Raw genomic sequence first — 54,618 nt, 5'->3', positions numbered from 1 at the left:
TCGGGCAGACCCTGGCCGACGCACAGGCCAAGGCGAAGAACCTGAACGACAAGCTCCAGGTCGTCGCCGGCGATCCGATCAAGTGCCCGGACGCCAACATCAAGCAGGACCAGATCTGCACCCAGGATCAGGCCGCCAACTCCAAGATCGCGTCCGACAGCACGATCAAGGTCCACCTCTCCTCCGGCCCGGTCACCTCGGCCGTGCCGGACGTCACCGGCAAGGCGAAGGACGTCGCGACCGACCTCCTCACCAAGGCCGGCTTCGTCATCGGCAAGACGGAGTACCAGGCCAGCGACGCGGTCGACCAGGACAAGGTCATCTCCCAGGACCCGACCGGCAACGCCGCGGCCGGAGCCACCGTCAACCTGGTGATCTCCTCCGGCCAGACCAAGGTGACCGTCCCGGGTGTCGTCGGCCAGACCGTCGACACGGCCCGCCAGCAGCTCGAGGGTCTGGGCTTCCAGGTCGTCACCAAGGACGCCCCGGCACCGGACGTGAGCAAGGTCGGCATCGTCGCCGCCCAGGACCTGAAGGCCAACTCCAAGGCCCCCAAGGGCGCCACGATCACACTGACGGTCTACAAGACCCCGGACAAGGTCCAGGTCCCCGACCTCAAGGGCAAGACCGTCAAGGAGGCCACGGCCGCCCTCAGGGCCCTGCACCTGGAGTGGACCTTCAGCGGCGCCGGCAGTGACAGCAACAACATCGTCTTCACCACCTCCCCCGGGGCGAACAACCTCGTCGACGCCGGTTCGAGCGTTCAGCTCTTCACGATGCCCGGCAAGGGCGGCGGTTCCACTCAGCCCCCGAACAACTGACGGCTGATCACCACGGCGAAGGGGGGCTGCGATCGCAGCCCCCCTTCGGCGTTCCCGTCGGGCTTCCCGCTACGGGCGCCGGCGGGTCCGGCGCCGCCTGCCCGGCCCGGGGGAGGCGAGCATCGAGCACAGCATGTCCACCCGCCCGCCCATGCTCCGGACCGCGCAGCCGGTGTCCGCCACGCGCACGCTCATGGACGCGATGAGCTCCCGCTCCAACTCCAGCTGCCGCACCAACGCCGCGTTGGCCTCCCGCAGCTCCCGGAGCTCGTCCCGCACGGCGAGGGCGGCCCGCTCGGCGATCTCGGCCACCATTGCCTCCGGCCACCGGCCGGCGCTCTCGGCGGGCCGCTCGGCGAGGTCCAGCAGATGCGCCCGCACCTGCCGGGCCACCTCGCTGTCCCGCAGCAGCATCGCCACGTTCAGGACGGCCCGGCGGGGGAAGACGGTCAGGCCGCGCCCCGGCGACTTTCTAGTGGTCATGTTGACCACTAGAAAATCCTGCAGGTCAGCGCCCTTGAGAAGGGCCATCCCGCTCTCGCGCAGCTCCTCGCGGTGGCGCCGGACGACGCTGTTCACCGCCTCCTCGTGGACGCCGAAGTAGTCGGCCACCATCCGGGTCGTCACATGCACCCCGTCCGGCAGCAGCCGCAGCGCCTTGACCTTGTCGAGGGCCTCCGTACGGCCCACCAGGGTGCCGCGCATGGTCCGGGACTCCAGAAGTACGGCTTCGTGGTTCATCGTTCGCCTCGCCCGTCGTCAGGCACCAGGAAGACCCTGGCCCACCCACCTGTGCTGACCTGGCAAACGACCTTGGCGCTGACGCGTCACCTTCCCGGTCGAGCGCACGGGATCACCGACCCGGCGTGCAACGCCCTCCCCGCGCCCACCGCTCCCGGCTTGTCCACAGCCTGTGCAGAGAGCAGAGACTTCCCCAGCGGTCAGGACTCCTCGGCGACCCGCAGCACCAACTTCCCCACCGTACGCCCGGTTTCGCCGAGCTCGTGCGCCTTCGCCGCCTCCGCCAGCGGCAGTACGGCGGCCACCTCGGCCCGCAGCTGCCCCGACTCGACCAACTCGGCCACCGCCAACAGCGCCCGCCGGTCCGGTTCGACCAGCATGAAGCCGGCCCGGATGCCGCGCTCGGCCGCCACGGGGACCAGCGCGTCGTCCTTCGGGTGCGTCAACGAGACCAGGGTGCCGCCGTCCCGCAGGACCGTGAGCGAGCGCTCGCTGTAGTCCTCCCCGACGGTGTCCAGCACCATGTCCACCTCGGCGACCACCGTCTCGAAGGCAGCCGCCGTGTAGTCGATCACCTCGTCCGCGCCGAGCCCCCGGACGAACTCGTGCTTGCCCGCACTCGCCGTGGCGATCACGTACGCGCCGAGCGACTTGGCGATCTGCACCGCGACGTGCCCGACCCCGCCCGCCGCCGCGTGGATCAGCACCCGCTGGCCCGGCCGCAGCTCCGCCCGGTCCACGAAGGCCTGCCAGGCCGTCAGTGAGACCAGCGGCAGGGCCGCCGCCTGCACATGGTCGATCCCGGCGGGCTTGTGGACGAAGTGGCGGGCCGGGGCGGCGATGAACTCCGCGTACGCGCCCAGCAGCCTCGGGAACCCCGCCATCCCGAACACCTCGTCGCCGGGCTGAAAGAGCGTCACCCCGAAGCCGACTGCCTCCACCACGCCCGAGACGTCGTAGCCGAGCACGAAGGGCAGTTCCCGGCCCGTGGCCACCCCGCCCCAGGACCGGGTCTTCCAGTCCGTCGGGTTGACCCCGGCCGCGTGCACCCGTACCAGGATCTCCGTCGGCCCCGGCTGCGGCCGGTCGCGCTCGACCACCCGCAGCACCTCGGGGCCTCCGAACTCGTCCTGGCTGACCGCCCGCATCCGCTGAACCGTCCCGCTCGTGCCACTCGTCCCGCTCATCACCAGCTCCTCTCGAAGGGATCTTCAGCCTCGCGCCGGAAGCCCGCCCCGACGAGTGGCCGGATGGACAAGGAGTGAGAGGATCCGGCCATGCATCGTGTCGTCGTCCTCGCCCTGCCCGGTGTCATCCCCTTCGAACTCGGCATCCCGCACCGGCTGTTCGGTAACGCCTACAGCCTGGACGGCAAGCCCCTCTACGAGACCGTCACCTGCAGCCTGGACGGCCGGCCGGTCCGCACCGACGCCGACTTCACCCTCGCGGTCGACCACGACGCGAGCGTCATCGCCGACGCGGACACCCTGATCATCCCGCCCAGCCACCACGACAGCCCCGTCCTGCGCACCGGCGAAATCCCCGAACCGGTGGCCCGGGCCCTGGCCTCCGTCCGTCCCGGTGCCCGGCTGGTGTCGATCTGCACCGCGTCCTTCGTGCTGGCCGCCGCCGGCCTGCTCAAGGGCCGTACCGCGACCACGCACTGGTACTACACCGAGCAGTTCGGCCGGCTCTTCCCGGACGTCCGCCTCGACCCCGACGTGCTCTTCGTCGACGACGGCGACATCCTCACCTCGGCCGGCGCGGCGGCCGGCGTCGACCTCTGCCTCCACCTGGTCCGCCGCGACCACGGCAGCGAGGTCGCCAACGGCGTCGCCCGCCGCTGCGTCGTCCCGCCGTGGCGCGAGGGTGGCCAGGCCCAGTACATCCGGCGGCCCGTCCCCGCCCCCGCAGAGGCGGACACCGCCGCCACCCGGGACTGGGCCCTGCAGCAGCTCCACCGCCCCATCCCGCTCGCCGAGCTGGCCGCCAGGGCCGGGATGAGCGTACGGACCTTCAGCCGCCGCTTCCTCGCCGAGACCGGGCAGACCCCCGGCCGGTGGCTCACCGCCCAGCGGGTGGAGCTCGCCCGCCGACTGCTGGAGTCCAGCGACCTGCCGGTCGACCAGGTCGCCGAGCGGTCCGGCTTCGGCAGCGGCTCCTCGCTGCGCCAGCACCTGGCCGCCGCCCTCGGGGTCTCCCCCGCCGCGTACCGCCGCACCTTCCAGGGCAGCCCTCAGCGCAGCTCCGGCGGCGGCGTCCGGCGGGCGTCGACCGCGTCCACCCGGACCAGACTCCCCCAGACCGCCATCCGGTAGCGCGAGGTGTAGACCGGCGTGCAGGTGGTCAGCGTGATGTACCGCCCCGGCTTGTCGTAGGGCGACCCGGCCGGGACGGGCGCGATCACGCCCGTGTCGTACTGGGAGGTCTGCGGCAGCGTGCCGTCGACCCGGTAGACGTACCAGCTGTCCCTGGTCTCCACCACGACCGCGTCGCCGGGCCCCACCTGGTCGAGGTCGTGGAACTTGGCGCCGTGGCCGTCCCGGTGGGCCGCCAGGGCGAAGTTGCCGGTCCCGTCCCAGGGCATCGCCGAGCGGTACGGCTCCTGGTAGACCCCGGCCACGCCCTCGTTCAGCACCTCCGGGCCGGTGCCCATCCGGATCAGCACCTGGTAGTCGCGCCCCATGGCGGGCACGTGCAGAAAGCCGACCCCGTCCCCGGCCGCGTAGACCGGCGGCGGCGCCGCGGGCGCGGACGCCGCGGCGGATGCCGCAGGCGCCGCCGGGGCCGACCAACTGCCGCGCAGCCGCTCGGCCTCCCGCCCTGCCCTGCCGTCCGCGACCAGGTCGGTCCACCACAGCGAGTACCCGACGAAGAGCGCCAGCACCAGCCCCACCGTGATGAAGAGCTCGCCGACCGCCCCGAGCACCACCGCCGCCCGGCCGCGCGGGCGCCGGCGATGCCGCCGACGCTCTCGGTCCGAAGGCCCGTCCTGCTCGTTCTGCACGCCGCCTCGCCTCTTGCACGCCGGTGCGATGGTGCCTGAGGCCTAGGTGCCGGTCAGCGCAGCGGGCTGCCCCTGACTCCTCGGCCGTTCATCGACCATCTTGCCAAAGACGATCAGCCGTCCCCGGGCACTGAACTCGGGTGTGCATGTCGTCAACGTGATGTAACGACCCGGCTGGGTGAACGGTGACCCCTTGGGGACCGGTTGAATCACCGTCACGTTGGACGGCGGCGTCTCCGGAATGCCGCCCGCGACCTCATAGGTGTAGTACGCCGTCGCGGTCTCCACCACGATCTTGTCCCCGGGCACCAGCTGCCCGATCTTGCGGAACGGCTGGCCGTGCGTCGTACGGTGCGCGGCGATCGCGAAGTTCCCCGTCCTGTCGGCGGGCATCGCCGTCCCCGTGTAGTGCCCGACCAGCCCCTTGTCGAGCACCTGCTGCTTCTGGGTGCCCTCGGCGATCGGGTACTTCAGGTCAAGCTTCGGGATGTACAGGATGGCGAAGCCCTTGCCCGGCTCGAAGGCCGCGACGGGCTTGCCGGACGCCGTCGGGGCGGGCTGCCGGACCGCCTGGCTCCACTGCCGCTCCAGCTGACTGCGGGTGCCGTCGGCGGAGGCGTCTGCCTGCACATTGGTCCACCACAGCTGGTACGAGACGAAGAGCAGCATCACCAGACCGAGGGTGATGAAGACTTCGCCGACCAGGCGCGCGGCGACCACGGTCCTGGACTCCTTGGGCCGGGGCCGGGGAGGCGCGGCGGACCGCCCGCTCGCCCGGCGCCGGCCGCTGCCCGAGCGCAGCGCCGTCCGCCCCTGAGCGGCCCGCCGCCGCTCCGCGCGGCCACCGGAGGCGGCGGCCTCGTCCGGCACCGCTGTGACCGCCCGCAGCTGCATCGTCTGCTCGCTCGCGAGCCAGGGATGCTCCTGGGCCGGCTCGTACACGCCCCAGTCGCCCGGTTCGGCTCCCGCCTGCGCGCCCCCCTCCGGGCGAACCGCCGTCATCCCGTCAGCCCCGGCCGATCACCGGAGCGAGCCCGGCCGAGCGGCCCACCGCCTCCGGGAAGCCGCACTCCGCCAGCCAGTTGGCGAGCATCCGGTGCCCGCCCTCGGTCAGCACCGACTCCGGGTGGAACTGCACGCCCTCGACCAGCAGCTCACGGTGCCTCAGGCCCATGATCACGCCGCTCTCGGTCCGGGCCGTCACCACCAGGCCGTCCGGCACGGTGCCGGGCTCGACGGCGAGCGAGTGGTACCGCGTCGCCGTGAGCGGCGAGGGCAGGCCGTCGAACACGCCGCCGTCCTCGTGCGTCACCGACGAGGTCTTGCCGTGCAGCAGCTCGGGCGCCCGGTCGACCACCGCGCCGTACGCCACCGCGATCGACTGCAGGCCGAGGCAGACGCCGAACAGCGGCAGGCCGATGCCCGCGCAGTGGTGCACCATCTCGATGCAGACGCCCGCCTCCTCCGGCGCGCCGGGCCCGGGGGAGAGCAGCACCCCGTCGAACCCGGTGTCGCCGTCGCGGCGCACCGCGTGCTCGACGGTCACCTCGTCGTTGCGCACCACCTCGCAGGTGGCGCCCAGCTGGTAGAGGTACTGGACGAGGTTGAAGACGAAACTGTCGTAGTTGTCGACGACGAGGATCCTGGGCGAGCTGCCGGCGGAGGTCATACGCGCGCTACTCCTGAAGGTGCTGGGCTGGCAGATGGGGCGGGTGGACCGGCTCAGCCGGCGCCGCCTTCGTCCACCGTGACGTCACCGAAGGGCAGCAGCGGTTCCGCCCACGGGAAGACGTACTGGAACAGGACGTAGACCACCCCGAGAACGAGCAGCAGCGCGAGGATCGCCCGGACGAGCGCGTTCCCCGGCAGATGCCGCCAGATCCAGCCGTACATGGTGCTCCTCGAGGTTTCAGGTCGGAGTCAAGACTAGACCGCGCCGCGCGCCCGGCAGGCGACAATCACGGCTCCGCCCGCGCGCTACTCCCCGGTGGCGTACCGCAGGTCGACCGTGCCCGAGTACCCCGGCACCGTCATGTCGGCGTTCTCCTGCACCTTCCAGCCCAGCCCGTACGCCGCGACGTACTGCAGGTAGTTGGCGATCGTCGGGTCGGCGTCCACCGCCGCCCGCAGCCTGTCCGTCTTCCCCACCGCCCTGATCACGTACGGCGGCGAGTAGACCCGGCCCTGCAGCAGCAGGGTGTTGCCGACGCAGCGGACGGCGCTGGTTGAGATCAGCCGCTGGTCCATCACCTGGATACCCTCGGCGCCGCCCCGCCACAGCGCGTTCACCACGGCCTGGATGTCCTGCTGGTGGATCACCAGGTCGTTGACGCCGGGCTCGGGGATGCCGGGCAGGCGCGCGGTGGCCCCGGGGGGCGCGTCGTTGAGTGTGACGATCAGCCCGGGCCCCTTCAGCGCCGTCAGGCCGGCCTGCTGCTGGAGCGCTCTGAGCTGGGCGACGTCGGACGGGCTCTGCCCCTGCTGCTTGGCCAGCTCGTCGGCCCGGGCCTGCAGCTCGCCCAACTGCTGCTGGGCCTGTTGGTTCTGGGTGCTCCGCTGGCGTATCACGTCGCTGAGCCGGAGCAGCGAGTTGTCGGTGCGCAGGGAGGTGCCGCGGGCGGTCTCCGCGCTGATGTAGAAGAGCAGTCCGGCCAGTGCGAAGACGGCGCAGGTCAGGGCACGTCCGACAATTCGGGTGCCGCGGCCGCGCTCGGCGCCGGGGCGTTTGGGAATCGTGGAATTCGGCACCGTACCCTTATCTCCTTAAGACCCGGCGAGCCACTACGCTAACGGACGCCGGTGGCATGTGCGGAGCGCCCTGTCCGGTACGCCCGCAGGTTCGCCTGCGGAAGTGCCGACCGATCGCCCCGTACGGACCGGTCCCCACCGCCGCCCGCCCCCCGCTGCACCCTGCGCGGTCACAGCGCATCGACAGGAGATCCCCTCGTGCCGAAGTCTCGACTCCGCAAGAAGTCCGACTACACCCCGCCGCCGGCGTCGACGACCGCGGTGAAGATCAGCTCCGGTCGCACCTGGGTGGCACCCCTGATGCTGGCGCTGTTCCTGATCGGGTTGGTGTGGATCGTCACCTACTACGTGACGAGCGGCAGCTGGCCGGTCAGCAGCTGGGGCAACTGGAACATCCTGGCCGGTTTCGGCTTCATCGCGGCAGGGTTCGGCGTCTCCACCCAGTGGAAGTAAGCCCCCTCTGAGCTGCTCCTGAGCACCGCTCCGGTCCGGTGGCCGAAGCGGTGCTCGGGCATGCCCGGGGTCGGCTCCAGCCGGGCCCGTAGCGTCGGACCGTATGTTTATCCACACAGTTATCCACACTGGGGAAAAGTCCGCCCAGCCTGTGGATAACTTGTTCGTCGGCCGCTGTGCGACCACTCACCCGGTTGCGCGAGAACCACAGCTGGACGCGCGTAGAGGCACCCTTCGCCGACCGCCCGCCCCATCAGCTGTGCACACCCCTGCGCACGCTGTGGACAACGGCGCGCCCGGCATGCCGGGGCGCCTCGGCTCACACCCCGAGGCGCGCGGTCTCCACAGCCACGATCACCAGGACCAGGACCAGCATTCCGGCCACCGTCAACGTCTGCACCACGTTCCGGTGCGCCCGGGGGGCGTACATCATCCCCACTCCGGTGACGGCCCCGGCCACCAGCCCGCCGACGTGCGCGCGCCAGTCGATGAGCGGCACCGAGAAGCTGATCACCAGGTTGAAGACCAGCAGCGCGACCACCGGACCGAGCGGCAGACGGTTCGCGCGGAACAGCACCGCGGTCGCCCCGAGCAGCCCGAAGATCGCCCCCGAGGCGCCCACCGAGTACAGATTGCCGCCGGTGACCAGATAGGCGAGGGCATTGCCGGCCAGCCCGGACACCGCGTACAGCGCCACGAAGCGCAGCCGGCCCAGGACCCGCTCCAGCTGCGGCCCCAGCACCCACAGCGAGATCATGTTCATGATCACGTGCAGCGGCCCGTTGTGGACGAAGACCGCCGTCACCAGCCGGTACCACTCGTCCGGGCCGGTGGCCACGCCCGCCGGGGCGTAACTGGCGTTCCCGGTGAAGCTGTACATGCCGAGCAGCAGCCGCCACTCCGGGTGGACGTACTGGGTGAGCACGAAGACCACCAGGTTGATCCCGATCAGGATCTTGGTGACCAGCGCGTCGTCCCCGGCCGGCTGCCCGCCGAACCGCGTCGTCGCCCGCCGGACCTCCTGGTTGCCGCCGCGCACGCACTCCGGGCAGTGGAAGCCCACCGAGGCGTTCACCATGCACTCCGGACAGATCGGCCGCCCGCAGCGGGCGCAGGCGATACCCGTCTCCCGCTCGGGGTGCCGGTAGCAGCCGGGCAGGCCGCCGTGGCCGCCGTTGCCGCCGTCGGGCTGCGATCGGGCCGGCTCGTCGGGAAGCATCCGGGGGTCCCTCCTCATGGACTGATCCCGGCGGCGCCACCGCGTACGGGGCGCCGCCGGGACCGCCAAGGCTACTGCGAGGCCGTCAGCCGCGCTTGATCTCCACGGACTCGATCACGACGTCGTTGACCGGGCGGTCGCCGCGGCCGGTCTGGACGGCGGAGATCTCCGACACGATCTTCTGGCTGGCCGGGTCGAGGACCTCACCGAAGATGGTGTGCTTGTTGGTCAGCCAGGCGGTCGGCGTGACCGTGATGAAGAACTGCGAGCCGTTGGTGCCCGGGCCGGCGTTGGCCATGGCCAGCAGGAACGGACGGTCGAACGCGAGGTCCGGGTGGAACTCGTCGGCGAACTTGTAACCCGGGCCGCCGGTGCCGGTGCCCAGCGGGTCACCGCCCTGGATCATGAAGTCGCTGATCACACGGTGGAACACGGTGCCGTCGTAGAGCGGCTTGTTGGACTTCTCACCGGTACGGGGGTGCGTCCACTCGCGGGTGCCCTCGGCCAGCTCCACGAAGTTCGCCACCGTCTTCGGGGCGTGGTTCGGGAAGAGCTTGATGACGATGTCGCCGCGGTTGGTCTTCAGGGTGGCGAACAGTTCCTCGGCCACGGGGTGCCTTCCTATCTACCTATGTCACTGACGCCACAAATCATCCCACGACCCGTCCGCGGGCGGGCAGCGCGCCGTGGCGCGTGCCCCGGGACCCCGCAGACGGCCCAACCCGGCGCGCCAAGGAACAAATAGGCATGCATGATCTCGAATCAGGTGGAAATGTGCATACAGGACGCCACCGAGGAGGAGAATCTCGTGACCCGTTTGGACTCAGCTCGTGAAACGGCCGGCAGGACCAGGGACACTCTCGCGCCCTATGCCACCACCGCCAAGGAGACCGCACAGCACTACGCGGACGAGGCCAAGCAGCGGCTCGGCCCCACGCTGGAGGCGCTCGGCCCCAAGGTCGGCGCGGCGAGCGCCCACGCCAGGACCGGCGCTGCCCAGGCGGCCCAGACCGCCAGGCTCCAGTACGTCAAGCACGTGGCGCCGCAGCTCGAACACGCCTTCTCCGCGCTGCCCCCGCACACCCAGGAGACCACGCTCAAGGCCGTCCACCGGGCGCAGGAGGCCGCGCTGGCCGCCAAGCACTCCGCGGCCAAGGCCGCCGAACAGGCGAGGACGGCCGCCGATCAGGCCAGGAGCACCGTCGTCCCCAAGGTCACGGTCGCCGTCGAGGGAGCCCGGTCGACGATCGCGCCCGTCGCCCAGGAGGCCCAGCTGCGCGGCGCCGCGGCCCTGACCGCGCTGCACGGCCACGTCAGCGCCGACGAGATCAGCCAACTCGCCGCCAAGAACATCAAGAGGGAGCAGCGCAACCACTGGGCCACCGGCCTCGCCGTGGCGGGCACCATCGCGGTCGGCACCGGCGTCATCGCCTGGCAGTGGTGGCGCAAGCAGTGCAGCCCCGAGTGGCTGGTCGAGCCCCCCGCCTCCCAGAGCCCGTCGAACAACGACCGCAAGCCCGAGGGCGAGCCCCGCCCCGGCGGCTCCCACGCCTCGAGCGCGGCGGGCGGCGACACGCTCCTCAACGGCTCGGTCCCCCGCGAGCAGCAGGGCGACAACCCGGGCGGCAACCCGGGCGGAAACCCGGGCAGCAACCCGGGCGGCCACGCATCCGGCTCCACCCCCAAGCCCAACCCCGCGCCCGGCAAGCCCGCCCCGGACGACCGCCCCAAGCCCCACGACCCGCGCAAGCCGCACTGACGACCGCAGCGCACGAGAACGACGGACGCCCCGGACCGATCGGTCCGGGGCGTCCGTGCACGTGGAGCTTAGGAGACTCGAACTCCTGACATCTGCCTTGCAAAGGCAGCGCTCTACCAACTGAGCTAAAGCCCCGTGCGGTTTGCTGCGCACTAGCGTACCCGCTCTTCCCGAAAATCTTGAGCGGGATTCGAGCCGGCCCCGGCCACTAGGCCCTGTCTGACAATTCGCGCCGGATCGGCGCGCGGCGGTGGGCGCCCGGCTGGGCGTGCCGGCGGGTCGGTCTCGTACTGGGTCGTACTTGGCCGATCCGCCGGTGCGTCCAGGCGGGATGCCCAGCGTCGTGCGCCCGGCGGGAATTGTCAGACAGGGCCTTGGGCCAGGGCCGGCCCACAGGGGCTGCGGGCAGCCCCCGAAAGATCGTCCGGTGTCTCAGCGGGCGCCGGCGGGGACCGGGTCGGTCGCCTCGGTCCACAGGTCCTGCTCGGCACGGTCGGCCTGGACCTGTGGACCGAGGCGACCGACCCGGTCCCCGCCGGCGCCCGCTGAGACACCGGACGATCTTTCGGGGGCTGCCCGCAGCCCCTGTGGGCCGGCCCTGGCCCAAGGCCCTGTCTGACAATTCCCGCCGGGCGCACGACGCTGGGCATCCCGCCTGGACGCACCGGCGGATCGGCCAAGTACGACCCAGTACGAGACCGACCCGCCGGCACGCCCAGCCGGGCGCCCACCGCCGCGCGCCGATCCGGCGCGAATTGTCAGACAGGGCCTAGTGGCCGGGGCCGGCTCGAATCCCGCTCAAGATTTTCGGGAAGAGCGGGTACGCTAGTGCGCAGCAAACCGCACGGGGCTTTAGCTCAGTTGGTAGAGCGCTGCCTTTGCAAGGCAGATGTCAGGAGTTCGAGTCTCCTAAGCTCCACGTGCACGGACGCCCCGGACCGATCGGTCCGGGGCGTCCGTCGTTCTCGTGCGCTGCGGTCGTCAGTGCGGCTTGCGCGGGTCGTGGGGCTTGGGGCGGTCGTCCGGGGCGGGCTTGCCGGGCGCGGGGTTGGGCTTGGGGGTGGAGCCGGATGCGTGGCCGCCCGGGTTGCTGCCCGGGTTTCCGCCCGGGTTGCCGCCCGGGTTGTCGCCCTGCTGCTCGCGGGGGACCGAGCCGTTGAGGAGCGTGTCGCCGCCCGCCGCGCTCGAGGCGTGGGAGCCGCCGGGGCGGGGCTCGCCCTCGGGCTTGCGGTCGTTGTTCGACGGGCTCTGGGAGGCGGGGGGCTCGACCAGCCACTCGGGGCTGCACTGCTTGCGCCACCACTGCCAGGCGATGACGCCGGTGCCGACCGCGATGGTGCCCGCCACGGCGAGGCCGGTGGCCCAGTGGTTGCGCTGCTCCCTCTTGATGTTCTTGGCGGCGAGTTGGCTGATCTCGTCGGCGCTGACGTGGCCGTGCAGCGCGGTCAGGGCCGCGGCGCCGCGCAGCTGGGCCTCCTGGGCGACGGGCGCGATCGTCGACCGGGCTCCCTCGACGGCGACCGTGACCTTGGGGACGACGGTGCTCCTGGCCTGATCGGCGGCCGTCCTCGCCTGTTCGGCGGCCTTGGCCGCGGAGTGCTTGGCGGCCAGCGCGGCCTCCTGCGCCCGGTGGACGGCCTTGAGCGTGGTCTCCTGGGTGTGCGGGGGCAGCGCGGAGAAGGCGTGTTCGAGCTGCGGCGCCACGTGCTTGACGTACTGGAGCCTGGCGGTCTGGGCCGCCTGGGCAGCGCCGGTCCTGGCGTGGGCGCTCGCCGCGCCGACCTTGGGGCCGAGCGCCTCCAGCGTGGGGCCGAGCCGCTGCTTGGCCTCGTCCGCGTAGTGCTGTGCGGTCTCCTTGGCGGTGGTGGCATAGGGCGCGAGAGTGTCCCTGGTCCTGCCGGCCGTTTCACGAGCTGAGTCCAAACGGGTCACGAGATTCTCCTCCTCGGTGGCGTCCTGTATGCACATTTCCACCTGATTCGAGATCATGCATGCCTATTTGTTCCTTGGCGCGCCGGGTTGGGCCGTCTGCGGGGTCCCGGGGCACGCGCCACGGCGCGCTGCCCGCCCGCGGACGGGTCGTGGGATGATTTGTGGCGTCAGTGACATAGGTAGATAGGAAGGCACCCCGTGGCCGAGGAACTGTTCGCCACCCTGAAGACCAACCGCGGCGACATCGTCATCAAGCTCTTCCCGAACCACGCCCCGAAGACGGTGGCGAACTTCGTGGAGCTGGCCGAGGGCACCCGCGAGTGGACGCACCCCCGTACCGGTGAGAAGTCCAACAAGCCGCTCTACGACGGCACCGTGTTCCACCGTGTGATCAGCGACTTCATGATCCAGGGCGGTGACCCGCTGGGCACCGGCACCGGCGGCCCGGGTTACAAGTTCGCCGACGAGTTCCACCCGGACCTCGCGTTCGACCGTCCGTTCCTGCTGGCCATGGCCAACGCCGGCCCGGGCACCAACGGCTCGCAGTTCTTCATCACGGTCACGCCGACCGCCTGGCTGACCAACAAGCACACCATCTTCGGTGAGGTCCTCGACCCGGCCAGCCAGAAGATCGTGTCGGAGATCTCCGCCGTCCAGACCGGCCGCGGCGACCGCCCGGTCAACGACGTCGTGATCGAGTCCGTGGAGATCAAGCGCGGCTGACGGCCTCGCAGTAGCCTTGGCGGTCCCGGCGGCGCCCCGTACGCGGTGGCGCCGCCGGGATCAGTCATGAGGAGGGACCCCCGGATGCTTCCCGACGAGCCGGCCCGATCGCAGCCCGACGGCGGCAACGGCGGCCACGGCGGCCTGCCCGGCTGCTACCGGCACCCCGAGCGGGAGACGGGTATCGCCTGCGCCCGCTGCGGGCGGCCGATCTGTCCGGAGTGCATGGTGAACGCCTCGGTGGGCTTCCACTGCCCGGAGTGCGTGCGCGGCGGCAACCAGGAGGTCCGGCGGGCGACGACGCGGTTCGGCGGGCAGCCGGCCGGGGACGACGCGCTGGTCACCAAGATCCTGATCGGGATCAACCTGGTGGTCTTCGTGCTCACCCAGTACGTCCACCCGGAGTGGCGGCTGCTGCTCGGCATGTACAGCTTCACCGGGAACGCCAGTTACGCCCCGGCGGGCGTGGCCACCGGCCCGGACGAGTGGTACCGGCTGGTGACGGCGGTCTTCGTCCACAACGGGCCGCTGCACGTGATCATGAACATGATCTCGCTGTGGGTGCTGGGGCCGCAGCTGGAGCGGGTCCTGGGCCGGCTGCGCTTCGTGGCGCTGTACGCGGTGTCCGGGCTGGCCGGCAATGCCCTCGCCTATCTGGTCACCGGCGGCAATCTGTACTCGGTGGGCGCCTCGGGGGCGATCTTCGGGCTGCTCGGGGCGACCGCGGTGCTGTTCCGCGCGAACCGTCTGCCGCTCGGTCCGGTGGTCGCGCTGCTGGTCTTCAACCTGGTGATCAGCTTCTCGGTGCCGCTCATCGACTGGCGCGCGCACGTCGGCGGGCTGGTGGCCGGGGCCGTCACCGGAGTGGGGATGATGTACGCCCCCCGGGCGCACCGGAACGTGGTGCAGACGTTGACGGTGGCCGGAATGCTGGTCCTGGTCCTGGTGATCGTGGCTGTGGAGGACCGCGCGCCTCGGGGTGTGAGCCGAGGCGCCCCGGCATGCCGGGCGCGCCGTTGTCCACAGCGTGCGCAGGGGTGTGCACAGCTGATGGGGCGGGCGGTCGGCGAAGGGTGCCTCTACGCGCGTCCAGCTGTGGTTCTCGCGCAACCGGGTGAGTGGTCGCACAGCGGCCGACGAACAAGTTATCCACAGGCTGGGCGGACTTTTCCCCAGTGTGGATAACTGTGTGGATAAACATACGGTCCGACGCTACGGGCCCGGCTGGAGCCGACCCCGGGCATGCCCGAGCACCGCTTCGGCCACCGGACCGGAGCGGTGCTCAGGAGCAGCTCAGAGGGGGCTTACTTCCACTGGGTGGAGACGCCGAACCCTGCCGCGATGAAGCCGAAACCGGCCAGGATGTTCCAGTTGCCCCAGCTGCTGACCGGCCAGCTGCCGCTCGTCACGTAGTAGGTGACGATCCACACCAACCCGATCAGGAACAGCGCCAGCATCAGGGGTGCCACCCAGGTGCGACCGGAGCTGATCTTCACCGCGGTCGTCGACGCCGGCGGCGGGGTGTAGTCGGACTTCTTGCGGAGTCGAGACTTCGGCACGAGGGGATCTCCTGTCGATGCGCTGTGACCGCGCAGGGTGCAGCGGGGGGCGGGCGGCGGTGGGGACCGGTCCGTACGGGGCGATCGGTCGGCACTTCCGCAGGCGAACCTGCGGGCGTACCGGACAGGGCGCTCCGCACATGCCACCGGCGTCCGTTAGCGTAGTGGCTCGCCGGGTCCTTAAGGAGATAAGGGTACGGTGCCGAATTCCACGATTCCCAAACGCCCCGGCGCCGAGCGCGGCCGCGGCACCCGAATTGTCGGACGTGCCCTGACCTGCGCCGTCTTCGCACTGGCCGGACTGCTCTTCTACATCAGCGCGGAGACCGCCCGCGGCACCTCCCTGCGCACCGACAACTCGCTGCTCCGGCTCAGCGACGTGATACGCCAGCGGAGCACCCAGAACCAACAGGCCCAGCAGCAGTTGGGCGAGCTGCAGGCCCGGGCCGACGAGCTGGCCAAGCAGCAGGGGCAGAGCCCGTCCGACGTCGCCCAGCTCAGAGCGCTCCAGCAGCAGGGCCGGCCTGACGGCGCTGAAGGGGCCCGGGCTGATCGTCACACTCAACGACGCGCCCCCGGGGCCACCGCGCGCCTGCCCGGCATCCCCGAGCCCGGCGTCAACGACCTGGTGATCCACCAGCAGGACATCCAGGCCGTGGTGAACGCGCTGTGGCGGGGCGGCGCCGAGGGTATCCAGGTGATGGACCAGCGGCTGATCTCAACCAGCGCCGTCCGCTGCGTCGGCAACACCCTGCTGCTGCAGGGCCGGGTCTACTCGCCGCCGTACGTGATCAGGGCGGTGGGGAAGACGGACAGGCTGCGGGCGGCGGTGGACGCCGACCCGACGATCGCCAACTACCTGCAGTACGTCGCGGCGTACGGGCTGGGCTGGAAGGTGCAGGAGAACGCCGACATGACGGTGCCGGGGTACTCGGGCACGGTCGACCTGCGGTACGCCACCGGGGAGTAGCGCGCGGGCGGAGCCGTGATTGTCGCCTGCCGGGCGCGCGGCGCGGTCTAGTCTTGACTCCGACCCTGAAACCTCGAGGAGCACCATGTACGGCTGGATCTGGCGGCATCTGCCGGGGAACGCGCTCGTCCGGGCGATCCTCGCGCTGCTGCTCGTTCTCGGGGTGGTCTACGTCCTGTTCCAGTACGTCTTCCCGTGGGCGGAACCGCTGCTGCCCTTCGGTGACGTCACGGTGGACGAAGGCGGCGCCGGCTGAGCCGGTCCACCCGCCCCATCTGCCAGCCCAGCACCTTCAGGAGTAGCGCGCGTATGACCTCCGCCGGCAGCTCGCCCAGGATCCTCGTCGTCGACAACTACGACAGTTTCGTCTTCAACCTCGTCCAGTACCTCTACCAGCTGGGCGCCACCTGCGAGGTGGTGCGCAACGACGAGGTGACCGTCGAGCACGCGGTGCGCCGCGACGGCGACACCGGGTTCGACGGGGTGCTGCTCTCCCCCGGGCCCGGCGCGCCGGAGGAGGCGGGCGTCTGCATCGAGATGGTGCACCACTGCGCGGGCATCGGCCTGCCGCTGTTCGGCGTCTGCCTCGGCCTGCAGTCGATCGCGGTGGCGTACGGCGCGGTGGTCGACCGGGCGCCCGAGCTGCTGCACGGCAAGACCTCGTCGGTGACGCACGAGGACGGCGGCGTGTTCGACGGCCTGCCCTCGCCGCTCACGGCGACGCGGTACCACTCGCTCGCCGTCGAGCCCGGCACCGTGCCGGACGGCCTGGTGGTGACGGCCCGGACCGAGAGCGGCGTGATCATGGGCCTGAGGCACCGTGAGCTGCTGGTCGAGGGCGTGCAGTTCCACCCGGAGTCGGTGCTGACCGAGGGCGGGCACCGGATGCTCGCCAACTGGGCTGGCGGAGTGCGGCTTCCCGGAGGCGGTGGGGCCGCTCGGCCGGGCTCGCTCCGGTGATCGGCCGGGGCTGACGGGATGACGGCGGTTCGCCCGGAGGGGGGCGCGCAGGCGGGAGCCGAACCGGGCGACTGGGGCGTGTACGAGCCGGCCCAGGAGCATCCCTGGCTCGCGAGCGAGCAGACGATGCAGCTGCGGGCGGTCACAGCGGTGCCGGACGAGGCCGCCGCCTCCGGTGGCCGCGCGGAGGCGGCGGCGGGCCGCTCAGGGGCGGACGGCGCTGCGCTCGGGCAGCGGCCGGCGCCGGGCGAGCGGGCGGTCCGCCGCGCCTCCCCGGCCCCGGCCCAAGGAGTCCAGGACCGTGGTCGCCGCGCGCCTGGTCGGCGAAGTCTTCATCACCCTCGGTCTGGTGATGCTGCCTCTTCGTCTCGTACCAGCTGTGGTGGACCAATGTGCAGGCAGACGCCTCCGCCGACGGCACCCGCAGTCAGCTGGAGCGGCAGTGGAGCCAGGCGGTCCGGCAGCCCGCCCCGACGGCGTCCGGCAAGCCCGTCGCGGCCTTCGAGCCGGGCAAGGGCTTCGCCATCCTGTACATCCCGAAGCTTGACCTGAAGTACCCGATCGCCGAGGGCACCCAGAAGCAGCAGGTGCTCGACAAGGGGCTGGTCGGGCACTACACGGGGACGGCGATGCCCGCCGACAGGACGGGGAACTTCGCGATCGCCGCGCACCGTACGACGCACGGCCAGCCGTTCCGCAAGATCGGGCAGCTGGTGCCCGGGGACAAGATCGTGGTGGAGACCGCGACGGCGTACTACACCTATGAGGTCGCGGGCGGCATTCCGGAGACCGCCGCCGTCCAACGTGACGGTGATTCAACCGGTCCCCAAGGGGTCACCGTTCACCCAGCCGGGTCGTTACATCACGTTGACGACATGCACACCCGAGTTCAGTGCCCGGGGACGGCTGATCGTCTTTGGCAAGATGGTCGATGAACGGCCGAGGAGTCAGGGGCAGCCCGCTGCGCTGACCGGCACCTAGGCCTCAGGCACCATCGCACCGGCGTGCAAGAGGCGAGGCGGCGTGCAGAACGAGCAGGACGGGCCTTCGGACCGAGAGCGTCGGCGGCATCGCCGGCGCCCGCGCGGCCGGGCGGCGGTGGTGCTCGGGGCGGTCGGCGAGCTCTTCATCACGGTGGGGCTGGTGCTGGCGCTCTTCGTCGGGTACTCGCTGTGGTGGACCGACCTGGTCGCGGACGGCAGGGCAGGGCGGGAGGCCGAGCGGCTGCGCGGCAGTTGGTCGGCCCCGGCGGCGCCTGCGGCATCCGCCGCGGCGTCCGCGCCCGCGGCGCCGCCGCCGGTCTACGCGGCCGGGGACGGGGTCGGCTTTCTGCACGTGCCCGCCATGGGGCGCGACTACCAGGTGCTGATCCGGATGGGCACCGGCCCGGAGGTGCTGAACGAGGGCGTGGCCGGGGTCTACCAGGAGCCGTACCGCTCGGCGATGCCCTGGGACGGGACCGGCAACTTCGCCCTGGCGGCCCACCGGGACGGCCACGGCGCCAAGTTCCACGACCTCGACCAGGTGGGGCCCGGCGACGCGGTCGTGGTGGAGACCAGGGACAGCTGGTACGTCTACCGGGTCGACGGCACGCTGCCGCAGACCTCCCAGTACGACACGGGCGTGATCGCGCCCGTCCCGGCCGGGTCGCCCTACGACAAGCCGGGGCGGTACATCACGCTGACCACCTGCACGCCGGTCTACACCTCGCGCTACCGGATGGCGGTCTGGGGGAGTCTGGTCCGGGTGGACGCGGTCGACGCCCGCCGGACGCCGCCGCCGGAGCTGCGCTGAGGGCTGCCCTGGAAGGTGCGGCGGTACGCGGCGGGGGAGACCCCGAGGGCGGCGGCCAGGTGCTGGCGCAGCGAGGAGCCGCTGCCGAAGCCGGACCGCTCGGCGACCTGGTCGACCGGCAGGTCGCTGGACTCCAGCAGTCGGCGGGCGAGCTCCACCCGCTGGGCGGTGAGCCACCGGCCGGGGGTCTGCCCGGTCTCGGCGAGGAAGCGGCGGCTGAAGGTCCGTACGCTCATCCCGGCCCTGGCGGCCAGCTCGGCGAGCGGGATGGGGCGGTGGAGCTGCTGCAGGGCCCAGTCCCGGGTGGCGGCGGTGTCCGCCTCTGCGGGGGCGGGGACGGGCCGCCGGATGTACTGGGCCTGGCCACCCTCGCGCCACGGCGGGACGACGCAGCGGCGGGCGACGCCGTTGGCGACCTCGCTGCCGTGGTCGCGGCGGACCAGGTGGAGGCAGAGGTCGACGCCGGCCGCCGCGCCGGCCGAGGTGAGGATGTCGCCGTCGTCGACGAAGAGCACGTCGGGGTCGAGGCGGACGTCCGGGAAGAGCCGGCCGAACTGCTCGGTGTAGTACCAGTGCGTGGTCGCGGTACGGCCCTTGAGCAGGCCGGCGGCGGCCAGCACGAAGGACGCGGTGCAGATCGACACCAGCCGGGCACCGGGACGGACGGAGGCCAGGGCCCGGGCCACCGGTTCGGGGATTTCGCCGGTGCGCAGGACGGGGCTGTCGTGGTGGCTGGGCGGGATGATCAGGGTGTCCGCGTCGGCGATGACGCTCGCGTCGTGGTCGACCGCGAGGGTGAAGTCGGCGTCGGTGCGGACCGGCCGGCCGTCCAGGCTGCAGGTGACGGTCTCGTAGAGGGGCTTGCCGTCCAGGCTGTAGGCGTTACCGAACAGCCGGTGCGGGATGCCGAGTTCGAAGGGGATGACACCGGGCAGGGCGAGGACGACGACACGATGCATGGCCGGATCCTCTCACTCCTTGTCCATCCGGCCACTCGTCGGGGCGGGCTTCCGGCGCGAGGCTGAAGATCCCTTCGAGAGGAGCTGGTGATGAGCGGGACGAGTGGCACGAGCGGGACGGTTCAGCGGATGCGGGCGGTCAGCCAGGACGAGTTCGGAGGCCCCGAGGTGCTGCGGGTGGTCGAGCGCGACCGGCCGCAGCCGGGGCCGACGGAGATCCTGGTACGGGTGCACGCGGCCGGGGTCAACCCGACGGACTGGAAGACCCGGTCCTGGGGCGGGGTGGCCACGGGCCGGGAACTGCCCTTCGTGCTCGGCTACGACGTCTCGGGCGTGGTGGAGGCAGTCGGCTTCGGGGTGACGCTCTTTCAGCCCGGCGACGAGGTGTTCGGGATGGCGGGGTTCCCGAGGCTGCTGGGCGCGTACGCGGAGTTCATCGCCGCCCCGGCCCGCCACTTCGTCCACAAGCCCGCCGGGATCGACCATGTGCAGGCGGCGGCCCTGCCGCTGGTCTCACTGACGGCCTGGCAGGCCTTCGTGGACCGGGCGGAGCTGCGGCCGGGCCAGCGGGTGCTGATCCACGCGGCGGCGGGCGGGGTCGGGCACGTCGCGGTGCAGATCGCCAAGTCGCTCGGCGCGTACGTGATCGCCACGGCGAGTGCGGGCAAGCACGAGTTCGTCCGGGGGCTCGGCGCGGACGAGGTGATCGACTACACGGCGGCTGCCTTCGAGACGGTGGTCGCCGAGGTGGACATGGTGCTGGACACCGTCGGGGAGGACTACAGCGAGCGCTCGCTCACGGTCCTGCGGGACGGCGGCACCCTGGTCTCGTTGACGCACCCGAAGGACGACGCGCTGGTCCCCGTGGCGGCCGAGCGCGGCATCCGGGCCGGCTTCATGCTGGTCGAACCGGACCGGCGGGCGCTGTTGGCGGTGGCCGAGTTGGTCGAGTCGGGGCAGCTGCGGGCCGAGGTGGCCGCCGTACTGCCGCTGGCGGAGGCGGCGAAGGCGCACGAGCTCGGCGAAACCGGGCGTACGGTGGGGAAGTTGGTGCTGCGGGTCGCCGAGGAGTCCTGACCGCTGGGGAAGTCTCTGCTCTCTGCACAGGCTGTGGACAAGCCGGGAGCGGTGGGCGCGGGGAGGGCGTTGCACGCCGGGTCGGTGATCCCGTGCGCTCGACCGGGAAGGTGACGCGTCAGCGCCAAGGTCGTTTGCCAGGTCAGCACAGGTGGGTGGGCCAGGGTCTTCCTGGTGCCTGACGACGGGCGAGGCGAACGATGAACCACGAAGCCGTACTTCTGGAGTCCCGGACCATGCGCGGCACCCTGGTGGGCCGTACGGAGGCCCTCGACAAGGTCAAGGCGCTGCGGCTGCTGCCGGACGGGGTGCATGTGACGACCCGGATGGTGGCCGACTACTTCGGCGTCCACGAGGAGGCGGTGAACAGCGTCGTCCGGCGCCACCGCGAGGAGCTGCGCGAGAGCGGGATGGCCCTTCTCAAGGGCGCTGACCTGCAGGATTTTCTAGTGGTCAACATGACCACTAGAAAATCCTGCAGGTCAGCGCCCTTGAGAAGGGCCATCCCGCTCTCGCGCAGCTCCTCGCGGTGGCGCCGGACGACGCTGTTCACCGCCTCCTCGTGGACGCCGAAGTAGTCGGCCACCATCCGGGTCGTCACATGCACCCCGTCCGGCAGCAGCCGCAGCGCCTTGACCTTGTCGAGGGCCTCCGTACGGCCCACCAGGGTGCCGCGCATGGTCCGGGACTCCAGAAGTACGGCTTCGTGGTTCATCGTTCGCCTCGCCCGTCGTCAGGCACCAGGAAGACCCTGGCCCACCCACCTGTGCTGACCTGGCAAACGACCTTGGCGCTGACGCGTCACCTTCCCGGTCGAGCGCACGGGATCACCGACCCGGCGTGCAACGCCCTCCCCGCGCCCACCGCTCCCGGCTTGTCCACAGCCTGTGCAGAGAGCAGAGACTTCCCCAGCGGTCAGGACTCCTCGGCGACCCGCAGCACCAACTTCCCCACCGTACGCCCGGTTTCGCCGAGCTCGTGCGCCTTCGCCGCCTCCGCCAGCGGCAGTACGGCGGCCACCTCGGCCCGCAGCTGCCCCGACTCGACCAACTCGGCCACCGCCAACAGCGCCCGCCGGTCCGGTTCGACCAGCATGAAGCCGGCCCGGATGCCGCGCTCGGCCGCCACGGGGACCAGCGCGTCGTCCTTCGGGTGCGTCAACGAGACCAGGGTGCCGCCGTCCCGCAGGACCGTGAGCGAGCGCTCGCTGTAGTCCTCCCCGACGGTGTCCAGCACCATGTCCACCTCGGCGACCACCGTCTCGAAGGCAGCCGCCGTGTAGTCGATCACCTCGTCCGCGCCGAGCCCCCGGACGAACTCGTGCTTGCCCGCACTCGCCGTGGCGATCACGTACGCGCCGAGCGACTTGGCGATCTGCACCGCGACGTGCCCGACCCCGCCCGCCGCCGCGTGGATCAGCACCCGCTGGCCCGGCCGCAGCTCCGCCCGGTCCACGAAGGCCTGCCAGGCCGTCAGTGAGACCAGCGGCAGGGCCGCCGCCTGCACATGGTCGATCCCGGCGGGCTTGTGGACGAAGTGGCGGGCCGGGGCGGCGATGAACTCCGCGTACGCGCCCAGCAGCCTCGGGAAACCCCGCCATCCCGAACACCTCGTCGCCGGGCTGAAAGAGCGTCACCCCGAAGCCGACTGCCTCCACCACGCCCGAGACGTCGTAGCCGAGCACGAAGGGCAGTTCCCGGCCCGTGGCCACCCCGCCCCAGGACCGGGTCTTCCAGTCCGTCGGGTTGACCCCGGCCGCGTGCACCCGTACCAGGATCTCCGTCGGCCCCGGCTGCGGCCGGTCGCGCTCGACCACCCGCAGCACCTCGGGGCCTCCGAACTCGTCCTGGCTGACCGCCCGCATCCGCTGAACCGTCCCGCTCGTGCCACTCGTCCCGCTCATCACCAGCTCCTCTCGAAGGGATCTTCAGCCTCGCGCCGGAAGCCCGCCCCGACGAGTGGCCGGATGGACAAGGAGTGAGAGGATCCGGCCATGCATCGTGTCGTCGTCCTCGCCCTGCCCGGTGTCATCCCCTTCGAACTCGGCATCCCGCACCGGCTGTTCGGTAACGCCTACAGCCTGGACGGCAAGCCCCTCTACGAGACCGTCACCTGCAGCCTGGACGGCCGGCCGGTCCGCACCGACGCCGACTTCACCCTCGCGGTCGACCACGACGCGAGCGTCATCGCCGACGCGGACACCCTGATCATCCCGCCCAGCCACCACGACAGCCCCGTCCTGCGCACCGGCGAAATCCCCGAACCGGTGGCCCGGGCCCTGGCCTCCGTCCGTCCCGGTGCCCGGCTGGTGTCGATCTGCACCGCGTCCTTCGTGCTGGCCGCCGCCGGCCTGCTCAAGGGCCGTACCGCGACCACGCACTGGTACTACACCGAGCAGTTCGGCCGGCTCTTCCCGGACGTCCGCCTCGACCCCGACGTGCTCTTCGTCGACGACGGCGACATCCTCACCTCGGCCGGCGCGGCGGCCGGCGTCGACCTCTGCCTCCACCTGGTCCGCCGCGACCACGGCAGCGAGGTCGCCAACGGCGTCGCCCGCCGCTGCGTCGTCCCGCCGTGGCGCGAGGGTGGCCAGGCCCAGTACATCCGGCGGCCCGTCCCCGCCCCCGCAGAGGCGGACACCGCCGCCACCCGGGACTGGGCCCTGCAGCAGCTCCACCGCCCCATCCCGCTCGCCGAGCTGGCCGCCAGGGCCGGGATGAGCGTACGGACCTTCAGCCGCCGCTTCCTCGCCGAGACCGGGCAGACCCCCGGCCGGTGGCTCACCGCCCAGCGGGTGGAGCTCGCCCGCCGACTGCTGGAGTCCAGCGACCTGCCGGTCGACCAGGTCGCCGAGCGGTCCGGCTTCGGCAGCGGCTCCTCGCTGCGCCAGCACCTGGCCGCCGCCCTCGGGGTCTCCCCCGCCGCGTACCGCCGCACCTTCCAGGGCAGCCCTCAGCGCAGCTCCGGCGGCGGCGTCCGGCGGGCGTCGACCGCGTCCACCCGGACCAGACTCCCCCAGACCGCCATCCGGTAGCGCGAGGTGTAGACCGGCGTGCAGGTGGTCAGCGTGATGTACCGCCCCGGCTTGTCGTAGGGCGACCCGGCCGGGACGGGCGCGATCACGCCCGTGTCGTACTGGGAGGTCTGCGGCAGCGTGCCGTCGACCCGGTAGACGTACCAGCTGTCCCTGGTCTCCACCACGACCGCGTCGCCGGGCCCCACCTGGTCGAGGTCGTGGAACTTGGCGCCGTGGCCGTCCCGGTGGGCCGCCAGGGCGAAGTTGCCGGTCCCGTCCCAGGGCATCGCCGAGCGGTACGGCTCCTGGTAGACCCCGGCCACGCCCTCGTTCAGCACCTCCGGGCCGGTGCCCATCCGGATCAGCACCTGGTAGTCGCGCCCCATGGCGGGCACGTGCAGAAAGCCGACCCCGTCCCCGGCCGCGTAGACCGGCGGCGGCGCCGCGGGCGCGGACGCCGCGGCGGATGCCGCAGGCGCCGCCGGGGCCGACCAACTGCCGCGCAGCCGCTCGGCCTCCCGCCCTGCCCTGCCGTCCGCGACCAGGTCGGTCCACCACAGCGAGTACCCGACGAAGAGCGCCAGCACCAGCCCCACCGTGATGAAGAGCTCGCCGACCGCCCCGAGCACCACCGCCGCCCGGCCGCGCGGGCGCCGGCGATGCCGCCGACGCTCTCGGTCCGAAGGCCCGTCCTGCTCGTTCTGCACGCCGCCTCGCCTCTTGCACGCCGGTGCGATGGTGCCTGAGGCCTAGGTGCCGGTCAGCGCAGCGGGCTGCCCCTGACTCCTCGGCCGTTCATCGACCATCTTGCCAAAGACGATCAGCCGTCCCCGGGCACTGAACTCGGGTGTGCATGTCGTCAACGTGATGTAACGACCCGGCTGGGTGAACGGTGACCCCTTGGGGACCGGTTGAATCACCGTCACGTTGGACGGCGGCGTCTCCGGAATGCCGCCCGCGACCTCATAGGTGTAGTACGCCGTCGCGGTCTCCACCACGATCTTGTCCCCGGGCACCAGCTGCCCGATCTTGCGGAACGGCTGGCCGTGCGTCGTACGGTGCGCGGCGATCGCGAAGTTCCCCGTCCTGTCGGCGGGCATCGCCGTCCCCGTGTAGTGCCCGACCAGCCCCTTGTCGAGCACCTGCTGCTTCTGGGTGCCCTCGGCGATCGGGTACTTCAGGTCAAGCTTCGGGATGTACAGGATGGCGAAGCCCTTGCCCGGCTCGAAGGCCGCGACGGGCTTGCCGGACGCCGTCGGGGCGGGCTGCCGGACCGCCTGGCTCCACTGCCGCTCCAGCTGACTGCGGGTGCCGTCGGCGGAGGCGTCTGCCTGCACATTGGTCCACCACAGCTGGTACGAGACGAAGAGCAGCATCACCAGACCGAGGGTGATGAAGACTTCGCCGACCAGGCGCGCGGCGACCACGGTCCTGGACTCCTTGGGCCGGGGCCGGGGAGGCGCGGCGGACCGCCCGCTCGCCCGGCGCCGGCCGCTGCCCGAGCGCAGCGCCGTCCGCCCCTGAGCGGCCCGCCGCCGCTCCGCGCGGCCACCGGAGGCGGCGGCCTCGTCCGGCACCGCTGTGACCGCCCGCAGCTGCATCGTCTGCTCGCTCGCGAGCCAGGGATGCTCCTGGGCCGGCTCGTACACGCCCCAGTCGCCCGGTTCGGCTCCCGCCTGCGCGCCCCCCTCCGGGCGAACCGCCGTCATCCCGTCAGCCCCGGCCGATCACCGGAGCGAGCCCGGCCGAGCGGCCCACCGCCTCCGGGAAGCCGCACTCCGCCAGCCAGTTGGCGAGCATCCGGTGCCCGCCCTCGGTCAGCACCGACTCCGGGTGGAACTGCACGCCCTCGACCAGCAGCTCACGGTGCCTCAGGCCCATGATCACGCCGCTCTCGGTCCGGGCCGTCACCACCAGGCCGTCCGGCACGGTGCCGGGCTCGACGGCGAGCGAGTGGTACCGCGTCGCCGTGAGCGGCGAGGGCAGGCCGTCGAACACGCCGCCGTCCTCGTGCGTCACCGACGAGGTCTTGCCGTGCAGCAGCTCGGGCGCCCGGTCGACCACCGCGCCGTACGCCACCGCGATCGACTGCAGGCCGAGGCAGACGCCGAACAGCGGCAGGCCGATGCCCGCGCAGTGGTGCACCATCTCGATGCAGACGCCCGCCTCCTCCGGCGCGCCGGGCCCGGGGGAGAGCAGCACCCCGTCGAACCCGGTGTCGCCGTCGCGGCGCACCGCGTGCTCGACGGTCACCTCGTCGTTGCGCACCACCTCGCAGGTGGCGCCCAGCTGGTAGAGGTACTGGACGAGGTTGAAGACGAAACTGTCGTAGTTGTCGACGACGAGGATCCTGGGCGAGCTGCCGGCGGAGGTCATACGCGCGCTACTCCTGAAGGTGCTGGGCTGGCAGATGGGGCGGGTGGACCGGCTCAGCCGGCGCCGCCTTCGTCCACCGTGACGTCACCGAAGGGCAGCAGCGGTTCCGCCCACGGGAAGACGTACTGGAACAGGACGTAGACCACCCCGAGAACGAGCAGCAGCGCGAGGATCGCCCGGACGAGCGCGTTCCCCGGCAGATGCCGCCAGATCCAGCCGTACATGGTGCTCCTCGAGGTTTCAGGTCGGAGTCAAGACTAGACCGCGCCGCGCGCCCGGCAGGCGACAATCACGGCTCCGCCCGCGCGCTACTCCCCGGTGGCGTACCGCAGGTCGACCGTGCCCGAGTACCCCGGCACCGTCATGTCGGCGTTCTCCTGCACCTTCCAGCCCAGCCCGTACGCCGCGACGTACTGCAGGTAGTTGGCGATCGTCGGGTCGGCGTCCACCGCCGCCCGCAGCCTGTCCGTCTTCCCCACCGCCCTGATCACGTACGGCGGCGAGTAGACCCGGCCCTGCAGCAGCAGGGTGTTGCCGACGCAGCGGACGGCGCTGGTTGAGATCAGCCGCTGGTCCATCACCTGGATACCCTCGGCGCCGCCCCGCCACAGCGCGTTCACCACGGCCTGGATGTCCTGCTGGTGGATCACCAGGTCGTTGACGCCGGGCTCGGGGATGCCGGGCAGGCGCGCGGTGGCCCCGGGGGGCGCGTCGTTGAGTGTGACGATCAGCCCGGGCCCCTTCAGCGCCGTCAGGCCGGCCTGCTGCTGGAGCGCTCTGAGCTGGGCGACGTCGGACGGGCTCTGCCCCTGCTGCTTGGCCAGCTCGTCGGCCCGGGCCTGCAGCTCGCCCAACTGCTGCTGGGCCTGTTGGTTCTGGGTGCTCCGCTGGCGTATCACGTCGCTGAGCCGGAGCAGCGAGTTGTCGGTGCGCAGGGAGGTGCCGCGGGCGGTCTCCGCGCTGATGTAGAAGAGCAGTCCGGCCAGTGCGAAGACGGCGCAGGTCAGGGCACGTCCGACAATTCGGGTGCCGCGGCCGCGCTCGGCGCCGGGGCGTTTGGGAATCGTGGAATTCGGCACCGTACCCTTATCTCCTTAAGACCCGGCGAGCCACTACGCTAACGGACGCCGGTGGCATGTGCGGAGCGCCCTGTCCGGTACGCCCGCAGGTTCGCCTGCGGAAGTGCCGACCGATCGCCCCGTACGGACCGGTCCCCACCGCCGCCCGCCCCCCGCTGCACCCTGCGCGGTCACAGCGCATCGACAGGAGATCCCCTCGTGCCGAAGTCTCGACTCCGCAAGAAGTCCGACTACACCCCGCCGCCGGCGTCGACGACCGCGGTGAAGATCAGCTCCGGTCGCACCTGGGTGGCACCCCTGATGCTGGCGCTGTTCCTGATCGGGTTGGTGTGGATCGTCACCTACTACGTGACGAGCGGCAGCTGGCCGGTCAGCAGCTGGGGCAACTGGAACATCCTGGCCGGTTTCGGCTTCATCGCGGCAGGGTTCGGCGTCTCCACCCAGTGGAAGTAAGCCCCCTCTGAGCTGCTCCTGAGCACCGCTCCGGTCCGGTGGCCGAAGCGGTGCTCGGGCATGCCCGGGGTCGGCTCCAGCCGGGCCCGTAGCGTCGGACCGTATGTTTATCCACACAGTTATCCACACTGGGGAAAAGTCCGCCCAGCCTGTGGATAACTTGTTCGTCGGCCGCTGTGCGACCACTCACCCGGTTGCGCGAGAACCACAGCTGGACGCGCGTAGAGGCACCCTTCGCCGACCGCCCGCCCCATCAGCTGTGCACACCCCTGCGCACGCTGTGGACAACGGCGCGCCCGGCATGCCGGGGCGCCTCGGCTCACACCCCGAGGCGCGCGGTCTCCACAGCCACGATCACCAGGACCAGGACCAGCATTCCGGCCACCGTCAACGTCTGCACCACGTTCCGGTGCGCCCGGGGGGCGTACATCATCCCCACTCCGGTGACGGCCCCGGCCACCAGCCCGCCGACGTGCGCGCGCCAGTCGATGAGCGGCACCGAGAAGCTGATCACCAGGTTGAAGACCAGCAGCGCGACCACCGGACCGAGCGGCAGACGGTTCGCGCGGAACAGCACCGCGGTCGCCCCGAGCAGCCCGAAGATCGCCCCCGAGGCGCCCACCGAGTACAGATTGCCGCCGGTGACCAGATAGGCGAGGGCATTGCCGGCCAGCCCGGACACCGCGTACAGCGCCACGAAGCGCAGCCGGCCCAGGACCCGCTCCAGCTGCGGCCCCAGCACCCACAGCGAGATCATGTTCATGATCACGTGCAGCGGCCCGTTGTGGACGAAGACCGCCGTCACCAGCCGGTACCACTCGTCCGGGCCGGTGGCCACGCCCGCCGGGGCGTAACTGGCGTTCCCGGTGAAGCTGTACATGCCGAGCAGCAGCCGCCACTCCGGGTGGACGTACTGGGTGAGCACGAAGACCACCAGGTTGATCCCGATCAGGATCTTGGTGACCAGCGCGTCGTCCCCGGCCGGCTGCCCGCCGAACCGCGTCGTCGCCCGCCGGACCTCCTGGTTGCCGCCGCGCACGCACTCCGGGCAGTGGAAGCCCACCGAGGCGTTCACCATGCACTCCGGACAGATCGGCCGCCCGCAGCGGGCGCAGGCGATACCCGTCTCCCGCTCGGGGTGCCGGTAGCAGCCGGGCAGGCCGCCGTGGCCGCCGTTGCCGCCGTCGGGCTGCGATCGGGCCGGCTCGTCGGGAAGCATCCGGGGGTCCCTCCTCATGACTGATCCCGGCGGCGCCACCGCGTACGGGGCGCCGCCGGGACCGCCAAGGCTACTGCGAGGCCGTCAGCCGCGCTTGATCTCCACGGACTCGATCACGACGTCGTTGACCGGGCGGTCGCCGCGGCCGGTCTGGACGGCGGAGATCTCCGACACGATCTTCTGGCTGGCCGGGTCGAGGACCTCACCGAAGATGGTGTGCTTGTTGGTCAGCCAGGCGGTCGGCGTGACCGTGATGAAGAACTGCGAGCCGTTGGTGCCCGGGCCGGCGTTGGCCATGGCCAGCAGGAACGGACGGTCGAACGCGAGGTCCGGGTGGAACTCGTCGGCGAACTTGTAACCCGGGCCGCCGGTGCCGGTGCCCAGCGGGTCACCGCCCTGGATCATGAAGTCGCTGATCACACGGTGGAACACGGTGCCGTCGTAGAGCGGCTTGTTGGACTTCTCACCGGTACGGGGGTGCGTCCACTCGCGGGTGCCCTCGGCCAGCTCCACGAAGTTCGCCACCGTCTTCGGGGCGTGGTTCGGGAAGAGCTTGATGACGATGTCGCCGCGGTTGGTCTTCAGGGTGGCGAACAGTTCCTCGGCCACGGGGTGCCTTCCTATCTACCTATGTCACTGACGCCACAAATCATCCCACGACCCGTCCGCGGGCGGGCAGCGCGCCGTGGCGCGTGCCCCGGGACCCCGCAGACGGCCCAACCCGGCGCGCCAAGGAACAAATAGGCATGCATGATCTCGAATCAGGTGGAAATGTGCATACAGGACGCCACCGAGGAGGAGAATCTCGTGACCCGTTTGGACTCAGCTCGTGAAACGGCCGGCAGGACCAGGGACACTCTCGCGCCCTATGCCACCACCGCCAAGGAGACCGCACAGCACTACGCGGACGAGGCCAAGCAGCGGCTCGGCCCCACGCTGGAGGCGCTCGGCCCCAAGGTCGGCGCGGCGAGCGCCCACGCCAGGACCGGCGCTGCCCAGGCGGCCCAGACCGCCAGGCTCCAGTACGTCAAGCACGTGGCGCCGCAGCTCGAACACGCCTTCTCCGCGCTGCCCCCGCACACCCAGGAGACCACGCTCAAGGCCGTCCACCGGGCGCAGGAGGCCGCGCTGGCCGCCAAGCACTCCGCGGCCAAGGCCGCCGAACAGGCGAGGACGGCCGCCGATCAGGCCAGGAGCACCGTCGTCCCCAAGGTCACGGTCGCCGTCGAGGGAGCCCGGTCGACGATCGCGCCCGTCGCCCAGGAGGCCCAGCTGCGCGGCGCCGCGGCCCTGACCGCGCTGCACGGCCACGTCAGCGCCGACGAGATCAGCCAACTCGCCGCCAAGAACATCAAGAGGGAGCAGCGCAACCACTGGGCCACCGGCCTCGCCGTGGCGGGCACCATCGCGGTCGGCACCGGCGTCATCGCCTGGCAGTGGTGGCGCAAGCAGTGCAGCCCCGAGTGGCTGGTCGAGCCCCCCGCCTCCCAGAGCCCGTCGAACAACGACCGCAAGCCCGAGGGCGAGCCCCGCCCCGGCGGCTCCCACGCCTCGAGCGCGGCGGGCGGCGACACGCTCCTCAACGGCTCGGTCCCCCGCGAGCAGCAGGGCGACAACCCGGGCGGCAACCCGGGCGGAAACCCGGGCAGCAACCCGGGCGGCCACGCATCCGGCTCCACCCCCAAGCCCAACCCCGCGCCCGGCAAGCCCGCCCCGGACGACCGCCCCAAGCCCCACGACCCGCGCAAGCCGCACTGACGACCGCAGCGCACGAGAACGACGGACGCCCCGGACCGATCGGTCCGGGGCGTCCGTGCACGTGGAGCTTAGGAGACTCGAACTCCTGACATCTGCCTTGCAAAGGCAGCGCTCTACCAACTGAGCTAAAGCCCCGTGCGGTTTGCTGCGCACTAGCGTACCCGCTCTTCCCGAAAATCTTGAGCGGGATTCGAGCCGGCCCCGGCCACTAGGCCCTGTCTGACAATTCGCGCCGGATCGGCGCGCGGCGGTGGGCGCCCGGCTGGGCGTGCCGGCGGGTCGGTCTCGTACTGGGTCGTACTTGGCCGATCCGCCGGTGCGTCCAGGCGGGATGCCCAGCGTCGTGCGCCCGGCGGGAATTGTCAGACAGGGCCTTGGGCCAGGGCCGGCCCACAGGGGCTGCGGGCAGCCCCCGAAAGATCGTCCGGTGTCTCAGCGGGCGCCGGCGGGGACCGGGTCGGTCGCCTCGGTCCACAGGTCCTGCTCGGCACGGTCGGCCTGGACCTGACGGTAGACAAAGAAGCCGCCGAGGGCGACCAGGGCGACCAGGAGGAGCTTCTTCACCGCGGGACCTCGTCCTTCTTGCTTGCTTGGGACGGACTCAGCCAGCTCTCCCGAGAGGGGAAGAGGCCACCTGCGAGTCCTCTGATGTACGAGCACGAACCAGCGGCCGGGGTGGCAGACCGCCTTGCGGCCGATGATACACACCGGTAACCGGTTCGAGGGCAGCCGCCGCCAGGTCCAACCGGCCGATCCGAACACGGGATTGACGCCGCGCCTCCTGTCGTACGGTCTGCCCGCACCCCACCCACGGGCGCGCCACCCCGCAACCCCTCGGCGCCACCGCCGACGCCGCTCCACGACCCCGAGCCGCGCAAGAAGCGCTCGACCATGCGGAAACAAGCAGAAGGCCCGGAGTGAGATCACTCCGGGCCTTCTGTGCAGGTGGGCCTAACAGGACTTGAACCTGTGGCCTCTTCCTTATCAGTTCGACCAACCGTGCGAAGTCGGTCAGGTACGAGCCGTGTCTACTGAGGTCCGGCTCCGCCGAGGGACGCCAAGATCCGCCGCTGTCCGCTGGTGTTGTTGTCAGCCATGGTTGTCATGCCGTGCGCTAGCTGTGATGCCATGGAGAGTCGTAGGCCAGCGCCGGAAGTGCAGCCAGCAAGGTCCCCACGGTCACAAGGAGCAACCCCACCACTTGAAGCTTGAGCCCACCGACAGCGACTTCAGTGATCTTGGCTTCGAGGGAGCCCATCTGCTCCCGGAGCTGGTCTAGCTTCTCCTGGTCCTGCTCCTGGAGAGCCCTCACCACATCAGCCAGAGGCTTCGAGGTGTCGATTGGTGCTCGGATGAGCTTGTGAGCCTCGCTGGGTGCGAGCCCCACCGACGATCCCAAGGTGACTTCCGGCGAGCTGCCGACGAACACTCGCCACATGTCGAGAGCCGAGTCAGCGAACGTCCGGATGACACCGATGATCTTCCGCCCGACGCCGCGCATCCTGTCGCGCTCGTCCTGAGTCAGGCGACGGTGAGGGCTGAACTCACCCCAGGTGAGAACGAACCCCCGCACTCCGATGACGCCACCGAGGACAGCTAGCAAAACGCCTGCAATCTCGCACGCCCATCTCAGGGTCATGTCAGCCACCGTACCGGCTGGCCTGCCGCGCGGGCGGTGGAGCGGTTTTGGCCGGTGTCCTGTCTGGTCTGGGGCCGAGCATGATCGGGGGGCCGTAAGCTGCTGCGACTCGGTCAGGGCTTCTGGGCCTGACCGCAATTTGGCCGAGTGGCCCCCCGGTCTTGCTCGGTGCGGGTCCCGGTCCTGGCAGGTGGGTAAAACCGTGGAGCCGCCCGCCATCAGCCACTGCGGGGTTGGCCACCCCTCCTACGTCCGTCCGCCTGGCGCGGCCGGCCGCCGCCGTCGCGGGGCGAAGACAGGAGCGGAGGCGAGCGGCGGGCCAGCGCCGCGAGCGCAGCGAGCCTTGAACCCGTAGAGAAGAGTTTTACGCAAGACCCTCCCTCCGCCTCTCCCCTCACCTCCATGCCCACTGTCTGTCTCTGGCCACCCGCCCTATGATCGGCGAGCTGTCTGACGGCTCTTCACATTCGGCCCGGGGGATCATGGACACCATCACTCAGCTGCTGACCATCGCTGCCGTGGTGCTGGGGTCGGTGACCACCTACGTCACGAACAGCCTGATGGAGCGGACCAAGCGTCGGGATACGCTCCGGGTCCGGTGGGACGAGAAGAAGCTCGACACCTACGTGGAGTACGTCGGCAGCGTTCGGGCCTGCATCTATGCAGCCGTGCTGGCTTACGAGGTCACGCACGACATTCGGTCCATGCCTCGCACCGAACACGAGTTGCTGATGGATCTCACGGAGGCCGAGGGGCGTCGGGCCTTGGCATTCGAGCGGCTCATGATGCTCGCCGACGAAGGCGTGATCGAAGCCGCCCACGCTGTGAACACTGCAACCTTGGCTATCGACTGGCGGGCACGTCGGCTGGTCGAGGGCACCCTCACCGAGTGGCGGGCGCTGCACACCGAGATCTTCCGGGCCATCAACGCCTTTCACGAAGTCGCGCGGGCAGACCTTGGGGTCAACGGCGGCTTCGCCGGCGACCGGCACTCGGCACGGGGGCTGATCCTCCCCAACGCTCGAAGCTCCTCGACCGAAGAGTAGGTACAGGACAACGAACGGCCCCGGTGGTAAGGATCTCCCTCACCATCGGGGCCGTGTCGCGTCGCGCCTCGGTCAAGCTGCGTCGATCCGCCAGCTCTCCAACGCGAGCAGTGCCTCGGCTCGGGCTTCGACGACCGCCATTCGCGCAGCTCGCTCCTCCTGCTCGCTGTGGGCTGCCTGGTTGGTGCTCTGCCCTGGCCACTTCCGGTACAGGAGACCCGTCTCCGCGGTGAACCATCCCCGGCTGACAGCGTTCAGCGCCAGCAACAGCCCGGTGTCCTCCGATGCCGGAAGCGCCATCCACCCCCCGAGGGCGAGCACCAGGTCACGCCGCGCACACAGTGTTGCCGGGTGCACCTGAGCGCGGAAGTCGTGGGCCTGCCAGTGGGTGAGAACCTCGCCGCGCTCGATCGGACCTTCCACTGGGTCCTGGTCAAAGCCGACAGTCCTGCCGTCCGGGAGCAGATCGAGCACCCGCGAGGTCGTCCAAGCCACGTCCGGCCGGCTGGTCAGTACGGCAAGGTCCCGGGCCAGAGAACCCGGGGTGAGCATGTCGTCGGCGTCCAGGACTTTGACGAATCGGCCCGTCGCCCTGGACAGGCCCATCGTCCGGGCCATGCCCGCCCGGCCGTGACGCCCCTGACCGAAGCTGATCCGCACATCGTCCGGGACGTGAGGCGTAACGTCGTCCGTCTCGCCGTCCTCCTGGATCACCCACTGCCAGTCCCAGCTATCGGGCAACTGCTGCTCGTTGAGTGACTTGTAGGCATCCGCCAAGTACACCGCCGACGGCCCGTGCACTGCCGTGATCACGCTCACGACGTTGGTCATGCTCACCACCTGCTCAGCTTGGTCGTGTAGACCATCTCGGTACGGTCGCCCGGCAGCACCACATCGGAGACCTCCACCACGCGGTCGTTGGTGTCGATCGAAGTCTTCCGGAGGATGACCACGGATACACCCACCGGCAGGCCGAGCTCTTCCGTCTCTTCAGGCGTCGGCGGCCTGGCGCGGAAGGTCTCCACGATCCGGTCGAGCTCGATCCCGAGCGTGAAGAGCTGGTTCTGCGTACCGCCCGGCCAGGGCTCCTGGTCGGCGCTGAGCAGGTCGGGATTCTTCGAGACCACATCAAGCACGAGGTACGAGCGCGCGATGTTGAACGGTGAGCGCTCCTCGCTGTAGCGGGTGCGGTAGGTCCGCTCAAGGAGTGTCGTGCCCTCAGGCACCCCGAACAGCTCTGCCAGATCGGCGGGCGCCGGCACCCGGTCGTACTCGGCGCGGAAGACGAGATCGTTCAGGGTGAGACCGGTGTCGTGCTCGGTCGCCCCGGTCTTCTGGCGCTCGGATTCGGGCTCGCGCGCCCGGTCCTTCTCCCACTGGTGGCGCTCATTGTTCCGCTTGACCGGGGTCGGCTGCTTGCGGACGAACGTACCCCGGCCGTGCTGCTTCTCGACCAGCCCTTCGGCCTGGAGCACCCCAACGCCTTGGCGGACAGTCGGCACGCTCACGCCGTAGATCTCGGCGAGCGTCGTCTCGGCAGGGAGCTTGTCCCCGGGGGCCAACTCGCCGGCGCCGATCTGCCGCCTCAAATCGGTCGAAATCCGCTCGTACTGGTTGGCCATGGAGCCGGTCACCGCCCTGTCGTGGTCTCCCGCCCATCCTAAGTCCTGGAGAGGTGTTGACGACTAGCTGAAAGCCCGTCATAGTTCTAGCAACTCCTCAAGAGGACTTAGGACTGGAGGAGTTGAGGACTCATGGCGTTCGCTGTGGGTTGGCTGCTCCGGGGGCGGACTGCTTCCGGGCCAGACGAAGGAGTACGGAGCATGCGCTTCATCCCCGTCGACACGACCGGCGCGCTGGTGATGGTGGCCCAGGAGCCCCGACTGAAGTTGAAGAACCGGCAGACCGGCGAGATGGCCACCGACGCCGAGACCGGCGTCCCGCTGATGACCCTCGATGTGACCTTCGTGGCAAACGGCCAGGCCGACATCCTGTCCCTGACGGTTCCCCAGCCGGGCATTCCCGAGGGACTCGTCCCCGGGACGCTCGTGGCGCTGACCAAGCTCATCGCCCGGCCTTGGGAGAACGAGTTCAACGGTCAGAAGCGCTCGGGCATCGCCTTCCGGGCCGACGCTGTGACCGCCACCGTGCCCGCGCTCGCCGGCGCGAAGGGCTGATGACCGGTGGCCACGCTGGCGACAGCGCTCCTGGAGCTGGGAACCCCGGCCGCTGCCCTCACCGGCGGCGCGCTCTACGCAAAGGCCCGGCACCCCCGCGCGTACTGGGTCGCCCTGGGCCTGCCGCTCACCGTCGGCCGTATCCGCCACGACTACGACATGGTGATGGAGTCCTGCGGTCTGACCGTGGAGCCCTCGTTCTGGCGGGCCATGGCGTCACAGGCCACGAACCGCGCGACCAAGCCCGCTGCCCCGAAGATCCGGGGCATCCGGGGCTCGGCGACCGGCCTCCGGCTGCGGTTGCGCCTCGCCAGTGGCCAGGAGACTGCAGACGTGACCGCTGCCGCTGAGCGGCTCCGGCACGCCTGGGGCGTCCACGCCGTGTACGTCTCGGAGGTCAAGCCGGGCGTGGTGGACCTGCGCATCGTCGGCTTCGACGTGCTCCGCGACGTACGGATGCCGCATCGGGCAGCTGCCAAGTCCGCCGGCCTCCTCCGGATCCCGGTCGCCCTGCGCTCGGACGGCTCCCCGCACATGCGGGATTTCCGAGAGGTCCCCCACGATCTGAACCTCGGAGCTAACCAGTCCGGGAAGTCCATGTTCGCCCGGAACTTGATCCACGGTCTCGCTCCACAGCCGGTCGCCCTGGTGGGCATCGACTGCAAGCGCGGCGTGGAGCAAAGGCCCTTCACTCCTCGGCTCTCCGCGCTGGCCACCGACCAGAGAGAAGCACTCGGGCTGCTGCTGGCCCTGCTCGTGGAGATGGATGACCGGTACGACCTGATCAAGGCTCACCAGGGCATCCCGGGCTCGGTCGCCGCCGAGGATGTGGCCTCGGATATCTGGGGCCTGCCCGAGAAGGTCCGACCGGTGCCGATCGTGGTCCTCATCGACGAGATCGCCGAGCTGTTCCTCGTCGCAAGCAAGGCAGACGAAGAGCGGCGGAACCAGATCGTCACGGCACTGATCCGGCTGGCCCAACTCGCCCGTGCCGCCGGGATCTACCTGGAGATCGCGGGCCAGCGCTTCGGCTCCGAGCTGGGCAAGGGTGCAACCCTGCTCCGCTCGCAGCTCACCGGCCGGACGGTGCACCGGGTGAACGACCTGGAGAGCGCACGGATGGGCCTCGGCGATATCTCAGAGGCTGCCATGGTCGCCGCGACCCGGATCAGTCCAGACATGCCCGGTACGGCCGTCTCCGGCGACACATCCGGTCAGTGGTCCCAGATCCGCACGCCGTACCGCTCCCTCTCCGAGGTGGCCGCCCAGTGCACCGAGTTCGCGCACATGACGCCCATCCTGCCCCGGCTTGAGGCCTTCCGCCCGTACGTCCCTCCCGCCGCAGCCTTGGCCAACATCCCGCCGATGCCCTCGGCTCCGCCGGTGTTCATTCCGGCGCCTGCCACCGAGTAGCACCCACCCCAACGGCTGGCGCGACCGACTCGCGCCAAGTCCTCGGCACCCCCTTGCCCGAAGTCGAGAGGAGCACCACCTATGTCCCGCAAGCCGTCCATCTCCGAGATCGGCGCCTTCCTCGCCAACCTGCGCGCCAACGCCGAGAGCGAGTCCGACCCCGGACCGCTCCTCGCCGAGAAGGCCGATCTCCTGGAGCGCATCGCCAGGAACAACCCGGACGACCGCCAGGCTTCCGAGGTCGCCCATGAGGCGCGCGCCGCTGCCGACCGCCACCGCCGAAACGCCCGGTGACCGTGATGGCCACTCGCAACCGTCCGGCGCAGATCAAGGCCAAGCCCTGTGAGCCCTGCAAGGGCACTGGCCAGACGACCGAGGCCGTGTTCGCCGGACGTGGCAAGCGCCGTCACCGCGTCGCCGAGCAAGAGGCCACCTGCTTCGACTGCCTCGGCTCAGGCCTCGCGCTCCCCAACCCCACCGAGTAGCACCCGATCACCGGAACCGGGCGGCAAGCCACACCGCCCCGCCCGGTTCCGGACCCAACCACTTGGAGGTGAACCGACATGCGCCGACTCCCCGTCCTGGACGCCGTGCTCGTGCAGGCCATGATTGCCGCCGCGCTGTCCTTCGCCCATCTGCACGACCTGGCCGAATCCGCCGGACAGACCGGCTGGAAGGCGTGGGCGTACCCGGTCTCCGTGGACCTGCTACTCGTCGCATCCTGGCGTCGGCTCCGCTCCCGGATCTCGGTACGGCTGGCCTGGTGCTGGTTCGTCATCGCGCTCACCGCATCCCTCGGCGCCAACATCGGTACCGCTGGCCTGCTCGATCTCGGTCACACCCCGGCCTGGCTCCGGATCGTCGTCGCTGGGTGGCCGGCCGCCGCCTTCCTCGGCGGAACCCTGCTCGCCCACACCGCAGCTGTGTCGCCCTCCCCTGCCGAACCGACCGAGATCGAGCCCGAGACAGAGCTCCCGCCGCTGTACATCCCGGAGCCGGAGCCGATCGAGGAGTCGGCGCCTGTACCCGCTCTGACGTCGGCGGCGGTCGCACCCGAGACACCGCCATCCCCAACGCAGCACACCGCCCCGCGCCCGACTGTCCCGTCATCCCTGCTCGATCACGCCCGCAAGATCGCCGACGACCACCGCGCCAGGACCGGCAGCCCCATCGACGCTGCCACCCTGCGCGCTCGGCTCGGCATCAAGGACCCGCTTGCCTCGGCGCTCGCCGCCGAGCTGATCTGAGAGGCCCCATCCGATGAACGTGTCCCTCCCGCTGACCCTCGTGCTCGTCATCGTCGGTTGGTTGATCGTGCGGAATCTCCGGCTGCGTTGGTGGGTGGTGACCGCTCTGGTCCTCCTCGGCTTCTACCTCGCCGACTCCTCCGCCGCCCCGCTCATCGACAAGACCACCCGCGACGGCGTGCAGGTCATCAACCAGACCGGTTCCAAGTAGCAACTCGGAGAGGAGAGTCACCCATGACCCCCAGCACCCTGACCCCCGAGCCTCTGCTCCTCACGTGGGACAGCTCCGGTCTGATCGCAGAGATTGAGGCATACCTCGCCTCCCTCCCGGTGCCCGCCCGACCCCTCGGCCCGTACGTCTGCCCGCTGGGCAGCACCGTGCAGCCCTGGAACGCTGGCTACCCGCTGCCCCGCCCAACACTCCTCGACCGGATCGCCCACCGCCCGGCGCGCCCGGTCCTGGTGAGCGTCGCCGATCATCTTCGGCTCACCTCTCGCTACATCGCCGCCTTCGGCTGGGTGCAGGGCGCCATGTGGGATACCGCCGGCCGGACCTGCCTCCTCGGCGCACAGGCATCCGTCCTCGCCCACGGCTACGGCACCCCCGACACCGTCCGCCGGGCCCGCACCCAGGTGATGGAAGTCCTGCACTCTACCGGACGACACGTCAGCTCCCCGGACGTCTTCAACGACGCCCCGACCACACGTCAGGCGGACATTCACCACCTGCTCGACCGCGCCGCCGCACGCGCTCTGTCCCTCGGTATCTGACCAGGCCCGGGGCGGCCAAAGCCGCCAAGCATCCCACCGCCCCGGAGCCCGCAACCCGTACCCGGAAGGACTTGCCATGGATCTCGCACCGATCCTCGCCGCCGCCACGCCGGTACTCGGCTGGAGCACCCACAGCGCCTGGCTCTACCGCCGCCTCGCCACCGCACGCCGCGACCCACTCACCGGCCTGCACACCCGCGACGGATTCACGACCCGCGCTCACCAACTGATCGGCCGCCACCCCGACCGGGTGACCGTGCTGCTGATCGACCTGGACGACTTCAAAGCCACCAACGACACCTACGGCCACGCCGCCGGCGATGCGGTCCTCACCGCCACCGCCCAGCGCCTGGCTATGTGGGTCGGCCGGTCCGGCACCTCAGCTCGCCTCGGTGGGGACGAGTTCGCCGCCGTCGTTCTGGACACCGGCGGCCTGACGGACCTTCACGCGGCCCTGCACCGGCCTATCCCGCACGGTGAGCATCTGCTCCCGGCTGCGGCCTCCATCGGCGCCTGCCGACTTGCCGAGCTGCCGGCCCCGTCACTGACCGACGCACTCGCCGCCGCCGACCGCGACATGTACTCCCACAAGCGCGACGGCCGCACTTCGCGCCGTCGCTGACCAGCCCTCGGGGCGGCAAAAGCCGCCAAGCATCCCACCGCCCCGAGGACCGCAACCCCTTCCCGAACCGAAGCCCACGAAGGAGATCTCCATGATGCCCCAGCACGTCCGCAACCCGCGCCGGATCTGCCCCGACTGCTCCGGCTTTGGCCGCGTCGCGATCGCAACCGGCTTCCGCCTGCGTGACGGTTCTCGTGCCACGGTCCCGGTCAGCTGCTCGCCCTGCCAGGGCTTCGGCACGGTCGCCCGCACCCTCGCCACCGCGAAGGCGGTCTGACCAATGGCTCTCTTCGACTGGCGCGACTCCTCCCACTGGTCACCCAAGAGCGAGCCGTGCGGCGTCTGCGCGAAGCCGACCAATCTCCGCTCCGACCGGGGCAAGCCCGTTCACAAGGTCTGCGCCGAGGAGTGGGCCAACAAGCACCCGAAGCCTGCCGACAAGTCCTGACCGCCCGGCTCCGGAGCCTTCGTCACCCGGCTCCGGAGCCTCCCTCGCAGCAGGAGGTGAACCACTTGAGCACTATCGCCTTACCCCCGGTCGCCGATCTGACCGCCCTGGCATCGCTCGGCACCATGCCCGCCCTAATGCGCCAGCTCTCGGGCCTGGCTGGCTGCACGTCGCCCATCCGGCTCGACGGCTGGCGCACCGAGGTCAACGAGACGACTGGTCAGGTCCTGCACCATCTTGAGTCGTCCGAGCTGCCCGCCGGCAATCTGCTGGTGCGCTGTGGCAACCGCCGTACGACCCGTTGCCCGTCCTGCGCCGAGACCTACCGTCGGGACACCTATCACCTCATCACCGCCGGCCTGGTCGGTGGCAAGGGCACCCCGGAGACCGTCGCCACCCACCCGCGCGTCTTCGCCACCTTCACCGCCCCGAGCTTCGGCCCGGTCCACAACCGACCCGCCTCCGGCCGCTGCCGCTGCGGCACCACCCACCCGGCAGACGATCCGCTCCTCGGCTCACCCCTCAACCCCGACACCTACGACTACGAATCTGCGGTGCTGTGGAACGCGCATGCGGGCAAGATCTGGGCCCGGTTCTCGATCCACCTGCGCCGGGAGGTCGCCAAGCGGGCCGGGCTGACACAGCGTGAGTTCCGCGAGTTCGCCCGGATCTCCTTCGGCAAGGTCGCCGAATACCAGAAGCGCGGCGCCATCCACTTCCACGCCGTCATCCGTCTCGACGGCCCCGAGGGTGGTTCAGCGCTCCCGCCGGCCTGGGCGTCCGCCGAGCTCCTGACCGACGCCATCCGCGCCGCTGCCCGCCGGACCGAGATCCCCGGTCCGCTGGTCGACAGCCGCGAACACCGCTTCGCCTTCGGCAAGCAGCTCGATATCCGCACAATCCGCAGCGCGGACTTCTCCGGCCCCGTCCAGATCACCGAGCGGGCGGTAGCGGCGTACATCGCCAAGTACGCGACCAAGGGCGCCGAGACCGCCACGGGTACCCTCGATCGCCCCGTGCGGCTCCTCGCCGAGATCGCCCACTTCGACGTGCCCGAGCACGCCCGGCGGCTGATTCGGGCCTGTTGGAGCCTTGGTCGCCGCCCGGAGCTGGCGGAACTCCGCCTCCGGGCCTGGGCTCACATGCTCGGTTTCCGGGGCCACTTCTCGACCAAGACCCGCAAGTACTCGACCACCCTCGGCGCACTCCGTGATGCCCGAGCTGCCTGGCGCAGAGCGCAGACCCTCGAACGCCTTCACGGCCCGGATGCACCCGATGCCGAGGAGACCACCCTCGTGCTCGCGCACTGGGCCTTCGCCGGTGTCGGCCTCACCCGAGGCGAGGAATGGCTCGCCGCCGCCGTCCAGCCGGCGCCAGGCACCGAAGGAGAAGTCACCCATGGCTGATGACGACCTGATGACCGTCGCTGAAGTCATGGAACGGCTCAGACTCGGGCGCTCGGCGGTCTACGACCTGCTCCGCTCGAAGCGGCTGACCTCGATCACCATCGGTCGGGCTCGCCGCATCCCGTACGGCTCATACCGCGCCTTCGTGGCGTCACGACTGGAAGAGGTGGCCTGATGGCCAGGAAGAATCCCAACGGCGCCGGAACGATCGTCCGCCGCTCAGACGGCCGGTACATGGGCGCCGTCTACGTCACCGACACCCTCGGCCGGCGCGTCCGCAAGACCGTGTACGGCAAGACGTACGACGAAGCAGCCGAGAAGGTCGCCCAGCTGCAAGCCCAGGAGCGCAAGGGCGTCCCCGTGCCGGACAAGGCGTGGACTGTGGAGAGCTTCCTCAAGCACTGGCTGGCGGAGATCGTGGAGCCCAACGCCCGGCCGACCACGCACAGCAAGTACGAGACCATGGTCCGGCTCTACCTCATCCCCAAGCTGGGGAAGAAGAAGCTGACCAAGCTCGGCATCGATGACGTGCGGAAGTTCCTCCGGCAGCTCAAGACCGAGCACGTGGGCGGGGCCACCCAACAGGAATGCCTCAAGACCCTGCGGAACGCCCTCAACCGCGCCATGCGGGAGGAGCTCCTCCTCCGCAACGTCGCGAAGCTGGTGGACATGCCGACGGCGGAGTCCAAGGAGGTCATCCCGTGGAAGGCGCAGGAGGCGATCAGCTTCCTCCGATCAACGCGCTCCCACCGGCTCCACGCCGCATTCGTGTTCGCCATCGTGCTGGGGCTCCGGCGTGGTGAGCTGCTGGGCCTGCGCTGGATCGACCTGGACTTCGCCGAGGGCGTCGCCCATCCCCGCAAGCAGGTGCAGCGCCGGAAGAAGGTCGGGCTCGTCCACGTCGATCTCAAGACGGAGCACTCGAAGGGCGCGCTACCGCTGCCCCGGCTCTGCCTTGAAGCCCTGGGGGAGCGGCGCCAGCTCCAGAAGCTGGAGAAGGCCAAGGCCGGCGAGAAGTGGACCGAGCTGGATCTCATCTTCACCACCGAGACCGGCGGAATGATCGACCCGGACGGCTTCTCGGGGAGCTTCGAGCGGCGGGTGAATCGCTCCGGCATCCGGCGCATACCGCTGCACCACACTCGGCACACGACCGGCAGCCTGCTCGCGTTCCTCGGCGTCCACCCGAACGACGCGCAGAAGATCCTCCGGCACAGCCGGATCACGACCACCCTGGAGATCTACACCCACGTCACGACCGACTCGCAGCGGGCCGCCGCCGCCAAGCTGAGCAACAAGCTGCGGGACGGCATGAACGGCATCTGATCCACAGCCGTAGTTGTCGAATCGTGGATGTCAAAAGACCCCGGCCACTAGGTGACCGGGGTCTTTCTGCAGGTGGGCCTAACAGGACTTGAACCTGTGGCCTCTTCCTTATCAGGGAAGCGCTCTAACCGTCTGAGCTATAGGCCCTTGCCGCACTGAAAGATTAGCGGACCGACGGCCGATCTCCCAAATCCGTATCCGCGGCCGCCTCCGTCCCGCCGTCGGGCCGCCCCAGCTCAGCGCCCCGCCGCCCGGTCAGCCACTCCTCCCGGGTGGCCGGCAGGCCGCTCTCGCCGCCCGCTCCCGTCCGCACGGCCAGCACCTGGTTGACCCCGATCTGGTTGGCCTCGAAGGCCACCGCCGACGCCGCCATGTACAGCCGCCACACCCGGGCCCGCCCCCGGCCCACCAGCCGGACGGCCTCCGTCCAGTGCCCCTCCAGGTTGGCCACCCACTCCCGCAGGGTCAGCGCGTAGTGCTCCCGCAGCGCCTCCACGTCCCGCACCTCGAAGCCGGCCTCCTCCAGCAGCGACACCGTCGTACCGACCGGCGACAGCTCGCCGTCCGGGAAGACGTACCGCGTGATGAAGGGGCTGGGCACGTGCGGCTCGCCGGCCGGGGTCGGGCGGCGGGCGATCTGGTGGTTGAGCAGGCGGCCGCCCGACTTCAGCAGCCCGTGCAGGCCCTCGGCGTACGTCCGGTACTGGGTGGAACCGACGTGCTCGGCCATCCCGACGCTGGAGATCGCGTCGAACGGCCCGTCCGGGATCTCCCGGTAGTCCTGCAGCCGGACCTCGACCTGCCCGGCGAGCCCCGCCTCGGCCACCCGCCGCTGCGCCAGTGCGACCTGCGCCGCCGAGATCGATACCCCGACCGCGCTCACGCCGTAGTGCTTCGCCGCGTGCAGCAGCAGTGAACCCCAGCCGCAGCCCACGTCCAGCAGCCGCACCCCCGGCCGCAGGCCCAGCTTGCGGCAGATCAGGTCGAGCTTGGCCTCCTGGGCGTCCTCCAGGCTCTTGGCGCCGGGCACCCAGTACGCGCACGAGTAGACCATCGAGGAGCCCAGCACCAGGCCGTAGAAGTCGTTGCCGACGTCATAGTGGTGGCTGATGGCGGCCCGGTCCCGGCCCCGGCTGTGCAGCCGCCCCTTCACCGCACGGACCTCCTCCGGCGGCGGTGCGGGCTGCGGGCCGATCGCGCCGGACCGCAGCGCCGCGCCCAGCAGCCGGCGGCCGTGGGCGCCCAACAGGTCGCGGGCACCCAGCCGGTGCGCGAGCACCTCGGGGCGCTCCTGGAACTCCGCGACCGCCGCCAGCACCTCGTACAGGTCCGTCTCCGGCGCGAGCTCCAAGTCCCCCGAGACGTACGCCCGGGCCAGGCCCAGCTCACCCGGCTGCCAGATCAGCCGCCGCAGCGCGCGGCGGTTGCGCAGCACCAGCAGGGGAGCACCGGGCGGCCCGGCCGTGCTGCCGTCCCAGGACGCCTGGACGCGGACCGGGAGCCGTGTCCCGAGCATCCCCTCAAGAGCCCCGACCAGTTCCGTTGCGACCTCAGCCATGGCGCGCCTCCGACCAGCCCTACCCGCCAACCACCTGCGTACACCCGTCCGCCCGATCCGGACAACGCGGACAGCTAACCCACGCCCGCCGCCGCCGCATCGGACGGCACGCCGGGGCGTGGAGCGCTGTCACCCGAATGCCAGCGGGCCCCGAAGGCTGCAACAGCCTTCGGGGCCCGCTGATTCCACACGTCCGACGGTGTGTCAGTCCTCCTCGGCAAGCGTCAGCTCGACGCCGCCGGTGAAGCCTGCCGCCGTGTTGTAGATGAACGCCGAGAGAGTGGCCAGGGCCGTCATCAGCACCACGTCCACCACCGCGATCAGCGTGGTGAAGACCATGACCCGGCCGAAGCCGACGTAGTCCATCAGGTTGACGCCACCGCTCGTGTCCGAGCCGGTGACCTCCTTCAGGGTGCTGCCGATCGAGTCGAAGACGCCGAGCGCGTTGAGCGTCATCCACAGCACGGCGGACGCCACGATGATGATCACGCCGACCGCGAGCGACAGCAGGAAGCTCACCTTCATGACCGACCACGGGTCGGCCTTGGTCACCCGAAGCCGCGCCTTGCGGACCCGCCCGCCTGCCGCAGCGGCCGCCGGGGCAGGCCCGGGACGGCGGGCCGCCGGAGCGCCCACCGAGCCTGCGGCGCCCGCGTTGACCCGGGTACCGCGCGCCGGGGTCGGCTGCCCCTTGGCGTACGTGGTCGGCTGGGAGAACCCCGCCGGAGCCGTCGGCGGCTGTGCCGGCGGATGGGCGGGCGGCTGCGGCACACCGGCGGGCACGCCGGCCGGCAGACCACCGGACACAGCGCCACCCGGGCCGCCGTACGACGCCCCGCTCGCCTGGCCGGCCGAAGCGACCGGCGGCATCAGCGAGGTGGACGCGGCCGGGTGCTCGGCCGGACGCTGCGGCACACCGCCGTACGGCGTCCCGCCCTGTCCAGCACCTGGCAGCCCGCCTGCGGCACCTCCCGCAGCACCCGTGGCTCCACTCACCCTGGTCCTCCCGCAGTTACCCGCCAGGCCGGCGGTCTCCGCCCTGGTCACTCACTCTCGTCCAGCGCCCGGCCGGATTGCCCGGTACTGGTCAGCGGCCGATGCCCGCCCGAGGACGGGCGGACACCGGCCGCCAGGGCTTGCGGTCAGGCCTGTTCGGCCACGCCACCCGCCGTGGTCCCGCCATCGATCTCCGCCGAGGACTCCGGGGCAGTGCCCTCGCCCTCCGCGATCTCCTCGTCCTCCGCCTCCGCGTTGCGGGCCATGCCCACCACCGCGTCGCGCTTACCGAGGTTGATCAGTTGGACGCCCATCGTGTCACGTCCGGTTTCACGAACTCCGGAAACCCTGGTACGGATCACACCACCCGACAGGGTGATCGCCATGATCTCGTCGGTCTCCTCGACCACCAGGGCCCCGACCAGCGAACCACGGCCCTCGACGATCTTGGCGGCCTTGGTACCGAAGCCACCGCGACCCTGAACACGGTACTCGTCCACCGGCGTGCGCTTGGCATAGCCACCGTCGGTCGCCGTGAAGACGAACGTCCCCTCCCGGACCACGTTCATCGACAGCAGCTCGTCGCCCTCGCGGAACGACATGCCCTTCACACCCGACGTCGCCCGGCTCATCGGCCGCAGCGCCTCGTCGGTCGCGGTGAACCGGATCGACTGCGCCTTCTTCGAGACCAGCAGCAGGTCGTCCTCGGAGGAGACCAGCTCGGCGCCGATCAGCTCGTCGTCCCGGCCCTCCTCGTCCTGCCGCAGGTTGATCGCGATCAGGCCGCCGGAGCGCGGGGAGTCGTAGTCCTTCAGCGGGGACTTCTTCACCAGGCCGGCCCGGGTGGCGAGGACCAGGTACGGCTTGTCCTCGTACGTGCGGACCGCCATCACCTGGGTGATGTGCTCCTCCGGCTGGAAGGCCAGCAGGTTCGCCACGTGCTGCCCGCGGGCGTCACGGCCGGCGTCCGGCAGCTCGTAGCCCTTGGCGCGGTAGACCCGGCCCTTGTTGGTGAAGAACAGGATCCAGTTGTGCGTGGTGGTCACGAAGAAGTGGTCGACGATGTCGTCCTGCTTCAGCTGCGCCCCGCGCACGCCCTTGCCGCCGCGCTTCTGCGAGCGGTAGAGGTCGGACCTGGTCCGCTTGACGTAGCCGCCACGGGTGATCGTGACGACGATGTCCTCCTCGGCGATCAGGTCCTCGATCGAGAGGTCGCCGTCGGACGGGATCAGCGTGGAGCGCCGCTCGTCGCCGTACTTCTCGACGATCGCGGTCAGCTCCTCGGAGATGATCTCGCGCTGACGGGAGGGCGAGCCGAGGATGACGTTGTACTCGTCGATCTTGCGCTGCAGCTCGTCGTGCTCGTCCATGATCCGCTGGCGCTCCAGGGCGGCCAGGCGGCGCAGCTGCATCTCGAGGATCGCGTTGGCCTGCAGCTCGTCGATGCGGAGCAGGTTCATCAGGCCGCTGCGGGCGGCGTCCGCGCTCTCCGAGGCCCGGATCAGCGCGATGACCTCGTCGATCTGGTCCAGCGCCTTGAGCAGCGCACGCAGGATGTGCGCCCGCTCCTCGGCCTTGCGCAGCCGGAACGTCGTCCGGCGGACGATGACCTCGACCTGGTGGTTCACCCAGTGCCGGATGAACGAGTCCAGCGACAGCGTGCGCGGCACACCGTCGACCAGCGCCAGCATGTTCGCACCGAAGTTGGTCTGCAGGTCGGTGTGCTTGTACAGGTTGTTCAGCACGACCTTGGCGACGGCGTCGCGCTTGAGCACGATCACCAGGCGCTGGCCGGTCCGGGACGAGGACTCGTCGCGGACGTCGGCGATACCGGCGACCTTGCCGTCCTTGACCAGGTCGGCGATCTTCAGCGCCAGGTTGTCCGGGTTCACCTGGTACGGCAGCTCGGTGATCACCAGGCACTGCCGGCCCTGGATCTCCTCGACCTCGACCACCGCGCGCATGGTGATCGAGCCACGCCCGGTCCGGTACGCGTCCTCGATGCCCCGGCGGCCGACGATCAGCGCACCGGTCGGGAAGTCCGGGCCCTTGATCCGCTCGATCAGGGCTTCCAGGAGCTCCTCGTTGGAGGCGTCCGGGTGCTCCAGCGCCCACAGCGCACCCGAGGCGACCTCGCGCAGGTTGTGCGGCGGGATGTTGGTCGCCATGCCGACCGCGATACCGGTGGCACCGTTGATCAGCAGGTTGGGGATGCGGGCCGGCAGGACGGTCGGCTCCTGCGAGCGGCCGTCGTAGTTGGCGGCGAAGTCGACGGTCTCCTCGTCGATGTCCCGCATCATCTCCATGGCCAGCGGCATCATCTTGCACTCGGTGTACCGCATGGCCGCGGCCGGGTCGTTGCCCGGAGAACCGAAGTTGCCGTTGCCGTCCACCAGCGGCATCCGCAGCGACCACGGCTGGGCCAGGCGGACCACGGTGTCGTAGATCGAGGTGTCGCCGTGCGGGTGGTAGTTACCCATCACGTCACCCACGACGCGGGCGCACTTGTAGTAGCCCTTCTCGGGCCGGTACCCGCCGTCGTACATCGCGTAGAGCACGCGGCGGTGCACCGGCTTGAGGCCGTCGCGGACCTCGGGCAGCGCACGGCTGACGATCACGCTCATCGCGTAGTCGAGGTACGAGCGCTGCATCTCGGTCTCGAGCTCGATCGGCTCGACCCGGGACACGAAGGTGTCGATGGTGCTGGCGTCCGGCTGCTCGCCGTCGGGACGGTTGTCGTCGACCACTGGTGGTCAGTTTCCTTTCACGCGTGACTGGTACGTGGGCTCCCGGTCGGGGATCACACGTCCAGGAAGCGGACGTCCTTGGCGTTGCGCTGGATGAAGGAACGGCGGGCCTCGACGTCCTCGCCCATCAGGACGGAGAACAGGTCGTCGGCACGGGCCGCGTCCTCCAGGGTGATCTGCTGCAGCAGACGGTGCGCCTGGTCCATGGTGGTGATCCGGAGCTCCTCGGCGTTCATCTCGCCGAGACCCTTGAAGCGCTGGATCGCGTCGTCCTTCGGCAGCCGGCGCCCGGCCGCCACACCCGCCGCGATGGTCGCGTCGCGCTCGCGGTCGGAGTAGACGTAGTCGAAGTCGTCCTTGCCCCACTTGATCTTGTACAGCGGCGGCATCGCCAGGTACACGTAGCCGGACTCCACCAGCGGCCGCATGAAGCGGAACAGCAGGGTCAGCAGCAGCGTGCGGATGTGCTGTCCGTCGACGTCGGCGTCCGCCATCAGCACGATCTTGTGATAGCGGAGCTTGGACTCGTCGTAGTCCTCCTGGATGCCGCAGCCGAAGGCCGAGATCAGCGCCTGGACCTCGGTGTTCTGCAGCACCTTGTCGATCCGGGCCTTCTCGACGTTCAGGATCTTGCCGCGGATCGGCAGGATGGCCTGGATGCGCGGGTCACGGCCCTGCTTGGCCGAGCCGCCGGCCGAGTCACCCTCGACGATGAAGATCTCGCACTCGGCCGGGTCCTTGGACTGGCAGTCGCTCAGCTTGCCGGGCAGCGAGGCGCTCTCCAGCAGGCCCTTACGACGCGTCAGGTCCCGCGCCTTCCGGGCCGCCACGCGCGCGGTGGCGGCCTGGATCGACTTGCGGATGATGTCCGAGGCCTCCACCGGGTGGCGGTCCAGCCAGTCGTTCAGCTGCTCGTGCACCACCTTCTGGACGAAGGTCTTCGCCTCGGTGTTGCCCAGCTTGTCCTTGGTCTGGCCCTCGAACTGCGGCTCGCCCAGCTTGACCGAGATGATCGCCGTCAGACCCTCGCGGATGTCCTCGCCGGAGAGGTTGTCGTCCTTCTCGCGGAGCAGCTTCTTGTCGCGCGCGTAGCGGTTGACCAGGCCGGTCAGCGCCGCGCGGAAGCCCTCCTCGTGGGTACCGCCGCCGTGGGTGTGGATGGTGTTGGCGAAGGAGTAGACACCCTCGGTGTACGAGGAGTTCCACTGCATCGCGATCTCCACCGAGATCGACTTGTCCTTGTCCTCGGACTCGAAGTCGATCACCGTCGGGTGGATCACCTCGCCCTTGCGGGAGTTGAGGTGCGCGACGAAGTCGGCGATACCGCCATCGTACTTGTACGTCACCGAGAGCGGCGTGCCGTCCTCGTCCGCGTGCTCGGGGCGCTCGTCGGTCAGCGAGATGCTCAGGCCCTTGTTGAGGAAGGCCATCTCCTGGAAGCGGCGGGAGAGCGTCTCGAAGGAGTAGACGGTGGTCTCGAAGATCTCCGGGTCGGCCCAGAAGGTGACGCTGGTACCGGTCCGCTCGGTCGCCTCGTGCTTGGCCAGCGGGGCGGTCGGCACACCCTGCTTGTACTCCTGCGTCCAGCGGTGACCGTCGGTGTGGATCTCCACCGCCAGCCGGGTGGAGAGCGCGTTGACCACGGAGACGCCGACGCCGTGCAGACCGCCGGAGACCGCGTAGCCGCCGCCGCCGAACTTGCCGCCTGCGTGCAGGACGGTCAGCACGACCTCGACCGCCGGCTTGTCCTGGCCCGGGACCAGGCCGACCGGGATACCTCGGCCGTTGTCGACCACCCGGACCGCGCCGTCGAGCAGGATCGTGACGTCGATGGTGTCGGCGTGCCCGGCCATGGCCTCGTCGACGGAGTTGTCCACGACCTCCTGCACCAGGTGGTGCAGGCCGCGCTCACCGGTCGAGCCGATGTACATGCCCGGGCGCTTGCGGACGGCGTCGAGGCCCTCCAGCACCTGGATCGCGCTGGCGTCGTAGGACTGTCCCGTCACGGGGTCGGTGGATTCTGGGGTCTGGCTGGAGTTGCCGGAATCGGCCACGAAGCGCCCTCTCTGGCACAGCGCGGGCCGCACCCCCACCCGGTGGACGGGCGGGTCTGCGACCACGGCGTTTCGACTCGGTTGCTACGAGCAACAGTGTTTGGCTCTTAGTCTACCGGTAGGACTGACAGAGATGGCCGTTTGGCAGCCTCTGAGGGCAGATGTGCCGCCCTGAATCCCCTCCGCACATGTCCCGATACTCGCCAGGGGGGCTGAGAGCGCTCAAAAGGGCCGTCAGCGGTTCCGGAGGATCAGCTTCCCGATTCGGGGCGTCACCCCCAGGTGTCCCCGGGCCCCTTGCTGCCCGGCGCGCGCAGCCGGCCGTAACCCCGGGCGGGCGCGTCCGGCCCCAGTACCTTGATCACCCGGACCGTGCCGTGGCCGAGCTCGTGATTCAACCGGGCCACCAACTGGCGTGCCAACAGCCGGAGTTGCGTGGCCCAGGCGGTCGAGTCGCACTGCACGGTCAGGACCGCCTCGGCCTCCGCGTAGTGCTTGGGCTCGCAGTGCGCCGCGATGTCCGGCCCGACGATCTGCGACCAGCGCCCCATCACACCGCCCACCGCGGCCGGCGCCTCCCAGCCCCGCTCGGTGATCAGCCGGTTCAGCGCCGCCCCCAGCGGCACCGGATCACGGCCGTCCGCGCGCGCCCCGCTCCGCAGACCGTGCCGCTTCGCCTCGCGCTTCTCCCGCACCTGCTCGCCGCGCTGCCTGGCCTGCTCCTTCGCCGCCCGCAACGCCACCCGGGCCAGATCCACACCGGACAGCTCTGGGGTCCTCGACTCCTGATCGCTCACCGCGATCTCCTTTCCCCAGGCTGTGGACAGTCCAGCTTAGGGGGTCGGTGAGACAGCCGCGGCGCCCCCGTCCTCATGGCTCCGGGGTAACCCGCGGGGGCGCGGGGAACTGCGCGAGATCGGAAGGCGACAACGTGTGCCCTACCGCGGCGCGCAGTTCCCCGCGCCCCTGTCGGGCTGCCCCACAGCATCGAGGCTGAGCTCGGCCGCTCAGGAGTCGAGGCGGGTGACCTGGCCGTCGGCCACCGCGAAGCGGGCGCCGGACAGCGCCTTGGGCACGTCCTCCGGCACCGCCGCCGTCACCAGCACCTGCTCGGCGCCCGCGACCAGCTCCGCCAGCTGGTCCCGCCTCCTGGCGTCCAGCTCGGCGAAGACGTCGTCCAGGATCAGCACCGGCTCGCCGCCGTCGGACCGCAGCAGCTCGTACGAGGCCAGCCGCAGCGCCAGCGCGTACGACCAGGACTCACCATGGCTCGCGTACCCCTTCGCGGGCAGCGGCCCCAGCTTCAGCCCGAGCTCGTCCCGGTGCGGCCCGACCAGCGTCAGGCCCCGCGCGACCTCCTGCGGCCTGGCCTCCTGAAGAGCCGCGAGCAGTTGCTGCTCGGCCTCCTCGCGGCTGGTGGGGAGGGCACCCTCGAAGGAGCTGCGGTACTCCAGGACGGTCTCGCCGCCTCCGGGTGCCAGCTGCTCGTACGCCTGCGCCACCAGCGGCTGCAGGGCCGCCACCAGCTGCAGCCGGAAGGCCGTCAACTCGGCGCCGGCCCGGGCGAGATGACCGTCCCAGACCTCGAGCGTGGAGAGGTCGCCGGCCTTGCCCGTGCCGCCGCCGCGGCGGGCCATCGCGGCGGTCTTCAGCAGGGCGTTGCGCTGCTTGAGCACACGCTCGTAGTCCTGTCGCACGCCCGCCAGCCGGGGGGCCCGGGCGGTGAGCAGCTCGTCCAGGAAGCGGCGGCGTTCGCCCGGGTCGCCCTTGACGAGGCTGAGGTCCTCGGGGGCGAAGAGGACGGTGCGCAGCAGGCCGAGGACATCGCGCGGGCGGACGTTGTCGGAGCGGTTGATCCGGGCCCGGTTGGCCTTGCCCGGGGTGATCTCCAGTTCGACCAGGGTGGTGCGGCCGTCCCGCACGATGCTGGTGCGGATCACCGCCCGTTCCGCGCCGAGCCGGATCAGCGGGGCGTCGGTGGCCACCCGGTGGCTGCCCAGGGTGGCGATGTAGCCGATGGCCTCGACCAGGTTGGTCTTGCCCTGGCCGTTGGGGCCGACGAAGGCCGTCACGCCCGGGTCCAGGGGTACCTCGACCCGGGCGTAGGAACGGAAGTCGGCGAGCGACAGATGCGCGACATGCATGGCTGTGAACTGCGCTCGCCTTCTCTGCGACTGCTTACTTGGACTCGACCGCGTGGCCGCCGAACTGGTTGCGCAGGGCGGCGATCATCTTCATCTGCGGGGAGTCGTCCTGGCGGGACGCGAAGCGGGCGAAGAGCGAGGCGGTGATGGCCGGGAGCGGAACGGCGTGGTCGATCGCGGCCTCGACGGTCCAGCGGCCCTCGCCGGAGTCGGCGGCCCAGCCCTTGAGCTTCGCCAGGTGCTCGTCGTCGTCCAGGGCGCGGACGGCCAGGTCGAGCAGCCAGGAGCGGATGACCGTGCCCTCCTGCCAGCTGCGGAAGACCTCGCGCACGTCGGTGACCTCGGGGGCCGCCTCCAGCAGCTCCCAGCCCTCGGCGAAGGCCTGCATCATCGCGTACTCGATGCCGTTGTGGACCATCTTCGCGAAGTGGCCGGCGCCGACCTTGCCCGCGTGGACGGAGCCGAACTCGCCCTCGGGCTTGAGCGCGTCGAAGACCGGCTGGACCTTGGCGACGTACTCGGCCTCGCCGCCGTACATCAGCGCGTAGCCGTTCTCCAGGCCCCAGACACCGCCGGAGACGCCGCAGTCGACGAAGCCGATGCCCTTGGCGGCCAGCGTCTCGGCGTGCTTGACGTCGTCGGTCCAGCGCGAGTTGCCGCCGTCGACCACCACGTCACCGGGGGAGAGCAGCTCGGCGAGCTGGTCCACGGTCTCCTGGGTCGGGCCTCCGGCCGGGACCATGACCCAGACCACGCGCGGGCCCTCGAGCTTGCTGACGAGCTCCTCGAGGCTGTCGACGTCGGCGAGATCCGGGTTGCGGTCGTAGCCGATGACGGTGTGGCCGGCGCGGCGGATGCGCTCGCGCATGTTGCCGCCCATCTTGCCGAGACCGATGAGGCCGAGCTCCATGACCAAGTCCTTACCTGTGGTTTCGTGCCTGACGGCGGCGCCGTTGCCGCACAGCCAGAGCCTACGCCGATGCCCGGGCGCAACAGGGCAGGCGGCCAACCACTGGGGGCGCGGGGAACTGCGCGAATCGGAAGGCTCAGTGCTGCAGCCGCTCTCCGGGTGCCGGTTGCAACTGGTCCGGCGTACCCGGCTGATCGGTCTGCCCTTCCGATTCGCGCAGTTCCCCGCGCCCCTGTCGTTACCCCCAGCCTGGGGACAACGGGTCAGCCCGAGAGGCGGACCGGCATGATCAGGTACTGGTAGGCCTCGTCCGCCTCGGCGTCCACCGCGGGCTTGCCGCTGAGCAGGGCCGGCTTGGTCGAGGTGGTGAAGCTGAGCTGGGCGTACGCGGAGTCGATGGCCTTGAGGCCCTCCTCCAGGTAGCCCGGGTTGAACGCGATCGAGATGTCGTCGCCCTCGAGGTCGGCGTCGATCCGCTCGGTGGCCTGGGCGTCGTCGCCCGAACCGGCCTCCAGCGTGAGCACACCCTGCTCGAAGCTCAGCCGGACCGGGGTGTTCCGCTCGGCGACCAGCGAGACGCGCTTGAGCGCCTCCAGGAAGGGCTGGGTCTGGATCGCCGCGATCGCACTGAACTCGGTCGGGAAGAGGCTGCGGAACTTCGGGAACTCACCCTCCAGCAGGCGGGTGGTGGTCCGGCGCCCGGCACCCTCGAACCCGATCAGGCCCTCGCCCGCACCGCCGGAGGCCAGCGCGATGGAGACCGTGTCGCCGCTGCCCAGGGACTTGGCGATGTCCTGCAGCGTCTTGGCCGGGACCAGGGCGACGGCGGAGATGTCGGCCTGCTCGGGCTTCCACAGCAGCTCGCGGACGGCGAAGCGGTACCGGTCGGTGGCGGCCAGGGTGATCCGGTCGCCCTCGATCTCGACCCGCACACCGGTGAGCACCGGCAGGGTGTCGTCGCGCCCGGCGGCCACGGCGGCCTGGCTGACGGCGGAGGCGAAGACCTCGCCGGAGACCGTGCCGGTCGCGGTGGGCATCTGGGGCAGGGCGGGGTACTCGTCCACAGGGAGGGTGGGGAGTGTGAATCGCGAGCTGCCGCAGACCACGCTGACCCGCATGCCGTCGGTGGAGATCTCCACAGGCCTGTTGGGAAGGTTGCGCGAGATGTCGTTCAGCAGCCGGCCGGAGACCAGGACGGTGCCGGCCTCCTCGACGTCGGCCTCCAGCTCGACCCGGGCCGAGACCTCGTAGTCGAAACCGGAGAGGGCCAGGCTGCCCTCCTGTGCCGTCAGCAGCAGGCCGGCCAGCACCGGCACCGGCGGCCGCGCCGGGAGGCTGCGAGCAGCCCAGGCCACCGCCTCCGCGAGGACATCACGCTCCACCCGGAACTTCACCGGTAACCGCCTCCTGGATCCTGCTGTCGCTTGCGCTCTTGATCGTCTACTGGCACCTGACCGCGGGGCTCGGCCCTCCGGCTTCCAGTTGCCGAAG

The 54,618-nt window shown here is 70.7% G+C and carries 58 protein-coding genes, 4 tRNA genes and 6 pseudogenes (1 of these 68 only partly in view); 31 read left to right on the top strand and 37 right to left on the bottom strand.

Annotation, left to right across the window (positions count from 1 at the left end; all coding sequences use genetic code 11):
* A protein-coding gene (gene pknB, locus FB465_RS18385) for a Stk1 family PASTA domain-containing Ser/Thr kinase (protein ID WP_145792011.1) crosses the window boundary here: on the top strand, nt 1-821 show its 3' portion. It extends 1,243 nt beyond the left edge of the window; only the last 821 of its 2,064 coding nucleotides appear in the window; its start codon lies beyond the left edge, outside the window; the stop codon is at nt 819-821.
* Nucleotides 822-890: 69 nt separating this feature from the next.
* On the opposite strand, the gene FB465_RS18380 is transcribed toward pknB, so the two are convergent.
* Both FB465_RS18380 and FB465_RS18375 read right to left on the bottom strand, forming a co-directional pair.
* A complete protein-coding gene (locus FB465_RS18380) occupies nt 891-1,562 on the bottom strand; it encodes a hypothetical protein (RefSeq protein ID WP_145792010.1) in 672 nt (223 codons plus the stop codon).
* A 200-nt stretch (nt 1,563-1,762) separates the two neighbouring features.
* The gene (locus tag FB465_RS18375) at nt 1,763-2,749 is read right to left on the bottom strand and encodes an NADP-dependent oxidoreductase (protein WP_246192711.1); all 987 of its coding nucleotides are present in this window, start codon (nt 2,747-2,749) and stop codon (nt 1,763-1,765) included.
* 90 nt (nt 2,750-2,839) lie between these two features.
* Here FB465_RS18375 and FB465_RS18370 point away from each other — a divergent pair, with 90 nt between their 5' ends.
* The gene (locus FB465_RS18370) at nt 2,840-3,880 is read left to right on the top strand and encodes a GlxA family transcriptional regulator (RefSeq protein WP_145792004.1); all 1,041 of its coding nucleotides are present in this window, start codon (nt 2,840-2,842) and stop codon (nt 3,878-3,880) included.
* On the opposite strand, the gene FB465_RS18365 is transcribed toward FB465_RS18370, so the two are convergent.
* The 5 genes and pseudogenes from FB465_RS18365 to FB465_RS18350 form a co-directional block, all read right to left on the bottom strand.
* A complete protein-coding gene (locus FB465_RS18365; RefSeq protein WP_145792003.1) occupies nt 3,799-4,569 on the bottom strand; it encodes a class E sortase in 771 nt (256 codons plus the stop codon). The two genes, FB465_RS18370 and FB465_RS18365, sit on opposite strands and share 82 nt — an antisense overlap.
* A gap of 42 nt (nt 4,570-4,611) precedes the next feature.
* A pseudogene (locus FB465_RS18360) lies at nt 4,612-5,289 on the bottom strand (class E sortase); the annotation flags it as partial.
* Between the two features lie 286 nt (nt 5,290-5,575).
* Nucleotides 5,576-6,238, bottom strand: coding sequence for an aminodeoxychorismate/anthranilate synthase component II (locus FB465_RS18355; RefSeq protein WP_145791999.1), 663 nt, complete (start codon nt 6,236-6,238; stop codon nt 5,576-5,578).
* A 53-nt stretch (nt 6,239-6,291) separates the two neighbouring features.
* A complete protein-coding gene (locus tag FB465_RS35880) occupies nt 6,292-6,462 on the bottom strand; it encodes a hypothetical protein (protein WP_170290628.1) in 171 nt (56 codons plus the stop codon).
* An 84-nt stretch (nt 6,463-6,546) separates the two neighbouring features.
* Nucleotides 6,547-7,317: a DUF881 domain-containing protein gene (locus FB465_RS18350; protein ID WP_425461187.1), complete on the bottom strand. Its 771-nt coding sequence runs from the start codon at nt 7,315-7,317 to the stop codon at nt 6,547-6,549.
* Nucleotides 7,318-7,515: 198 nt separating this feature from the next.
* On the opposite strand from FB465_RS18350, the gene crgA (FB465_RS18345) reads away from it, so the two are divergent.
* Entirely contained in the window at nt 7,516-7,770 is a 255-nt protein-coding gene (gene crgA / locus FB465_RS18345) for a cell division protein CrgA (protein WP_145791998.1), read from the top strand.
* A gap of 319 nt (nt 7,771-8,089) precedes the next feature.
* On the opposite strand, the gene FB465_RS18340 is transcribed toward crgA (FB465_RS18345), so the two are convergent.
* Both FB465_RS18340 and FB465_RS18335 read right to left on the bottom strand, forming a co-directional pair.
* Entirely contained in the window at nt 8,090-8,989 is a 900-nt protein-coding gene (locus tag FB465_RS18340) for a rhomboid family intramembrane serine protease (RefSeq protein WP_145791996.1), read from the bottom strand.
* A gap of 85 nt (nt 8,990-9,074) precedes the next feature.
* Nucleotides 9,075-9,599: a peptidylprolyl isomerase gene (locus FB465_RS18335; RefSeq protein ID WP_145791994.1), complete on the bottom strand. Its 525-nt coding sequence runs from the start codon at nt 9,597-9,599 to the stop codon at nt 9,075-9,077.
* Between the two features lie 198 nt (nt 9,600-9,797).
* Between FB465_RS18335 and FB465_RS18330 the strand changes: the two genes are divergently transcribed.
* The gene (locus tag FB465_RS18330; protein WP_145791992.1) at nt 9,798-10,748 is read left to right on the top strand and encodes a DUF5324 family protein; all 951 of its coding nucleotides are present in this window, start codon (nt 9,798-9,800) and stop codon (nt 10,746-10,748) included.
* A 62-nt stretch (nt 10,749-10,810) separates the two neighbouring features.
* On the opposite strand, the gene FB465_RS18325 is transcribed toward FB465_RS18330, so the two are convergent.
* A tRNA-Ala gene (locus FB465_RS18325) sits at nt 10,811-10,883 on the bottom strand.
* 297 nt (nt 10,884-11,180) lie between these two features.
* Nucleotides 11,181-11,330 (bottom strand): DLW-39 family protein, encoded by a 150-nt coding sequence (locus FB465_RS37955; protein ID WP_425461251.1) that lies wholly within the window; start codon nt 11,328-11,330, stop codon nt 11,181-11,183.
* Nucleotides 11,331-11,594: 264 nt separating this feature from the next.
* Between FB465_RS37955 and FB465_RS18320 the strand changes: the two genes are divergently transcribed.
* Nucleotides 11,595-11,667 (top strand) — tRNA-Ala (locus FB465_RS18320).
* 62 nt (nt 11,668-11,729) lie between these two features.
* On the opposite strand, the gene FB465_RS18315 is transcribed toward FB465_RS18320, so the two are convergent.
* Entirely contained in the window at nt 11,730-12,680 is a 951-nt protein-coding gene (locus FB465_RS18315; protein WP_145791992.1) for a DUF5324 family protein, read from the bottom strand.
* Nucleotides 12,681-12,878: 198 nt separating this feature from the next.
* Between FB465_RS18315 and FB465_RS18310 the strand changes: the two genes are divergently transcribed.
* Nucleotides 12,879-13,403, top strand: a complete 525-nt coding sequence (locus FB465_RS18310; protein WP_145791994.1) for a peptidylprolyl isomerase — start codon at nt 12,879-12,881, stop codon at nt 13,401-13,403.
* Nucleotides 13,404-13,487: 84 nt separating this feature from the next.
* On the top strand, nt 13,488-14,588 hold the full coding sequence (locus FB465_RS18305) for a rhomboid family intramembrane serine protease (RefSeq protein WP_145792008.1): 1,101 nt from the start codon (nt 13,488-13,490) through the stop codon (nt 14,586-14,588).
* A 119-nt stretch (nt 14,589-14,707) separates the two neighbouring features.
* Here FB465_RS18305 and crgA (FB465_RS18300) read toward each other — a convergent pair whose 3' ends face one another.
* A complete protein-coding gene (gene crgA, locus FB465_RS18300) occupies nt 14,708-14,962 on the bottom strand; it encodes a cell division protein CrgA (protein ID WP_145791998.1) in 255 nt (84 codons plus the stop codon).
* A 214-nt stretch (nt 14,963-15,176) separates the two neighbouring features.
* Between crgA (FB465_RS18300) and FB465_RS18295 the strand changes: the two are divergent.
* The 3 genes and pseudogenes from FB465_RS18295 to FB465_RS18290 all read left to right on the top strand — a co-directional run bounded on the left by FB465_RS18295 (nt 15,177) and on the right by FB465_RS18290 (nt 16,906).
* Nucleotides 15,177-15,932 (top strand): annotated as a pseudogene (locus FB465_RS18295) (DUF881 domain-containing protein).
* 85 nt (nt 15,933-16,017) lie between these two features.
* Nucleotides 16,018-16,188, top strand: coding sequence for a hypothetical protein (locus tag FB465_RS35875; RefSeq protein WP_170290628.1), 171 nt, complete (start codon nt 16,018-16,020; stop codon nt 16,186-16,188).
* A 53-nt stretch (nt 16,189-16,241) separates the two neighbouring features.
* Nucleotides 16,242-16,906, top strand: a pseudogene (locus FB465_RS18290) (aminodeoxychorismate/anthranilate synthase component II).
* Between the two features lie 190 nt (nt 16,907-17,096).
* On the opposite strand, the gene FB465_RS37535 reads toward FB465_RS18290, so the two are convergent.
* Complete coding sequence (locus FB465_RS37535) at nt 17,097-17,228, bottom strand: hypothetical protein (RefSeq protein ID WP_281292397.1); 132 nt, start codon at nt 17,226-17,228, stop codon at nt 17,097-17,099.
* Between FB465_RS37535 and FB465_RS18285 the strand changes: the two are divergent.
* Nucleotides 17,185-17,873: pseudogene (locus tag FB465_RS18285) on the top strand (class E sortase); the annotation flags it as partial. The gene FB465_RS37535 and the pseudogene FB465_RS18285 overlap by 44 nt on opposite strands.
* A 42-nt stretch (nt 17,874-17,915) precedes the next feature.
* Entirely contained in the window at nt 17,916-18,686 is a 771-nt protein-coding gene (locus FB465_RS18280; RefSeq protein WP_145792003.1) for a class E sortase, read from the top strand.
* On the opposite strand, the gene FB465_RS18275 is transcribed toward FB465_RS18280, so the two are convergent.
* Entirely contained in the window at nt 18,605-19,645 is a 1,041-nt protein-coding gene (locus FB465_RS18275; RefSeq protein WP_145792004.1) for a GlxA family transcriptional regulator, read from the bottom strand. The genes FB465_RS18280 and FB465_RS18275 overlap by 82 nt on opposite strands.
* Nucleotides 19,646-19,735: 90 nt before the next feature.
* Here FB465_RS18275 and FB465_RS18270 point away from each other — a divergent pair, with 90 nt between their 5' ends.
* The gene (locus FB465_RS18270; protein ID WP_246192711.1) at nt 19,736-20,722 is read left to right on the top strand and encodes an NADP-dependent oxidoreductase; all 987 of its coding nucleotides are present in this window, start codon (nt 19,736-19,738) and stop codon (nt 20,720-20,722) included.
* 200 nt (nt 20,723-20,922) lie between these two features.
* Nucleotides 20,923-21,300: a hypothetical protein gene (locus FB465_RS18265; protein WP_145792006.1), complete on the top strand. Its 378-nt coding sequence runs from the start codon at nt 20,923-20,925 to the stop codon at nt 21,298-21,300.
* 337 nt (nt 21,301-21,637) lie between these two features.
* Here the strand turns inward: FB465_RS18265 and FB465_RS18260 are convergent.
* Nucleotides 21,638-22,625, bottom strand: a pseudogene (locus tag FB465_RS18260) (NADP-dependent oxidoreductase).
* Nucleotides 22,626-22,715: 90 nt separating this feature from the next.
* Between FB465_RS18260 and FB465_RS18255 the strand changes: the two are divergent.
* Nucleotides 22,716-23,756, top strand: coding sequence for a GlxA family transcriptional regulator (locus FB465_RS18255; RefSeq protein ID WP_145792004.1), 1,041 nt, complete (start codon nt 22,716-22,718; stop codon nt 23,754-23,756).
* On the opposite strand, the gene FB465_RS18250 is transcribed toward FB465_RS18255, so the two are convergent.
* The 5 genes and pseudogenes from FB465_RS18250 to FB465_RS18235 form a co-directional block, all read right to left on the bottom strand.
* Nucleotides 23,675-24,445 (bottom strand): class E sortase, encoded by a 771-nt coding sequence (locus FB465_RS18250; RefSeq protein ID WP_145792003.1) that lies wholly within the window; start codon nt 24,443-24,445, stop codon nt 23,675-23,677. The genes FB465_RS18255 and FB465_RS18250 overlap by 82 nt on opposite strands.
* A gap of 42 nt (nt 24,446-24,487) precedes the next feature.
* Nucleotides 24,488-25,174 (bottom strand): annotated as a pseudogene (locus FB465_RS18245) (class E sortase); the annotation flags it as partial.
* 277 nt (nt 25,175-25,451) lie between these two features.
* The gene (locus FB465_RS18240; RefSeq protein ID WP_145791999.1) at nt 25,452-26,114 is read right to left on the bottom strand and encodes an aminodeoxychorismate/anthranilate synthase component II; all 663 of its coding nucleotides are present in this window, start codon (nt 26,112-26,114) and stop codon (nt 25,452-25,454) included.
* Between the two features lie 53 nt (nt 26,115-26,167).
* Nucleotides 26,168-26,338, bottom strand: coding sequence for a hypothetical protein (locus tag FB465_RS35870; RefSeq protein ID WP_170290628.1), 171 nt, complete (start codon nt 26,336-26,338; stop codon nt 26,168-26,170).
* 84 nt (nt 26,339-26,422) lie between these two features.
* Nucleotides 26,423-27,193 (bottom strand): DUF881 domain-containing protein, encoded by a 771-nt coding sequence (locus tag FB465_RS18235; RefSeq protein ID WP_425461187.1) that lies wholly within the window; start codon nt 27,191-27,193, stop codon nt 26,423-26,425.
* 198 nt (nt 27,194-27,391) lie between these two features.
* On the opposite strand from FB465_RS18235, the gene crgA (FB465_RS18230) reads away from it, so the two are divergent.
* Nucleotides 27,392-27,646: a cell division protein CrgA gene (gene crgA, locus FB465_RS18230; protein WP_145791998.1), complete on the top strand. Its 255-nt coding sequence runs from the start codon at nt 27,392-27,394 to the stop codon at nt 27,644-27,646.
* Nucleotides 27,647-27,965: 319 nt separating this feature from the next.
* Here crgA (FB465_RS18230) and FB465_RS18225 read toward each other — a convergent pair whose 3' ends face one another.
* Together FB465_RS18225 and FB465_RS18220 are read right to left on the bottom strand one after the other, a co-directional pair.
* Entirely contained in the window at nt 27,966-28,865 is a 900-nt protein-coding gene (locus FB465_RS18225) for a rhomboid family intramembrane serine protease (protein WP_145791996.1), read from the bottom strand.
* Between the two features lie 84 nt (nt 28,866-28,949).
* Entirely contained in the window at nt 28,950-29,474 is a 525-nt protein-coding gene (locus FB465_RS18220) for a peptidylprolyl isomerase (RefSeq protein ID WP_145791994.1), read from the bottom strand.
* A gap of 198 nt (nt 29,475-29,672) precedes the next feature.
* Between FB465_RS18220 and FB465_RS18215 the strand changes: the two genes are divergently transcribed.
* Nucleotides 29,673-30,623, top strand: coding sequence for a DUF5324 family protein (locus FB465_RS18215; protein ID WP_145791992.1), 951 nt, complete (start codon nt 29,673-29,675; stop codon nt 30,621-30,623).
* Nucleotides 30,624-30,685: 62 nt separating this feature from the next.
* On the opposite strand, the gene FB465_RS18210 is transcribed toward FB465_RS18215, so the two are convergent.
* The 3 genes from FB465_RS18210 to FB465_RS18205 all read right to left on the bottom strand — a co-directional run bounded on the left by FB465_RS18210 (nt 30,686) and on the right by FB465_RS18205 (nt 32,262).
* Nucleotides 30,686-30,758 (bottom strand) — tRNA-Ala (locus FB465_RS18210).
* 297 nt (nt 30,759-31,055) lie between these two features.
* Nucleotides 31,056-31,187, bottom strand: coding sequence for a DLW-39 family protein (locus FB465_RS36315; protein WP_211785814.1), 132 nt, complete (start codon nt 31,185-31,187; stop codon nt 31,056-31,058).
* Nucleotides 31,188-31,737: 550 nt separating this feature from the next.
* The gene (locus tag FB465_RS18205; RefSeq protein WP_145791991.1) at nt 31,738-32,262 is read right to left on the bottom strand and encodes a hypothetical protein; all 525 of its coding nucleotides are present in this window, start codon (nt 32,260-32,262) and stop codon (nt 31,738-31,740) included.
* A gap of 482 nt (nt 32,263-32,744) precedes the next feature.
* On the opposite strand from FB465_RS18205, the gene FB465_RS18200 reads away from it, so the two are divergent.
* Complete coding sequence (locus tag FB465_RS18200; RefSeq protein WP_145791989.1) at nt 32,745-33,308, top strand: hypothetical protein; 564 nt, start codon at nt 32,745-32,747, stop codon at nt 33,306-33,308.
* Nucleotides 33,309-33,380: 72 nt separating this feature from the next.
* Here FB465_RS18200 and FB465_RS18195 read toward each other — a convergent pair whose 3' ends face one another.
* Together FB465_RS18195 and FB465_RS18190 are read right to left on the bottom strand one after the other, a co-directional pair.
* Nucleotides 33,381-34,139 carry a glycosyltransferase family A protein gene (locus FB465_RS18195; RefSeq protein ID WP_145791987.1) on the bottom strand — a complete coding sequence of 253 codons (759 nt, stop codon included), beginning with the start codon at nt 34,137-34,139 and terminating at the stop codon, nt 33,381-33,383.
* A 2-nt stretch (nt 34,140-34,141) separates the two neighbouring features.
* Nucleotides 34,142-34,930, bottom strand: coding sequence for a GntR family transcriptional regulator (locus FB465_RS18190; RefSeq protein WP_145797424.1), 789 nt, complete (start codon nt 34,928-34,930; stop codon nt 34,142-34,144).
* Nucleotides 34,931-35,131: 201 nt separating this feature from the next.
* Here FB465_RS18190 and FB465_RS18185 point away from each other — a divergent pair, with 201 nt between their 5' ends.
* From FB465_RS18185 to FB465_RS18130, 13 genes are all read left to right on the top strand, one after another.
* Nucleotides 35,132-35,485 carry an SCO3933 family regulatory protein gene (locus FB465_RS18185; protein WP_145791986.1) on the top strand — a complete coding sequence of 118 codons (354 nt, stop codon included), beginning with the start codon at nt 35,132-35,134 and terminating at the stop codon, nt 35,483-35,485.
* Between the two features lie 6 nt (nt 35,486-35,491).
* Nucleotides 35,492-36,898, top strand: a complete 1,407-nt coding sequence (locus FB465_RS18180; RefSeq protein WP_145791984.1) for an FtsK/SpoIIIE domain-containing protein — start codon at nt 35,492-35,494, stop codon at nt 36,896-36,898.
* 81 nt (nt 36,899-36,979) lie between these two features.
* Complete coding sequence (locus FB465_RS18175; protein WP_145791982.1) at nt 36,980-37,192, top strand: hypothetical protein; 213 nt, start codon at nt 36,980-36,982, stop codon at nt 37,190-37,192.
* A gap of 5 nt (nt 37,193-37,197) precedes the next feature.
* The gene (locus tag FB465_RS18170; protein ID WP_145791981.1) at nt 37,198-37,383 is read left to right on the top strand and encodes a hypothetical protein; all 186 of its coding nucleotides are present in this window, start codon (nt 37,198-37,200) and stop codon (nt 37,381-37,383) included.
* Between the two features lie 78 nt (nt 37,384-37,461).
* The gene (locus tag FB465_RS18165; RefSeq protein ID WP_145791979.1) at nt 37,462-38,145 is read left to right on the top strand and encodes a DUF2637 domain-containing protein; all 684 of its coding nucleotides are present in this window, start codon (nt 37,462-37,464) and stop codon (nt 38,143-38,145) included.
* 13 nt (nt 38,146-38,158) lie between these two features.
* A complete protein-coding gene (locus tag FB465_RS18160) occupies nt 38,159-38,356 on the top strand; it encodes a hypothetical protein (RefSeq protein WP_145791978.1) in 198 nt (65 codons plus the stop codon).
* A 23-nt stretch (nt 38,357-38,379) separates the two neighbouring features.
* Entirely contained in the window at nt 38,380-38,916 is a 537-nt protein-coding gene (locus tag FB465_RS18155) for a DUF6197 family protein (protein ID WP_145791976.1), read from the top strand.
* Between the two features lie 76 nt (nt 38,917-38,992).
* Nucleotides 38,993-39,538, top strand: a complete 546-nt coding sequence (locus FB465_RS18150; RefSeq protein ID WP_145791974.1) for a GGDEF domain-containing protein — start codon at nt 38,993-38,995, stop codon at nt 39,536-39,538.
* A gap of 91 nt (nt 39,539-39,629) precedes the next feature.
* On the top strand, nt 39,630-39,815 hold the full coding sequence (locus FB465_RS18145) for a hypothetical protein (RefSeq protein WP_342791814.1): 186 nt from the start codon (nt 39,630-39,632) through the stop codon (nt 39,813-39,815).
* A gap of 3 nt (nt 39,816-39,818) precedes the next feature.
* Nucleotides 39,819-39,986, top strand: coding sequence for a hypothetical protein (locus FB465_RS35865; RefSeq protein ID WP_170290627.1), 168 nt, complete (start codon nt 39,819-39,821; stop codon nt 39,984-39,986).
* Between the two features lie 125 nt (nt 39,987-40,111).
* Nucleotides 40,112-41,392 carry a replication initiator gene (locus FB465_RS18140; protein ID WP_145797422.1) on the top strand — a complete coding sequence of 427 codons (1,281 nt, stop codon included), beginning with the start codon at nt 40,112-40,114 and terminating at the stop codon, nt 41,390-41,392.
* A complete protein-coding gene (locus tag FB465_RS18135; protein WP_145791973.1) occupies nt 41,385-41,567 on the top strand; it encodes a helix-turn-helix domain-containing protein in 183 nt (60 codons plus the stop codon). Before FB465_RS18140 ends, FB465_RS18135 begins: the two co-directional genes overlap by 8 nt.
* Nucleotides 41,567-42,718 (top strand): tyrosine-type recombinase/integrase, encoded by a 1,152-nt coding sequence (locus FB465_RS18130; RefSeq protein WP_145791971.1) that lies wholly within the window; start codon nt 41,567-41,569, stop codon nt 42,716-42,718. The genes FB465_RS18135 and FB465_RS18130 overlap by 1 nt, the downstream gene beginning before the upstream one ends.
* Nucleotides 42,719-42,791: 73 nt before the next feature.
* Here the strand turns inward: FB465_RS18130 and FB465_RS18125 are convergent.
* From FB465_RS18125 to dnaN, 9 genes are all read right to left on the bottom strand, one after another.
* Nucleotides 42,792-42,865, bottom strand: a tRNA-Ile gene (locus FB465_RS18125).
* A gap of 16 nt (nt 42,866-42,881) precedes the next feature.
* The gene (locus FB465_RS18120) at nt 42,882-44,276 is read right to left on the bottom strand and encodes an SAM-dependent methyltransferase (protein ID WP_145791969.1); all 1,395 of its coding nucleotides are present in this window, start codon (nt 44,274-44,276) and stop codon (nt 42,882-42,884) included.
* A 204-nt stretch (nt 44,277-44,480) separates the two neighbouring features.
* Complete coding sequence (locus FB465_RS18115) at nt 44,481-45,272, bottom strand: DUF3566 domain-containing protein (protein WP_246192710.1); 792 nt, start codon at nt 45,270-45,272, stop codon at nt 44,481-44,483.
* Between the two features lie 146 nt (nt 45,273-45,418).
* Nucleotides 45,419-48,019 carry a DNA gyrase subunit A gene (gyrA, locus tag FB465_RS18110; RefSeq protein WP_425461186.1) on the bottom strand — a complete coding sequence of 867 codons (2,601 nt, stop codon included), beginning with the start codon at nt 48,017-48,019 and terminating at the stop codon, nt 45,419-45,421.
* A gap of 53 nt (nt 48,020-48,072) precedes the next feature.
* On the bottom strand, nt 48,073-50,073 hold the full coding sequence (gyrB, locus tag FB465_RS18105) for a DNA topoisomerase (ATP-hydrolyzing) subunit B (RefSeq protein ID WP_211785813.1): 2,001 nt from the start codon (nt 50,071-50,073) through the stop codon (nt 48,073-48,075).
* Nucleotides 50,074-50,345: 272 nt separating this feature from the next.
* Nucleotides 50,346-50,870, bottom strand: coding sequence for a DciA family protein (locus tag FB465_RS18100; RefSeq protein ID WP_145791967.1), 525 nt, complete (start codon nt 50,868-50,870; stop codon nt 50,346-50,348).
* A gap of 210 nt (nt 50,871-51,080) precedes the next feature.
* Nucleotides 51,081-52,217: a DNA replication/repair protein RecF gene (gene recF, locus FB465_RS18095; RefSeq protein ID WP_145791966.1), complete on the bottom strand. Its 1,137-nt coding sequence runs from the start codon at nt 52,215-52,217 to the stop codon at nt 51,081-51,083.
* A gap of 34 nt (nt 52,218-52,251) precedes the next feature.
* Entirely contained in the window at nt 52,252-53,127 is an 876-nt protein-coding gene (gnd, locus tag FB465_RS18090) for a phosphogluconate dehydrogenase (NAD(+)-dependent, decarboxylating) (protein ID WP_145791964.1), read from the bottom strand.
* Between the two features lie 263 nt (nt 53,128-53,390).
* Nucleotides 53,391-54,521 (bottom strand): DNA polymerase III subunit beta, encoded by a 1,131-nt coding sequence (dnaN, locus tag FB465_RS18085; protein WP_145791962.1) that lies wholly within the window; start codon nt 54,519-54,521, stop codon nt 53,391-53,393.
* Between the last annotated feature and the right edge of the window lie 97 nt (nt 54,522-54,618).

The organism is Kitasatospora atroaurantiaca (assembly GCF_007828955.1).
In the GTDB taxonomy this organism is placed as follows: domain Bacteria; phylum Actinomycetota; class Actinomycetes; order Streptomycetales; family Streptomycetaceae; genus Kitasatospora; species Kitasatospora atroaurantiaca.
The sequence above is the reverse complement of the archived record's forward strand: the minus strand, read 5'-3'. Positions and strand labels throughout refer to the sequence as shown.

Bases quoted from the DNA above. Each gene is read 5' to 3' on its own strand.
- FB465_RS18265 (WP_145792006.1), top strand. From the start codon at position 20,923: ATGAACCACGAAGCCGTACTTCTGGAGTCCCGGACCATGCGCGGCACC.
- FB465_RS37535 (WP_281292397.1), bottom strand. From the start codon at position 17,228: ATGAAGACTTCGCCGACCAGGCGCGCGGCGACCACGGTCCTGGACTCC.
- FB465_RS18195 (WP_145791987.1), bottom strand. From the start codon at position 34,139: ATGACCAACGTCGTGAGCGTGATCACGGCAGTGCACGGGCCGTCGGCG.
- FB465_RS18120 (WP_145791969.1), bottom strand. From the start codon at position 44,276: ATGGCTGAGGTCGCAACGGAACTGGTCGGGGCTCTTGAGGGGATGCTC.
- FB465_RS18240 (WP_145791999.1), bottom strand. From the start codon at position 26,114: ATGACCTCCGCCGGCAGCTCGCCCAGGATCCTCGTCGTCGACAACTAC.
- FB465_RS18200 (WP_145791989.1), top strand. From the start codon at position 32,745: ATGGACACCATCACTCAGCTGCTGACCATCGCTGCCGTGGTGCTGGGG.
- FB465_RS35870 (WP_170290628.1), bottom strand. From the start codon at position 26,338: ATGTACGGCTGGATCTGGCGGCATCTGCCGGGGAACGCGCTCGTCCGG.
- FB465_RS18130 (WP_145791971.1), top strand. From the start codon at position 41,567: ATGGCCAGGAAGAATCCCAACGGCGCCGGAACGATCGTCCGCCGCTCA.
- FB465_RS35875 (WP_170290628.1), top strand. From the start codon at position 16,018: ATGTACGGCTGGATCTGGCGGCATCTGCCGGGGAACGCGCTCGTCCGG.
- FB465_RS18150 (WP_145791974.1), top strand. From the start codon at position 38,993: ATGGATCTCGCACCGATCCTCGCCGCCGCCACGCCGGTACTCGGCTGG.
- FB465_RS18370 (WP_145792004.1), top strand. From the start codon at position 2,840: ATGCATCGTGTCGTCGTCCTCGCCCTGCCCGGTGTCATCCCCTTCGAA.
- FB465_RS18140 (WP_145797422.1), top strand. From the start codon at position 40,112: ATGCCCGCCCTAATGCGCCAGCTCTCGGGCCTGGCTGGCTGCACGTCG.
- FB465_RS18160 (WP_145791978.1), top strand. From the start codon at position 38,159: ATGAACGTGTCCCTCCCGCTGACCCTCGTGCTCGTCATCGTCGGTTGG.
- FB465_RS18165 (WP_145791979.1), top strand. From the start codon at position 37,462: ATGCGCCGACTCCCCGTCCTGGACGCCGTGCTCGTGCAGGCCATGATT.
- FB465_RS18270 (WP_246192711.1), top strand. From the start codon at position 19,736: ATGAGCGGGACGAGTGGCACGAGCGGGACGGTTCAGCGGATGCGGGCG.
- FB465_RS35865 (WP_170290627.1), top strand. From the start codon at position 39,819: ATGGCTCTCTTCGACTGGCGCGACTCCTCCCACTGGTCACCCAAGAGC.
- gnd (WP_145791964.1), bottom strand. From the start codon at position 53,127: ATGGAGCTCGGCCTCATCGGTCTCGGCAAGATGGGCGGCAACATGCGC.
- FB465_RS18225 (WP_145791996.1), bottom strand. From the start codon at position 28,865: ATGCTTCCCGACGAGCCGGCCCGATCGCAGCCCGACGGCGGCAACGGC.
- FB465_RS18355 (WP_145791999.1), bottom strand. From the start codon at position 6,238: ATGACCTCCGCCGGCAGCTCGCCCAGGATCCTCGTCGTCGACAACTAC.
- FB465_RS18185 (WP_145791986.1), top strand. From the start codon at position 35,132: ATGCGCTTCATCCCCGTCGACACGACCGGCGCGCTGGTGATGGTGGCC.
- FB465_RS18305 (WP_145792008.1), top strand. From the start codon at position 13,488: ATGCTTCCCGACGAGCCGGCCCGATCGCAGCCCGACGGCGGCAACGGC.
- FB465_RS18275 (WP_145792004.1), bottom strand. From the start codon at position 19,645: ATGCATCGTGTCGTCGTCCTCGCCCTGCCCGGTGTCATCCCCTTCGAA.
- FB465_RS18375 (WP_246192711.1), bottom strand. From the start codon at position 2,749: ATGAGCGGGACGAGTGGCACGAGCGGGACGGTTCAGCGGATGCGGGCG.
- FB465_RS18135 (WP_145791973.1), top strand. From the start codon at position 41,385: ATGGCTGATGACGACCTGATGACCGTCGCTGAAGTCATGGAACGGCTC.
- FB465_RS18255 (WP_145792004.1), top strand. From the start codon at position 22,716: ATGCATCGTGTCGTCGTCCTCGCCCTGCCCGGTGTCATCCCCTTCGAA.
- FB465_RS18155 (WP_145791976.1), top strand. From the start codon at position 38,380: ATGACCCCCAGCACCCTGACCCCCGAGCCTCTGCTCCTCACGTGGGAC.
- FB465_RS18170 (WP_145791981.1), top strand. From the start codon at position 37,198: ATGGCCACTCGCAACCGTCCGGCGCAGATCAAGGCCAAGCCCTGTGAG.
- FB465_RS18190 (WP_145797424.1), bottom strand. From the start codon at position 34,930: ATGGCCAACCAGTACGAGCGGATTTCGACCGATTTGAGGCGGCAGATC.
- FB465_RS35880 (WP_170290628.1), bottom strand. From the start codon at position 6,462: ATGTACGGCTGGATCTGGCGGCATCTGCCGGGGAACGCGCTCGTCCGG.
- FB465_RS18340 (WP_145791996.1), bottom strand. From the start codon at position 8,989: ATGCTTCCCGACGAGCCGGCCCGATCGCAGCCCGACGGCGGCAACGGC.
- recF (WP_145791966.1), bottom strand. From the start codon at position 52,217: ATGCATGTCGCGCATCTGTCGCTCGCCGACTTCCGTTCCTACGCCCGG.
- FB465_RS18205 (WP_145791991.1), bottom strand. From the start codon at position 32,262: ATGACCCTGAGATGGGCGTGCGAGATTGCAGGCGTTTTGCTAGCTGTC.
- FB465_RS18175 (WP_145791982.1), top strand. From the start codon at position 36,980: ATGTCCCGCAAGCCGTCCATCTCCGAGATCGGCGCCTTCCTCGCCAAC.
- FB465_RS18145 (WP_342791814.1), top strand. From the start codon at position 39,630: ATGATGCCCCAGCACGTCCGCAACCCGCGCCGGATCTGCCCCGACTGC.
- FB465_RS18380 (WP_145792010.1), bottom strand. From the start codon at position 1,562: ATGAACCACGAAGCCGTACTTCTGGAGTCCCGGACCATGCGCGGCACC.